General features: G+C 70.8%; 55 protein-coding genes (2 of these 55 running past the window's edge). 36 read left to right on the plus strand and 19 right to left on the minus strand.

The window, feature by feature from the left end; genetic code table 11:
• Together KHC27_RS11995 and KHC27_RS12000 are read right to left on the minus strand one after the other, a co-directional pair.
• Nucleotides 1-606, minus strand: partial view of a type 1 glutamine amidotransferase gene (locus KHC27_RS11995; protein WP_213339343.1) — the 5' portion only. The gene continues 282 nt to the left of window position 1, outside the view; the window shows 606 of its 888 coding nt (coding positions 1-606); it begins with the start codon at nt 604-606; its stop codon lies off the left edge, out of view.
• Between the two features lie 105 nt (nt 607-711).
• Nucleotides 712-1,392: a TetR/AcrR family transcriptional regulator gene (locus tag KHC27_RS12000; RefSeq protein WP_213339345.1), complete on the minus strand. Its 681-nt coding sequence runs from the start codon at nt 1,390-1,392 to the stop codon at nt 712-714.
• A 673-nt stretch (nt 1,393-2,065) separates the two neighbouring features.
• Between KHC27_RS12000 and KHC27_RS12005 the strand changes: the two genes are divergently transcribed.
• Complete coding sequence (locus tag KHC27_RS12005; protein WP_246519877.1) at nt 2,066-3,952, plus strand: potassium transporter Kup; 1,887 nt, start codon at nt 2,066-2,068, stop codon at nt 3,950-3,952.
• Between the two features lie 231 nt (nt 3,953-4,183).
• Entirely contained in the window at nt 4,184-5,278 is a 1,095-nt protein-coding gene (locus KHC27_RS12010; RefSeq protein ID WP_213339347.1) for a putative bifunctional lysylphosphatidylglycerol flippase/synthetase, read from the plus strand.
• A gap of 58 nt (nt 5,279-5,336) precedes the next feature.
• On the opposite strand, the gene KHC27_RS12015 is transcribed toward KHC27_RS12010, so the two are convergent.
• Together KHC27_RS12015 and ppk2 are read right to left on the minus strand one after the other, a co-directional pair.
• Nucleotides 5,337-5,960 (minus strand): hypothetical protein, encoded by a 624-nt coding sequence (locus KHC27_RS12015; protein WP_213339349.1) that lies wholly within the window; start codon nt 5,958-5,960, stop codon nt 5,337-5,339.
• On the minus strand, nt 5,957-6,826 hold the full coding sequence (gene ppk2 / locus KHC27_RS12020) for a polyphosphate kinase 2 (RefSeq protein WP_425514876.1): 870 nt from the start codon (nt 6,824-6,826) through the stop codon (nt 5,957-5,959). Before ppk2 ends, KHC27_RS12015 begins: the two co-directional genes overlap by 4 nt.
• Before the next feature lie 641 nt (nt 6,827-7,467).
• On the opposite strand from ppk2, the gene KHC27_RS12025 reads away from it, so the two are divergent.
• The 7 genes from KHC27_RS12025 (at nt 7,468) to phoB (ending at nt 14,239) form a co-directional block, all read left to right on the plus strand.
• Nucleotides 7,468-8,787 carry an ATP-binding protein gene (locus KHC27_RS12025; protein WP_213339352.1) on the plus strand — a complete coding sequence of 440 codons (1,320 nt, stop codon included), beginning with the start codon at nt 7,468-7,470 and terminating at the stop codon, nt 8,785-8,787.
• A 132-nt stretch (nt 8,788-8,919) separates the two neighbouring features.
• The gene (pstS, locus tag KHC27_RS12030; RefSeq protein WP_213339355.1) at nt 8,920-9,960 is read left to right on the plus strand and encodes a phosphate ABC transporter substrate-binding protein PstS; all 1,041 of its coding nucleotides are present in this window, start codon (nt 8,920-8,922) and stop codon (nt 9,958-9,960) included.
• Nucleotides 9,961-10,088: 128 nt separating this feature from the next.
• Nucleotides 10,089-11,060 carry a phosphate ABC transporter permease subunit PstC gene (gene pstC / locus KHC27_RS12035; protein WP_213339356.1) on the plus strand — a complete coding sequence of 324 codons (972 nt, stop codon included), beginning with the start codon at nt 10,089-10,091 and terminating at the stop codon, nt 11,058-11,060.
• 16 nt (nt 11,061-11,076) lie between these two features.
• Entirely contained in the window at nt 11,077-11,910 is an 834-nt protein-coding gene (gene pstA / locus KHC27_RS12040) for a phosphate ABC transporter permease PstA (RefSeq protein WP_213339357.1), read from the plus strand.
• Nucleotides 11,911-11,917: 7 nt separating this feature from the next.
• On the plus strand, nt 11,918-12,739 hold the full coding sequence (gene pstB, locus KHC27_RS12045) for a phosphate ABC transporter ATP-binding protein PstB (protein ID WP_213339361.1): 822 nt from the start codon (nt 11,918-11,920) through the stop codon (nt 12,737-12,739).
• 25 nt (nt 12,740-12,764) lie between these two features.
• Nucleotides 12,765-13,478, plus strand: coding sequence for a phosphate signaling complex protein PhoU (phoU, locus tag KHC27_RS12050; protein WP_213339362.1), 714 nt, complete (start codon nt 12,765-12,767; stop codon nt 13,476-13,478).
• A gap of 59 nt (nt 13,479-13,537) precedes the next feature.
• The gene (gene phoB / locus KHC27_RS12055; protein WP_213339363.1) at nt 13,538-14,239 is read left to right on the plus strand and encodes a phosphate regulon transcriptional regulator PhoB; all 702 of its coding nucleotides are present in this window, start codon (nt 13,538-13,540) and stop codon (nt 14,237-14,239) included.
• Nucleotides 14,240-14,377: 138 nt separating this feature from the next.
• Here phoB and KHC27_RS12060 read toward each other — a convergent pair whose 3' ends face one another.
• The gene (locus KHC27_RS12060; RefSeq protein WP_213339364.1) at nt 14,378-15,721 is read right to left on the minus strand and encodes a polyhydroxyalkanoate depolymerase; all 1,344 of its coding nucleotides are present in this window, start codon (nt 15,719-15,721) and stop codon (nt 14,378-14,380) included.
• 151 nt (nt 15,722-15,872) lie between these two features.
• The gene (locus KHC27_RS12065) at nt 15,873-16,655 is read right to left on the minus strand and encodes a putative nucleotide-diphospho-sugar transferase (RefSeq protein ID WP_213339365.1); all 783 of its coding nucleotides are present in this window, start codon (nt 16,653-16,655) and stop codon (nt 15,873-15,875) included.
• A 190-nt stretch (nt 16,656-16,845) separates the two neighbouring features.
• On the opposite strand from KHC27_RS12065, the gene KHC27_RS12070 reads away from it, so the two are divergent.
• Both KHC27_RS12070 and KHC27_RS12075 read left to right on the plus strand, forming a co-directional pair.
• Nucleotides 16,846-18,273 (plus strand): ActS/PrrB/RegB family redox-sensitive histidine kinase, encoded by a 1,428-nt coding sequence (locus KHC27_RS12070; protein WP_213339366.1) that lies wholly within the window; start codon nt 16,846-16,848, stop codon nt 18,271-18,273.
• 148 nt (nt 18,274-18,421) lie between these two features.
• Nucleotides 18,422-18,970 carry an ActR/PrrA/RegA family redox response regulator transcription factor gene (locus KHC27_RS12075; protein WP_213339367.1) on the plus strand — a complete coding sequence of 183 codons (549 nt, stop codon included), beginning with the start codon at nt 18,422-18,424 and terminating at the stop codon, nt 18,968-18,970.
• A 39-nt stretch (nt 18,971-19,009) separates the two neighbouring features.
• Here the strand turns inward: KHC27_RS12075 and KHC27_RS12080 are convergent, their stop codons facing one another.
• Nucleotides 19,010-20,011, minus strand: a complete 1,002-nt coding sequence (locus KHC27_RS12080; protein ID WP_213339369.1) for an adenosine kinase — start codon at nt 20,009-20,011, stop codon at nt 19,010-19,012.
• A 158-nt stretch (nt 20,012-20,169) separates the two neighbouring features.
• Between KHC27_RS12080 and murJ the strand changes: the two genes are divergently transcribed.
• The 20 genes from murJ (at nt 20,170) to KHC27_RS12180 (ending at nt 39,452) form a co-directional block, all read left to right on the plus strand.
• Nucleotides 20,170-21,768, plus strand: a complete 1,599-nt coding sequence (murJ, locus tag KHC27_RS12085; RefSeq protein ID WP_213339371.1) for a murein biosynthesis integral membrane protein MurJ — start codon at nt 20,170-20,172, stop codon at nt 21,766-21,768.
• A 130-nt stretch (nt 21,769-21,898) separates the two neighbouring features.
• Complete coding sequence (trpS, locus tag KHC27_RS12090; protein WP_213339373.1) at nt 21,899-22,930, plus strand: tryptophan--tRNA ligase; 1,032 nt, start codon at nt 21,899-21,901, stop codon at nt 22,928-22,930.
• Between the two features lie 121 nt (nt 22,931-23,051).
• Nucleotides 23,052-23,564, plus strand: a complete 513-nt coding sequence (locus KHC27_RS12095) for a universal stress protein (protein ID WP_213339375.1) — start codon at nt 23,052-23,054, stop codon at nt 23,562-23,564.
• Between the two features lie 102 nt (nt 23,565-23,666).
• Nucleotides 23,667-24,458 (plus strand): capsular polysaccharide synthesis protein, encoded by a 792-nt coding sequence (locus tag KHC27_RS12100; RefSeq protein ID WP_213339378.1) that lies wholly within the window; start codon nt 23,667-23,669, stop codon nt 24,456-24,458.
• A 119-nt stretch (nt 24,459-24,577) separates the two neighbouring features.
• Nucleotides 24,578-25,132, plus strand: coding sequence for a NifU family protein (locus KHC27_RS12105; protein WP_213339380.1), 555 nt, complete (start codon nt 24,578-24,580; stop codon nt 25,130-25,132).
• A gap of 68 nt (nt 25,133-25,200) precedes the next feature.
• Nucleotides 25,201-25,884, plus strand: a complete 684-nt coding sequence (gene tsaB / locus KHC27_RS12110; protein ID WP_213339382.1) for a tRNA (adenosine(37)-N6)-threonylcarbamoyltransferase complex dimerization subunit type 1 TsaB — start codon at nt 25,201-25,203, stop codon at nt 25,882-25,884.
• Nucleotides 25,881-26,372: a ribosomal protein S18-alanine N-acetyltransferase gene (gene rimI / locus KHC27_RS12115; RefSeq protein ID WP_213339383.1), complete on the plus strand. Its 492-nt coding sequence runs from the start codon at nt 25,881-25,883 to the stop codon at nt 26,370-26,372. Before tsaB ends, rimI begins: the two co-directional genes overlap by 4 nt.
• Nucleotides 26,373-26,440: 68 nt before the next feature.
• Nucleotides 26,441-26,890: a Fur family transcriptional regulator gene (locus KHC27_RS12120; protein WP_213339385.1), complete on the plus strand. Its 450-nt coding sequence runs from the start codon at nt 26,441-26,443 to the stop codon at nt 26,888-26,890.
• 3 nt (nt 26,891-26,893) lie between these two features.
• Nucleotides 26,894-27,679 carry a lyso-ornithine lipid O-acyltransferase gene (gene olsA, locus KHC27_RS12125; RefSeq protein ID WP_213339387.1) on the plus strand — a complete coding sequence of 262 codons (786 nt, stop codon included), beginning with the start codon at nt 26,894-26,896 and terminating at the stop codon, nt 27,677-27,679.
• A gap of 259 nt (nt 27,680-27,938) precedes the next feature.
• A complete protein-coding gene (gene miaB / locus KHC27_RS12130) occupies nt 27,939-29,378 on the plus strand; it encodes a tRNA (N6-isopentenyl adenosine(37)-C2)-methylthiotransferase MiaB (RefSeq protein ID WP_213339389.1) in 1,440 nt (479 codons plus the stop codon).
• A 143-nt stretch (nt 29,379-29,521) separates the two neighbouring features.
• Nucleotides 29,522-30,523 carry a PhoH family protein gene (locus KHC27_RS12135; RefSeq protein WP_213339535.1) on the plus strand — a complete coding sequence of 334 codons (1,002 nt, stop codon included), beginning with the start codon at nt 29,522-29,524 and terminating at the stop codon, nt 30,521-30,523.
• Complete coding sequence (gene ybeY / locus KHC27_RS12140) at nt 30,520-31,020, plus strand: rRNA maturation RNase YbeY (RefSeq protein WP_213339391.1); 501 nt, start codon at nt 30,520-30,522, stop codon at nt 31,018-31,020. Before KHC27_RS12135 ends, ybeY begins: the two co-directional genes overlap by 4 nt.
• Nucleotides 31,021-31,033: 13 nt before the next feature.
• Entirely contained in the window at nt 31,034-32,227 is a 1,194-nt protein-coding gene (locus KHC27_RS12145) for a CBS domain-containing protein (RefSeq protein WP_213339537.1), read from the plus strand.
• Nucleotides 32,228-32,310: 83 nt separating this feature from the next.
• Complete coding sequence (gene lnt / locus KHC27_RS12150; protein WP_425514877.1) at nt 32,311-33,891, plus strand: apolipoprotein N-acyltransferase; 1,581 nt, start codon at nt 32,311-32,313, stop codon at nt 33,889-33,891.
• A 107-nt stretch (nt 33,892-33,998) separates the two neighbouring features.
• Entirely contained in the window at nt 33,999-34,409 is a 411-nt protein-coding gene (locus tag KHC27_RS12155; protein WP_213339393.1) for a helix-turn-helix domain-containing protein, read from the plus strand.
• Nucleotides 34,410-34,562: 153 nt separating this feature from the next.
• Complete coding sequence (gene metK / locus KHC27_RS12160; RefSeq protein ID WP_213339395.1) at nt 34,563-35,756, plus strand: methionine adenosyltransferase; 1,194 nt, start codon at nt 34,563-34,565, stop codon at nt 35,754-35,756.
• Nucleotides 35,757-35,882: 126 nt separating this feature from the next.
• Nucleotides 35,883-36,599 carry a tRNA (guanosine(46)-N7)-methyltransferase TrmB gene (gene trmB, locus KHC27_RS12165; protein ID WP_213339397.1) on the plus strand — a complete coding sequence of 239 codons (717 nt, stop codon included), beginning with the start codon at nt 35,883-35,885 and terminating at the stop codon, nt 36,597-36,599.
• An 86-nt stretch (nt 36,600-36,685) separates the two neighbouring features.
• The gene (locus tag KHC27_RS12170; RefSeq protein WP_213339399.1) at nt 36,686-37,036 is read left to right on the plus strand and encodes an ElaB/YgaM/YqjD family protein; all 351 of its coding nucleotides are present in this window, start codon (nt 36,686-36,688) and stop codon (nt 37,034-37,036) included.
• Complete coding sequence (locus tag KHC27_RS12175; protein ID WP_213339401.1) at nt 37,036-37,473, plus strand: phage holin family protein; 438 nt, start codon at nt 37,036-37,038, stop codon at nt 37,471-37,473. The genes KHC27_RS12170 and KHC27_RS12175 overlap by 1 nt, the downstream gene beginning before the upstream one ends.
• 197 nt (nt 37,474-37,670) lie before the next feature.
• Nucleotides 37,671-39,452 (plus strand): tetratricopeptide repeat protein, encoded by a 1,782-nt coding sequence (locus KHC27_RS12180; RefSeq protein WP_246519879.1) that lies wholly within the window; start codon nt 37,671-37,673, stop codon nt 39,450-39,452.
• Between the two features lie 254 nt (nt 39,453-39,706).
• Here KHC27_RS12180 and KHC27_RS12185 read toward each other — a convergent pair whose 3' ends face one another.
• The 7 genes from KHC27_RS12185 to ygfZ form a co-directional block, all read right to left on the minus strand.
• Nucleotides 39,707-40,177: a hypothetical protein gene (locus KHC27_RS12185; RefSeq protein ID WP_213339403.1), complete on the minus strand. Its 471-nt coding sequence runs from the start codon at nt 40,175-40,177 to the stop codon at nt 39,707-39,709.
• A gap of 231 nt (nt 40,178-40,408) precedes the next feature.
• Nucleotides 40,409-41,656 carry an MFS transporter gene (locus KHC27_RS12190; RefSeq protein WP_213339550.1) on the minus strand — a complete coding sequence of 416 codons (1,248 nt, stop codon included), beginning with the start codon at nt 41,654-41,656 and terminating at the stop codon, nt 40,409-40,411.
• Between the two features lie 211 nt (nt 41,657-41,867).
• Nucleotides 41,868-42,365 (minus strand): c-type cytochrome, encoded by a 498-nt coding sequence (locus KHC27_RS12195; RefSeq protein ID WP_213339405.1) that lies wholly within the window; start codon nt 42,363-42,365, stop codon nt 41,868-41,870.
• Nucleotides 42,366-42,509: 144 nt separating this feature from the next.
• On the minus strand, nt 42,510-43,016 hold the full coding sequence (locus tag KHC27_RS12200) for a tyrosine phosphatase family protein (protein WP_213339406.1): 507 nt from the start codon (nt 43,014-43,016) through the stop codon (nt 42,510-42,512).
• A 79-nt stretch (nt 43,017-43,095) separates the two neighbouring features.
• Complete coding sequence (locus tag KHC27_RS12205; protein WP_213339407.1) at nt 43,096-43,731, minus strand: HD domain-containing protein; 636 nt, start codon at nt 43,729-43,731, stop codon at nt 43,096-43,098.
• Complete coding sequence (locus tag KHC27_RS12210; RefSeq protein WP_213339408.1) at nt 43,731-44,348, minus strand: DNA-3-methyladenine glycosylase I; 618 nt, start codon at nt 44,346-44,348, stop codon at nt 43,731-43,733. The genes KHC27_RS12205 and KHC27_RS12210 overlap by 1 nt, the downstream gene beginning before the upstream one ends.
• Entirely contained in the window at nt 44,345-45,205 is an 861-nt protein-coding gene (gene ygfZ / locus KHC27_RS12215) for a CAF17-like 4Fe-4S cluster assembly/insertion protein YgfZ (RefSeq protein WP_213339409.1), read from the minus strand. The genes KHC27_RS12210 and ygfZ overlap by 4 nt, the downstream gene beginning before the upstream one ends.
• Before the next feature lie 153 nt (nt 45,206-45,358).
• On the opposite strand from ygfZ, the gene KHC27_RS12220 reads away from it, so the two are divergent.
• Complete coding sequence (locus KHC27_RS12220; RefSeq protein ID WP_213339411.1) at nt 45,359-46,693, plus strand: dihydroorotase; 1,335 nt, start codon at nt 45,359-45,361, stop codon at nt 46,691-46,693.
• Between the two features lie 88 nt (nt 46,694-46,781).
• Nucleotides 46,782-47,186: a RidA family protein gene (locus KHC27_RS12225; protein WP_213339412.1), complete on the plus strand. Its 405-nt coding sequence runs from the start codon at nt 46,782-46,784 to the stop codon at nt 47,184-47,186.
• A gap of 39 nt (nt 47,187-47,225) precedes the next feature.
• On the opposite strand, the gene truA is transcribed toward KHC27_RS12225, so the two are convergent.
• Entirely contained in the window at nt 47,226-48,008 is a 783-nt protein-coding gene (gene truA / locus KHC27_RS12230; RefSeq protein WP_213339417.1) for a tRNA pseudouridine(38-40) synthase TruA, read from the minus strand.
• Nucleotides 48,009-48,158: 150 nt separating this feature from the next.
• On the opposite strand from truA, the gene polA reads away from it, so the two are divergent.
• Nucleotides 48,159-51,122 carry a DNA polymerase I gene (gene polA / locus KHC27_RS12235; RefSeq protein ID WP_213339423.1) on the plus strand — a complete coding sequence of 988 codons (2,964 nt, stop codon included), beginning with the start codon at nt 48,159-48,161 and terminating at the stop codon, nt 51,120-51,122.
• A 164-nt stretch (nt 51,123-51,286) separates the two neighbouring features.
• Here the strand turns inward: polA and KHC27_RS12240 are convergent, their stop codons facing one another.
• The 3 genes from KHC27_RS12240 to KHC27_RS12250 all read right to left on the minus strand — a co-directional run bounded on the left by KHC27_RS12240 (nt 51,287) and on the right by KHC27_RS12250 (nt 52,448).
• Nucleotides 51,287-51,496, minus strand: a complete 210-nt coding sequence (locus tag KHC27_RS12240) for a hypothetical protein (RefSeq protein WP_213339425.1) — start codon at nt 51,494-51,496, stop codon at nt 51,287-51,289.
• 84 nt (nt 51,497-51,580) lie between these two features.
• Complete coding sequence (locus tag KHC27_RS12245) at nt 51,581-51,793, minus strand: hypothetical protein (RefSeq protein ID WP_213339427.1); 213 nt, start codon at nt 51,791-51,793, stop codon at nt 51,581-51,583.
• A gap of 238 nt (nt 51,794-52,031) precedes the next feature.
• Nucleotides 52,032-52,448, minus strand: coding sequence for an organic hydroperoxide resistance protein (locus KHC27_RS12250; protein WP_213339428.1), 417 nt, complete (start codon nt 52,446-52,448; stop codon nt 52,032-52,034).
• Nucleotides 52,449-52,714: 266 nt separating this feature from the next.
• Here KHC27_RS12250 and KHC27_RS12255 point away from each other — a divergent pair, with 266 nt between their 5' ends.
• Both KHC27_RS12255 and KHC27_RS12260 read left to right on the plus strand, forming a co-directional pair.
• Nucleotides 52,715-53,626, plus strand: a complete 912-nt coding sequence (locus KHC27_RS12255; protein WP_213339430.1) for a TIGR01459 family HAD-type hydrolase — start codon at nt 52,715-52,717, stop codon at nt 53,624-53,626.
• A gap of 188 nt (nt 53,627-53,814) precedes the next feature.
• Nucleotides 53,815-54,765: a bifunctional riboflavin kinase/FAD synthetase gene (locus tag KHC27_RS12260; RefSeq protein WP_213339432.1), complete on the plus strand. Its 951-nt coding sequence runs from the start codon at nt 53,815-53,817 to the stop codon at nt 54,763-54,765.
• 40 nt (nt 54,766-54,805) lie between these two features.
• Here the strand turns inward: KHC27_RS12260 and KHC27_RS12265 are convergent, their stop codons facing one another.
• Nucleotides 54,806-55,296, minus strand: the 3' portion of a protein-coding gene (locus tag KHC27_RS12265) for a LysR family transcriptional regulator (RefSeq protein WP_213339434.1). It continues 430 nt past the right edge of the window; only the last 491 of its 921 coding nucleotides appear in the window; its start codon lies beyond the right edge, outside the window; the stop codon is at nt 54,806-54,808.

Consider the following 55,296-nt stretch of genomic DNA (forward strand, 5'->3'; position numbering starts at 1 on the left):
CCACGCGACGCTGGCGCCGCAGCGGATTTCCGCCGCCTGCACCGCGCTGTGGCCATTGGTGGCCAGCAGCTCGGCGCCGGCCGGCAGGGTCTCGACCTCGTCGAGATGCACCGTCATCGCCTCGAACACCGCCGCCTTGCCGGCGTAGAGCGGGTGGGCCGCGCCGGCCGGCGTCACCTGGATGCGGCGGCCGAAGCCGAGTTCGCGTCCGCGCGGGTTCTTGCGCACCGTGCCGCCGGCCGCCACCGCCAGCACCTGGAGCCCCCAGCAGCTTCCGAACAAGGGGGTGCCGCTGGAAAAGCCGGCGCGGATCAGCTCGATCTGCCGGGCGATCTCCGGGCCGCCATTGTAGATGTTGAGCGAGGAACCGGTGATGGCGATGCCGTCATAGCCGGCGAGGCCGTCGCCATCGGGCAGGTTGGCCCCGGCATCGGCGGGATAGCAGATGTCCACCACCGCCCCCGGGAGGAGCTGGCGCAGCAGACGGGCATAGCCCTCGCTCGGCGCCTCGCCGCCGAACAGCGTGTGGCGTCCGCGCGCCGAGGCGGTGTTGCCTTCGACGACGAGCAGGCGGGTGGGGCGGGAAAGCAGGGTTGCGTGCGGCATGACGGCGTTCGCTGGATCAACGGCGGAGAGGGCGGGGCGTTCCCGCCGATACCGGCTTAAAACCCGCCGCCACGGCGAAATCGCGGCACCGGCAGCGGGCGGGCCTCATTCCGCCCCGGGGTGCGGGCCGGGCGCGGCCTGCCCCGGCGCGGGCGGGCCCCAGGCGCGCAGGAAGGCGTCGACCATATAGGTGACGACCTCGACGATCTTCGCCTCGTCCGGCGGCGGCATGTTGCCGAACAGCATGGGCATCACCACCGGGGCGTGGCAGCCGACGAGGAACTGCCAGGCGCTCAGCTCCGGCGCCGGCAGCCGCAGCTCGCCGGCCTGCTCCCGCCGGCGCAGCCATTCCGCCAGCCGGACGACGCCGGCGGTGGGGCCGGATTCCAGGAACTGCCGGCCGATGTCGGGAAAGCGGTCGGCGATGGAGATGACGATGCGCAGCACCGCGACATATTCGGGCTGGATCATCGCGTGGACATAGCTGCGCCCGACCCGGAACAGCGCGGTGCGCACGTCGGCGGCGTCGTCCACCTCGAAGATGCGCTCGGCGGTCTGGGTGCATTCCTCGTCGACCAGCGCCGAGAACAGCTCCTGCTTTGAGGCGAAATAGACGTAGAGCGTGCCCTTCGACACCCCGGCGGCGCGGGCGATCTCCGCCATGTGGGCGCTGTCGAAACCGAGGGCGAGAAAGACGCGGCGGGCGCCCTCGAGGATCTGCCGGCGCTTCTCCGCGTCGTGGCCGCCGCCCGGCGCCTCAAGGTGACCTTCCCGGCACGACATCATGAGGCTGGCGCTGACCCTTCGAGAACAAAGGCCGCGGGTGCGAGGGTGCGGCCGCCCGACTTAGCCAGAGCAGCGGGCGCCGCACAAGCCCGGCGCGACCGTCACATCTTTTTGACCGAACTGTTCAGTTTAGCATTGAAGGCGCCGCGGGAAGCCCTTATGAATGAGTCAACCGCGAGGGGATCGCGGGGGCTCCCGCAAGCCTCCGGTTCCGGTTCCCTCGATGGTAGAGGGAGGAGAGCGAATCCGCCCCCCAAGCTCTCCTCCCTCAGCCCTCTCCACGACCCTTGCCGTCTTGTCCCGCCGCAGCGGACCGCCCGGGCGGCGCCGCGCGACGGCGCCCCGACCGGGCGCGGCTACCGGAGGGATCGGCACCGCCGCGCCGGCATTCCGGCGCCTGCGGCGCAAAGCGGGCGACATCGGCCCACGCCGCTCTGGCATTCGCGGCCTTTTACCCCATCTGAAAGCACCATCTGGTGTCCCCACATGGCTTGCCCACTTGGCGTTGCCACGCGGGCGGGGTATTGGTGCCCGGCTCGTCGTCGCGCGGCTGCCGAACGTCACATGCTTTTCCAGCGTCCAGATGCTGCGCCAGGGTCGCGGCCACGCAGGCCCGGCGCCTGCATGCGCCAGCCTTCGCGCGGCTCGCGGTCAGGGTCGTGTTGAGACCATCATGTCCGAATCCATGTTCGAGAGGAAAGGGCGCTCCGTGCCTTTCGCCGCCGAGATCGCCGCCCTCGGGGTGGTGTTCGGCGACATCGGGACGAGCCCTCTCTACGCTTTCCGCCAGGGCCTGCTGGCGGTCGGCCAGAACAGCTTCACCACGGCGGACGTGCTCGGCCTGCTGTCGCTGATCACCTGGGCGATCATCCTCTCCGTGACCTGCAAATACGTCCTGCTGGTGCTGCGGGCGGACAATGACGGCGAAGGCGGCATCCTCGCCCTGCTCACCCTGCTGGACCTCCAGCGCAGCGCGGTGGGCGGGCGCATGTGGCTGCTGGTGGTGGGGCTGGTCGGCGGCGCCATGCTGATCGGCGACGGCGTGCTCACCCCGGCCATGTCGGTGCTCTCCGCCATCGAGGGGCTGGAGGTGGTGGCCCCCGCGCTCGACCACTGGATCGTGGCGGCGACGGTGGTGGTCATCCTCGGCGTCTTCCTCTCGCAGCAGGCCGGCACCGAGAAGATCGGCGCGTTCTATGGCCCGATCATGCTGGTGTGGTTCATCACGCTGGGCGGCATCGGCGTGCACGGCATCGTCCAGGCCCCGCAGGTCCTCACCGCGGTGGACCCCCGGCACGGCGTCATGCTGCTGGTGGACCACCCCTTCCTCGCCGGCGCCATCCTCGGCGCCACCTTCCTCGCCATCACCGGCGGCGAGGCGCTCTATGCCGATCTCGGCCATTTCGGCCGGCCGGTCATCGCCCGGGCCTGGCTGTTCGTGGCGATGCCGTCGCTGCTGCTGAACTATTACGGCCAGGGCGCCACCGTGCTGGTGGACCGCAACGCGGTGCGCAACCCGTTCTACGACCTGTCGCCGGACATCATCGACGTGCCGCTGCTGTTCCTCGCCGCGGCGGCCACCATCATCGCCTCGCAGGCGATCATCACCGGCGTGTTCTCGCTGGCCAAGCAGGCCATCGAGCTCGGCTATCTCCCGCCGATGCGGGTGCGCTACACCAGCGAGCACAACGACCAGCACATCTATATCGGCCGGCTGAACTGGCTGCTGATGCTGGCCTGCATCGCGGTGGTGGTGTCGTTCGGCTCCTCCGACCGGCTGGCCTCGGCCTATGGCATCGCGGTTGCCATGGCGATGGTCTCGACCACGGTGCTGTTCGTCGCCTATGTCCAGCGGAGCTGGCAGTGGCCGCTGCCGCTGCTGATTGTGCTGGCGGGCAGCCTCGCGGTGATCGACGTCTCCTTCGCCCTCGCCAACCTGACCAAGCTGCACGATGGCGGCTGGCTGCCCGTCGCCATCGCCGCCGTGGTGCTGGTGGTGATGGTGAGCTGGCGGCGGGGGCTGGAGGCGCTGGGCATCCAGCAGCGCCGCTTCACCGAGCCGCTGGACGAGTTCATCTCGCGCGGCCGGCCGGCCGGCTGCGCCACCAGCCACCGCACCGCCATCTTCCTCTCCCGCGCCGGGGCGATGACCCCGGTCGCGCTGAGCCGGCTGTCGAGCCTGCTCGACGTGCGCTTCTCCAAGGTGGTCATCGTCTCGGTGTGGATCGCCTCGCGCCCGCGCGTGCCGGTGGACGACCGGGTCCGCGTCACCGCGCTCGATGCCGAGCATGTGCGGGTGGACCTGCGCTTCGGCTACATGCAGCAGATCGACGTGCCGGCGGTGCTCGACCCGGCGCTGCACGCCCAGGGCGTCGACCCCGACGATTCGGTCTACCTGATCGGCCACGAGCGCATCGTGCCGCCGGACGAGATACGTGCGGTTCGCGACGTGCTTGCCCATATATTCGCTTTCCTGGCGCGCAACGCCGAACGGTCGGTGGACCGTTTCGGCCTGCCGCGGCCGCGCACGATCGAGATCGGCTACCCCGTCCGCCTGTGAGGGCGGCCCCGGGCCGGCCGGCGGAGGGCCTTGCCATCGCCTTGAACTGCGACGAAAAGACCCCACCCCGCCGGGCGGGAGCCGCGCGCCGCGCGGAGCCCGCATGTTACCAAGGCACGGCGACGAACTTCCGGTACGTAAACCGCGACGCGGCGGGGCGGCCCGGCACATGACGGCAGACGAGGCGGCCAGCACGGCATGGCACCGGCAGGGCATGGACAAGTTGAAGGCATGGGCAAGTTGAAGGCCATCGGCGCATTCCTGCGGGACAAGGTCGGCTGGCACGGGCTCGGCGTGCTGGCGAGCCTCGTGATCATCGGCATCGCCGCCACCGTGCTCTACGAGATGCTGCGGAACATCCGCCCGCACGAGGTGCTGGCCGCCCTCACCGCGACCGACCCGTGGCGCATCGCGGTGGCGGCGGGCTGCGTGGCGGCGGCCTATTTCACCCTCACCTTCTATGACTGGTTCGCCCTGCGCACCATCGGGCGCCCGCACGTGCCCTACCGGGTGGCGGCGCTGGCCTCCTTCACCTCCTATTCGATCGGCCACAATGTCGGCTTCTCCGCCTTCACCGGCGGCACGGTGCGCTACCGCATCTATTCCCGCTACGGCCTCGGCGCGGTGGACGTGGCGAAGCTGTGCTTCGTCACCGGCCTGACCTTCTGGCTCGGCAATGTCACCATCCTCGGGCTGGGCATCACCATCGAGCCGTCGGCGGCGAGCGCGGTGGACCAACTGCCGCCCTGGATCAACCGGCTGATCGGGCTCGGGCTGCTCGCCGGCCTCGCCGCCTATGTGGCGTGGGTCGGGCTGAAGCCACGGCGCATCGGCATCGGCAAGGAGCACTGGACCGTCACCCTGCCCGGCGCCCGGCTCACCGCGCTGCAGATCGGCATCGGCATCGTCGACCTCGCCTTCTGCGCGGCGGCGATGTACGTGCTGATGCCGCAGCAGCCCTATATCGACCCGATCGCGCTGGGCGTCGTGTTCATCTCGGCGACGCTGCTGGGCTTCGCCTCGCACGCGCCGGGCGGGCTCGGCGTGTTCGACGCGGCGATGCTGGTGGCGCTGTCGCAGTTCGACCGCGAGGCGCTGCTCGGGGCGCTGCTGCTGCTGCGCCTGCTCTATTACGTCGTGCCCTTTGCGCTGGCGCTGGTGCTGCTGGGCGCGCGGGAGATTCTGGTGAGCCGCGCCGACCGCCGCAACCCGCCGGCGGCGGCGCCCGGCGGCAGCGCCGCGCCGACCGTGCTGCACCCGGCGCCGGCCCCGGACGGGCCGCGGCAGCCGGAGACCGCGGGCGAGCCGCGCCGCGCCTCCCGCTGATCCCTCCCACCGGCGGCGCCACGGCGCATGGAAGGCAACGTCACCCCGGAGGCCGCGGTCAGCGACCGAGGCCGGGCAGCATGTTCTCGAGGCCCAGCAGGCTTTCCATGCTCTTGGGGATGTGCCGCACCTTCACCCCCGGCGGCAGGTCCATGCGGGCGGGGTCCTGCGGCCCGCGCGTCACGCGGGTGGCCTCGAACAGGGTCTGCGGCTGGTCGCGCAGGAAGGTCTGCGCCCGCACCACGATGCCGTCGGGCGTGACGCAGGCATCCACCGTGCCGGAGCTGGTGGTGGTGCGCCAGACGTCGCAGATCTCGTTCGCCACCCGGTCGCGGTGCAGCCATTCGCCCTCGTCGGGCAGATTGAGGAAGAGATAGTCGCGCGGCAGGTCGAGCTCGACCGCGTTGCCGCGCAGGCCCTGGATGTCGGCCAGCACGACCAGCTTTTCCTTGCCGCGGTCGAGGAAGCCGGTCACCGCCCCCTTCCCCGCCAGCCCGACATCGATGCGCAGCCGCCGCCCGGAGGCGGCGATGTCGAGCAGCACATTGTCCGCCGCGACCCGGCCGGAGACGGCATAGTCGCCGTGCGGCGCCGGGATCGGGTCGGCGCAGGCCGCCTGCGCGCACAACCCGGCGCAGAAGGCGAGGACGCCGGCAGCGGCCCGGCCGCGCAGCGGCTTCATGCCCCGGCCGCCCCGCTGGCCTCGCGGGCGAGGTAGGCGGCGCCGTCGAGCACGATCGCCGGGTCCGGCACGCCGATGGCGCGGTCGTCCCGCCCCTCATAGGGCAGGTGGGCCAGCAGGTGGCGGATGGTGCCGAGCCGGGTGCGCATCTTGTCGTTGCCGAGCACCGCGGTCCAGGGCGCCTGCGGGCGGTGGGTCGCCGCGATCATGGTGTCGCGGGCACGCGAGATCGCGTCCCAGCGGGCCGGCGCCGCGAGGTCCACCGGCGAGAGCTTCCACCGCTTCAGCGGGTCCTTCTGCCGGTCGAACAGCCGCTTGAGCTGCATCTCCCGGCCGATATCCAGCCAGAACTTGAAGAGGCGGATGCCGTCCTCCACCAGCATGGTCTCGAACACCGGGGTCTGCTCGAGGAAATGCGCGGTCTGCAGCGGGGTGCAGAACCCCATCACCGGCTCCACCACGGCGCGGTTGTACCAGGAGCGGTCGAAGATCACGATCTCGCCGCGGCTCGGCATGTGGGCGACGTAGCGCTGGAAATACCACTGCCCGGCCTCGGCCTCGGTGGGCTTGGCGAGCGCCACCACCCGCACCGAGCGGGGATTGAGATGCTGGGTGAGGCGGTGGATGGTGCCGCCCTTGCCGGCGGCGTCGCGCCCCTCGAACACGATGGCGACCCGCTCGCCGGTGTCGCGCACCCATTTCTGAACCTTCAGCAGCTCGATCTGCAGCGTGGTCAGCTCGCGCTCATAGGCCTTGCGCTTGGGCCGGTCGGGATAGGGATAGCCGCCGCTGCGGTAGGCGGCACGGGCGATGAGGGGATCGAGCGCGGGCGCTTCCAGCGAGAAGGCGGCCAGCGCCCGGCCCAGCGCGTCGGCCGGCTTCGTCGCCTCCGCCCCGGCGCGCGTGCCGGCCCCGGCGGTCTCGTCCGTGGATGCGCCGGGCTTGCTCCCGGCCTTGCCGTTCTTGGTCTTGGCGTCCTTGGTCTTGGCGTCCTTGGCCTTGGCGCCCTTGGTCTCGGAGTCCTTGGCCTTGGCATTTTTGGCCTTGGCGTTTTTGGCCTTGCCGGCGCCAGCCTCGTCCTGCGCGGCGCGGTCCGCGGCGGCGTCCCCGTCATCCGGCGCCGGGCCGGCCGCGCCGGCCGCGTGCGGCGACGCCGCCACGACGGCCGCGAGCGCGGCCCCGGCCTCGGCGAGCGCCGCCTGCGCCCGCTCCACCGGCTCCGCGCCGGGGGCCGCCGGCTTGTCCTTCCTGCTGCCGCGCACGCGCGGCCGGGAATCGGTCTTGGCCATCGTCACCACTGAATTTTGATGTCTCGCACGGGACGGGCCGTGCAGGATCCGGCGATCATACCTATCAGCAGTGCCCGCGATGGCAAATCCGGGGCGGATGGGGCCATCTCACGGGCGCCGGACGCCCCGGCGGGGCAAAAGGCCCCGCGGGTCGGAAAAGCCGGTCGGGCGCGTGCGCTCGTCACGCCACGTTCAACAAAGCTGTGCGAGGATCGTTCATGTCCCATAGCGATTCGACCCCTCCCTCCGACGAGCCGCTGTCGTCGCGGCTCGCCGCGGCGCGTTGGGTACTCATCGCCGGTTTCGCGGGGCTTGCCGCCGCGGTGATGGCGGACGGCGTTCATGTCGCGGTCGCGCTGGTCATCGCCGGGCTGCTGCTGGTCGGCGCGGCGCTGCCCGGCCGCCGGCGCCCGGTGGCGGCGGCGCTCGCCCGCTTCGCCGGGGACAACCGGCTGTCGGCGCCGGCGCCGATCGAGAACCGGCTCGCCGCGCTGGTGCAGGCGCTGCCCGAGGCGGCGATGCTGCTCGATCCCCGGGGCACCGTGCTGGTGGCCAACCAGCAGGCGGCGCGCACGGTGGCGAGCGTGCGGGTGGGCGACCCCGTTTCCTTCGCCGTGCGCGTGCCCGAGGTGCTGGAGGCGGTGCGCTCCGCCAGCGCCGACGGCGAATCCCGCCGGGTGGAATTCGTCGAGCGGGTGCCGATCGACCGCTGGCTCCAGGCCGACGTGGTGCCGATCCGCTTCGGCGCGGGCGAGCGGCGCCAGCCCGACGCGACCCTCCTCACCTTCCGCGACCTCACCCAGCAGCGCCGGGTCGAGCAGATGCGGGTGGACTTCATCGCCAATGCCAGCCACGAGCTGCGCACCCCGCTCGCCTCGCTCTCGGGCTTCATCGAGACGCTGCAGGGCCCCGCCCGCAACGACACCGCGGCCCGCGAGCGCTTCCTCAAGATCATGTCGGAGCAGGCCCGCCGGATGTCCCGGCTGATCGACGACCTGCTGTCGCTCTCGCGCATCGAGATGTCGGCCCATGTCCGGCCGGAAGCCGAGATCGACCTCGTCGCGGTGATCGCCCATGTCCGCGAGACGCTCGGCCCGCTGGCGCGGGAGCGCGGCGTGAACGTGCAGTTCGCCCAGCCGCCGGCGGCGGTGATGGTGCGCGGCGACCGCGACGAGCTGATCCGGGTGTTCGAGAACCTGGTGGAGAACGCGCTGAAATATGGCGGCACCGGCGAGCGGGTGGACATCGCCCTCACCCGCGACGGCGCCGAGGTGGTGGCGAGCGTGCGCGATTTCGGCCCCGGCATCGCCCCCGAGCACCTGCCCCGCCTGACCGAGCGGTTCTACCGGGTGGACACCGCGCATTCGCGCGAGCAGGGCGGTACCGGGCTCGGCCTCGCCATCGTCAAGCACATCGTCGCCCGCCACCGCGGCCGCCTCGTTATCGAGAGCCGGCCCGGCGAGGGCGCGACCTTTGCCGTGCGGCTTCGCGGGCGTTTCGTTGATGCCCCGCAAAGCGGCGTGAGTTCAGCGGCTTAGACTGTCATAGAGGCGTCACCCACCCGTCATAGCACCTTGGCGCCATACCGATACACATCCCGCGTGACCGCTTTCCGTCGCCTCCGGCCCCGACCGGAACGCAACCGGACTCACGAGCCAAGGAGAAGACCTTTGAAAATCGCACATATTCTCGGCGCCGCCGCCCTCGTGGCCGGCAGCGTGTTTTCGGGCGGCGTGTTCGCTGCCGACATCAATGGCGCGGGCGCTTCCTTTCCGGCTCCCGCCTATCAGGCCTGGGGCGCCGCCTACAAGGCGAAGACCGGCACCGGCGTGAACTACCAGTCCATCGGCTCGGGCGGCGGTCAGAACCAGATCATCAACCGCACCGTCGATTTCGGCGCCTCCGACGCCCCGATGGCCGACGACAAGCTGACCACCAACAACCTGCTGCAGTTCCCCACCGTGATCGGCTCGGTGGTCGCGATCGTGAACGTCGACGGCGTCGAGGGCCTCACCCTGTCCGGCCCGGTCATCGCCGACATCTACCAGGGCAAGATCACCAAGTGGAGCGACGCCAAGATCGCCGAGCTGAACAAGGGCAAGAAGCTGCCGGACGCCGCCATCGTCCCGGTCTACCGCTCGGACAGCTCCGGCACCTCCTACGTCTTCACCTCCTACCTCGCCTCCTCCAGCGCCGACTGGAAGTCCAATGTCGGCGCCGCCACCTCGGTCCAGTGGCCGACCGGCGCGGGCGCGAAGGGCAATGAAGGCGTTGCCGGCACCGTGAAGAACACCAAGGGCGCCATCGGCTACGTCGAATACGTCTACGCCGCCGCCAACAAGCTCGCGACCACCGACCTCGTGAACAAGGCCGGCAAGGTGGTGAAGCCGGACGTGAGCACCTTCACCGCCGCGGCCGCCGCCGCCGACTGGAAGGGCGCCAAGAACTTCAACGCCTCGATGATCGACACCGCCGGCGCCGACGCCTGGCCGATCGTCTCCGCCACCTTCATCCTGCTGCCGAAGAACCCCACCAGCGGCGCGCAGTCGGCCGAGGTCATGAAGTTCTTCGACTGGGCCTACGGCAAGGAAGGCGACGAGATCGCCGAGAAGCTGCACTACATCCCGCTGCCGGAAGCCGTGATCCAGGACGTCCGCAAGGCGTGGGCTTCCGAAGTGAAGGCCGACGGCAAGGCCGTCTGGACCAACTGATCCCCGACACGCCCGTCGGGCGGCGCCAGCCGGCGCCGCCCGGCCCCGTTCGACCCCCGGCCTTCCCGTAGTATGGTTGACGCCCGCAGGTCCGCGCCTGCCGCGCCGCGCCAAAGGATCAGTTTGTCATGGACGCCACGCTCAGCGGCACGCCGGCCGGCCAGGTGCTCGCTCAAAAGCCGACCGGCCGTATCAGCGACCCGATCTTCGTCGGCCTGCTCTGGGCCAGCGGCATCTTCGTCCTCATCCTGCTCGGCCTCATCATCGCGATGCTGTTCGAGGGCGGGCTTCCCGCCCTGCGCGAATTCGGCATCCAGTTCCTGTGGTCGACCTCCTGGAACCCGGTCACCGAGCGCTTCGGCGCCGGCGTCATGGTGTTCGGCACCCTGTTCAGCGCGGTGATCGCGGTCATCGTCGCCCTGCCGCTCTCCTTCGGCATCGCCTTCTTCCTCACCGAGATCGCCCCCGGCCCGCTGCGCCGGCCGATCGGCGTCGCGGTGCAGCTTCTGGCGGCCATCCCCTCCATCATCTACGGCATGTGGGGCTTCTTCGTCGTGGTGCCGCTGATCGCGGCCTATGTGCAGCCCCCGCTCATCGAATGGCTCGGCCCGCTGCCGGTGATCGGCGCGCTGTTCCAGGGCCCGCCGCTGGGCGCGGGCATGCTCACCGCCGGCCTCATCCTCGCGCTCATGATCGTGCCCTTCATCACCGCGATGTTCGTCGAGGTGCTGGAATCGGTGCCGCCGATGCTGAAGGAATCCGCCTATGGCGTCGGCGCCACCACCTACGAGGTCTACCGCAACGTCTCGGTGCCCTATGGCCGCACCGCCATGGTCGGCGCGGTGATGCTCGGCCTCGGCCGCGCGCTGGGCGAGACCATGGCCGTCACCTTCGTCATCGGCAACGCGACCCGCATGTCGGCCTCGCTGTTCGCCCCGGGCGCGACCATCGCCTCCACCATCGCCAATGAATTCCCGGAAGCGTCGATGGGCTCGCTGAAGCTCCAGTCGCTGCTGCAGCTCGGCTTCATCCTGTTCGTCATCTCCTTCATCGTCCTGGCGCTCTCCCGCGTGCTGGTGCGCTCGAAGCTCAAGTCCTGATCGGAGGGCCCTTTCCATGGCATCGCTCGCCCGACGACGCGCGACCGACTACACCGTCAAGGCGATCAGCACCGGCTTTGCCGCGCTGTCCATCGTCCTGCTCGCCTGGATCCTGTGGACCCTGCTGTCGCGCGGCCTGCCCGCGCTCGGGCCGCAGGTCTTCACCCGGGTCATGGGCCCGCCGGGCGCCGGCGGCGGCCTGCTGAACGCCATCGTCGGCAGCCTGATCCAGATCGTGATCGCGCTGCTGGTCGGCACGCCGATCGGCCTGATGTGCGGCACCTTCCTCGCCGAGAACGGCCGCGGCACGCAGATGGCCAACGTCGTCCGCTTCATCAACGACGTGCTGCTCTCCGCGCCCTCGATCCTGATCGGCCTGTTCGTCTACCAGCTCCTGGTGGTGCCGCTCGGCGGCTTCTCCGGCTGGGCCGGCTCCATCGCGCTGGCGATCCTCATCATCCCGGTGGTGGTGCGCACCACCGAGGACATGCTGAACCTGGTGCCGATCGGGCTGCGCGAGGCCGCCTTCGCCCTCGGCGCGCCGCAGTGGAAGGTGGTGACGCTGGTGACCTGGCGCGCCGCCCGGGCCGGCATCGTCACCGGCATCCTGCTGGCGCTGGCCCGCGCCGCCGGCGAGACCGCGCCGCTGCTGTTCACCTCGCTGGGCAACAATGGCTGGTCGCTCGACATGTCGCGGCCGATGGCCAGCCTGCCCATCGCCATCTATCAATACGCCGCCAGCCCCTTCGAGGACTGGGTCGCCCTGGCCTGGGCCGGTGCCCTTCTCATCACCGTTGGGGTGCTGACCCTCAACATTCTTTCCCGCGTCGTCCTGGCGAAGATCAAGTGAGCCGGAAATGAATTTCGCACCCGACACCTCCCTCGACATTGCCAGCGCGGTGAACCGCGCCACCGTTCCCGCCGGCGCCACCAAGCTGAAGGTGGAGAAGCTGAACTTCTACTACGGCGAGAACCACGCGCTGAAGAACATCAACTTCGACATTCCCGAGAAGCGCGTCACCGCGATGATCGGGCCGTCGGGCTGCGGCAAGTCCACCCTGCTGCGGGTGTTCAACCGCATGTTCCAGCTCTATCCAGGCCAGCGCGCGGAAGGGAAGATCCTGTTCGACGGCACCGACCTGCTCGGCAAGGAGCTGGACTCCACCGTGGTGCGCTCGCGCATCGGCATGGTGTTCCAGAAGCCGACGCCCTTCCCGATGTCGATCTACGACAACATCGCCTTCGGGGTGAAGCTGCACGAGAGCCTCTCCAAGGCGCAGATGGACGAGCGGGTGGAGTGGTGCCTGCGCAAGGCCGCCATCTGGGAGGAGACCAAGGACCGTCTCCACACCTCCGCGCTCGGCATGTCGGGCGGCCAGCAGCAGCGCCTGTGCATCGCCCGCACCATCGCGGTGCGGCCGGAGGTCATCCTGCTCGACGAGCCGACCTCGGCGCTCGACCCGATCTCGACCTCCAAGATCGAGGACCTGATCGACGAGCTGAAGCAGGAATTCACGATCGTCATCGTGACCCACAACATGCAGCAGGCCGCCCGCTGCGCCGACATCACCGCCTTCTTCTACCTCGGCGAGCTGATCGAGGTGGGCGTTTCCGCTGATATCTTCACCAATCCGCGCGAGCCGCGCACCCGCGACTACATCACCGGCCGCTTCGGCTGAGGCCGCCGCGCCAGAGGATCGCACCATGACCGAACACATCGTCTCGTCCTTCGACGCGGACCTCAAGGACCTCGGCCGCAAGGTCGTCGAGATGGGCGGCCAGGCCGAGCGCCTCGTCGCCGACTCGGTCGAGGCTCTCATCAAACGCGACGTCGACATGGCCCAGCGCGTCATCGTGCTGGACGGCCCGGTCGACCTGCTGCAGCGGGAGATCGAGGAAAAGGCGATCCTCACCATCGCGCGCCGCCAGCCGCTCGCCAACGACCTGCGCGAGATCGTCGCCGCCATGCGGGTCGCCAACGACCTCGAGCGCATCGGCGACCTCGCCAAGAACACCGGCAAGCGGGTGCTGGCCCTCACCGGCGAATTCCACCCGCAGAAGCTGGTGCGCGGCGTCGAGCACATGTCGAACCTCGTGCTCGAGCAGCTCAAGGAAGTGCTGGACGCCTATGCCAGCCGCGACGACGAATCCGCCATCGCGGTGTGGAAGCGCGACGGCGATGTCGACGTGCTGTACACCTCGCTGTTCCGCGAGCTCCTCACCTACATGATGGAGGACCCGCGCAACATCTCGCTGTGCACCCACCTGCTGTTCTGCGCCAAGAACATCGAGCGGATCGGCGACCACGCCACCAACATCGCCGAGACCATCCACTACCTCGTCTCCGGGCAGGTCCTCAGCGAGGAGCGCCCGAAGCAGGACACCAGCAGCCTGACGTCGGTGGCGTTCCCGGCCTGAGCGCGGCGCGCGCCGCACCGCCGAGCCGCCTCCGCCCTCCGTGGCCATAGGTTGAGACCATGTCGACCAACATTCTGATCGTGGAGGACGAGGAGCCCCTCACCCTCCTGCTGCGCTACAACCTCGAATCCGAGGGCTATTCGGTGGAAAGCGTCGGGCGCGGCGACGAGGCCGAGACCCGGCTGCGCGAGAGCGTGCCCGATCTCGTCATCCTCGACTGGATGCTTCCCGGCCTGTCCGGCATCGAGCTGTGCCGCCGCCTGCGCGCCCGGCCCGAGACCGAGCGCATGCCGGTGCTGATGCTGACCGCCCGCGGCGAGGAGAGCGAGCGCGTGCGCGGCCTCGCCACCGGCGCCGACGACTATGTGGTGAAGCCGTTCTCCGTGCCCGAGCTGGTCGCCCGGGTGCGGGCGCTGCTGCGCCGCGCCAAGCCGGACCACATCGCCACCCTGCTGCGGGCCGGCGACATCGAGCTCGACCGCGAGACCAAGCGGGTCTACCGCGCCGGGCGCGAGCTGCATCTCGGCCCGACCGAGTTCCGGCTGCTGGAATTCCTCATGCAGTCGCCCGGCCGGGTGTTCTCCCGCGAGCAGCTTCTGGACGGGGTCTGGGGCCAGGACGTCTATATCGACGAGCGCACCGTCGACGTGCATGTCGGCCGCCTGCGCAAGGCGCTGAACCGCCCGCGCCAGCCCGACCCCATCCGCACCGTCCGCGGCTCGGGCTACTCCTTCAACGAGATGTTCGCCCGCGCCCACTGAGGCGCGGCGGGGACCGGCATCGACCGGCGCCGGAGTCGGACGCCGCCGCACCGGGCGGGGCCGTGGCCGGACTCATCGTCCACCTCACCGCACCGACCGCACCGGCCTTTCGAGGCCGGAGCGGCGGGTCCGCCGGGATCAGACCGCGGCGTCGCGGGTGCGCGGATTAGACAGGATGAAGTCGGAAATGCGCGGGGCGATCTCGGCCCGGAAGCGCGAGCCGTTGAAGACGCCGTAATGCCCGACATCGGGCTGCATGTAGTGCACCCGCTTCGCCTCGGGAATGTTGGGGCACAGGGCATGGGCCGCCCGCGTCTGCCCGATCCCGGAGATGTCGTCGTTCTCGCCCTCGATGGTGAGCAGGGCGGTGTGACGAATCTTCGAGGTATCAACGGGTTGGCCACGATGGCGCATGCCCCCGCGGGGCAGCGCGTGCTCCACGAACACGGTTTCGATGGTCTGGAGATAGAACTCCGCGGAGAGATCCATCACCGCGAGATACTCGTCGTAGAACTCGCGGTGCTTCTCGGCGGAATCGCCGTCCCCCTTCACGAGGTGGCGGAACATGTCGGAATGAGCCTGCAGGTGGCGGTCGAGATTCATCGCCATGAAGCCGTGGAGCTGCAGGAATCCGGGATAAACCTCGCGCAGGACGCCGGGATGCGGCCACGGCACCGTGGTGATGACGTTGCGGCGGAACCAGTCCAGCCCGCGATCGAGGGCGATGGCGTTGACCGCGGTCGGGCTCTCCCGGGTGTCGATTGGCCCGCCCATCAGCGTCATCGAGGCCGGCGCGGCCGGGTCGCCTTCCGCCTCCATCCGCGCCACCGCCGCCAGCACCGGCACCGCCGGCTGGCACACCGCCATGACATGAACCCCGTCCGGCGCGTCGGCGGAGAGGAAGCGGATCATCTCGATGACGTAGTCGATATAGTCGTCGAGGTCGAACCGCCCCTCCGTCAGGGGAACCGACTTGGCGTCGAGCCAGTCGGTGACGAACACATCGTGATTGCCCAGCATGGTGCGCACCGTGCCGCGCAGCAGGGTGGCATGGTGGCCGGACATGGGCGCCACGATGAGCAGCCGGGGCTGCGGGCGGCGCGGCGGATACGGAAAATCCCGCTGGAAATGCAAGAGGTTGCAGAACGGCTTGCGCCACACCGGCTCAATGTGGACCGGCACCCGGCCGCCGCCGACGCTGACGTCGTCGATGCGCCATTCCGGCTTCTCGTAGCGCCGGATCGACCGCTCGAACATCTCGCAGGCCGCCGCGATCGACTTGCCGATCTCGGTATGGGAGATGGGATTGGCGGGGTTGCGGTAGTAGAGCCGGCCGGCATCGGCCATGGCGCGATAGGGGTTCAGCGCGGCGTGGCCGAACTCGAACATCCAGTAGAGCGACTTCGACAGGGTGGAGGCCGCCTCGATCGGCTGAGGGGCGTCGTCACGATCCAGTGCGTCGCCAAAGACTCCGATGGCCATGGTCGTCTCCTGTTGCCGGTCCCCCCGGTCGCCGGCTCTTGTGCGTTGCAACATAAATAGTCCGCGGGCTCGCGGCGTCAACGCGGCTTTTGGTTGTAGCCGGGCTGGCTTGCGCGAAGCGGGGCGGCGTGCGCATCGGCCGCACCCGCGTTCAACCGGCGGTTTGCGGCCCTGCGGGCAGGTGCCAGGCGCCGACATGGTCGAGCAGCCGGATTTTGTCGTCCTGCCCGATGAGCCAGTTGGCGTGGAAGATGAATGGCTCGCGCACGCCCACCACCTGCGGCGCCCCGCTGTCGCCCTCCCGCAGAAGGGGGTGCAGCAGCCCGGTGGGAAAAAGCGACTCGGGAAGCGGGAAGATGGCGGAGAGATAGCGCGGCTCGCGCTCCAGCATCTGGGTGAAGGGCGCCTGCAGGGTAGAGGCGGCATTCGACGCCCGCGCCTCGGCAAACACCTCGCGAAACCGCGCGATCAGCGCCTGCGCCGCAGCGGATGGGCGGACGCAGAAGAAGCCGAGGCAGAAATTCGGCGGAAAGACCGCCACTGGCTCGGTCTGGATGGCGAGGTCGTAGACCTCCAGAATCCGGGCGAGATAGGGAAGCGGGTTGCGCAGCCACGCGATGTCGATGTCGCAATAGAGGGCGCAGTGACCCTGCTCCAGCGCCTCGGCGACGTAGCGCCAGCGGAGATCGCCGATGGCGCTGAAGGACTCCGTGCCGTAATCGGCATAGCCCGCCCCTCCCGAGGCAGGCGCCTTCATCTCCGGCACGATGAAACGGACCTCGGGGAATCGCTCGGCGATTGGCTCCGGCGCGGCGGCATCGCGGATGACGCAGACGTCACCCAGGGGGATGCCGACCTGCCGGATACTGGCGAGGCAGTTTTCCAGCATCGCCTCGCATTCGCCCATCGCCAGCAGAAAAAGCCTGAAGGTCATCCCCACTCCCGAGCTGCGTCGTTCTGCCGGCGGATACGCCGGCGTCTTCGCTGCACATGTTCCACATGGTAAGGGTCTCGGCCAGAGCACTTGTGACTAAACGTCAGCTATCCGGCCGTCTTCGTGCCCGCCGGGCGCGATCGACCACACCGCGGCGACGGGCAACGGGGCTCGCAGTACGGGAGACGCCATGTCCTTCTCGCTCGACCACCCGATCGGCGAACGCTCCTTCGGCCTGCGCCTCGACACCCTCGTGCGGCTGCGCTGGCTCGCCGTCTCGGGACAGACCCTCGCCATTCTGGTGGTGCAGCTCGTTCTCGGCTTCTCGCTGCCCATCGGCGCGTGCCTGGCGGTGGTCGCGCTTTCCGCCTGGCTGAATCTGGCGCTGCGGCTGCGCTATCCCGGGGCGCGCCGGCTGACCGACGGCGAAGCGGCGTGGCTGCTGGCCTACGACATCCTCCAGCTCGCCGCGCTGCTGTTCCTCACCGGCGGCCTGTCGAACCCCTTCGCCCTGCTGTTCCTCGCCCCGGTGCTGATCTCCGCGACCGCGCTCTCACCGCGGACCACCGTGCTGCTGGGCGTCCTGGCGGCCGGCTGCGCCGCGCTGGTGGGGGTGTGGCAGATGCCGCTGCCCTGGGCGCCCGGCGAGGCGGGAGTGGCGGTCCCGCCCGCGCTGCCGAACCTCTACCTCGTCGGCATCTGGTGCGCGCTCGCCATCGCCATCGCCTTCATCGGCGTCCATGCCTGGCGTGTGGCCGAGGAAACGCGGGAGCTCTCCGAAGCGTTGGCCGCGACCGAGCTGGTTCTGGCCCGTGAACAGCACCTCTCGGCGCTGGACGGCCTCGCCGCCGCCGCAGCCCACGAACTCGGCACCCCGCTCGCCACCATCGCCGTGGTGGTGAAGGAGATCGCGCGTTCGCTGCCGCCGGGCAGCGCGATGCAGGACGACATCAAGCTGCTGACCGAACAGGCGGAGCGCTGTCGCGCCATCCTGCGCACGCTGACCAGCCTCGGCTCCGGCGAGGCCCCGTTCGACCGCCTGCCGCTCTCCCACATCGTCGAGGAGGTGGCGGGTCCGCACCGCCATTTCGGCATCGCCATCGCGGTGTCGCAACCAAACCCGGGACCGGAGCCGGTCATCGCCCGTAATCCCGGCCTACTCTACGGGCTCGGAAACATCGTCGAGAACGCGGTGAACTTCGCCGGCAACCGGGTCGAGATCGTCGCCTCCTGGAGCGAGCGCTTCGTCACCCTCACCGTCACCGACGACGGCCCCGGCTTCCCGCCGGAACTGCTCGACAGCATCGGCGCTCCCTACATCACCAGCCGCGGCCGCCAGCGCTGGCGCAAGGCGGGCGCCGACGAGGACGCCGAGGGGCAGAATGACGGGCTGGGCCTCGGCGTGTTCATCGCCAAGACGCTGCTGGAGCGCAGCGGCGCGGAACTCGCCTTCCTCAACCGCGCGACGCCCGCCCATGGCGCGCAGGTGACGATCCGCTGGCCGCGCCACCTCATCGACATCGCCGGCAAGGACGGCGAGGCGGCCGGGCGCGCGCCCGCCGGCTGGGCCCGCAGCCCCGGTTCGGCGGGGACGGCGCGGGACGGCAGGTCTTCCTGAGGGCTCCGCAGGCCGGAAAATCCGGCTTTCGGCGGCGACCGTGCGAGAATTCAGGCGAACTTCATTGTGTGTGCGGGGATCGAGCGTGTACCTTAGTCGCAAGACAGAAGGTCGCAGCGACATCAAGCGCGACACCGAGGAAAACGCCATGCTGGATACGACCGCCGACCTGCCCGACCGCTCGCTGCTGATCGTCGATGACGACCGCCCCTTCCTGCAGCGGCTCGCCCGCGCCATGGAATCGCGCGGCTTCAACGTCACCACCGCGGAATCGGTCGCCGACGGGCTCGCGCGGGTGGAAGGCGTGGCCCCGGCCTATGCCGTGGTGGATATGCGGCTGGGCGACGGCAACGGCCTTGACGTCATCTCGGCCCTGAAGCGCCGCCGCCCCGAGGCGCGCGGCATCGTCCTCACCGGCTATGGCAACATCGCCACCGCGGTGAATGCGGTGAAGATGGGGGCGGTGGACTACCTCGCCAAGCCGGCCGATGCCGACGACATCTGTGCCGCGCTGAACGCGCAGGCCGATTACAAGCCGCAGCTGCCGGAAAACCCGATGTCCGCCGACCGGGTGCGGTGGGAACACATCCAGCGGGTCTATGAACTGTGCGGCCGCAACGTCTCGGAGACGGCGCGGCGCCTTTCCATGCACCGCCGCACGCTCCAGCGCATTCTGGCCAAGCGCGCGCCGCGCTGACGGCCCAGAGCCTTTTGGGCCGGGGCCAGACCGGCCGGTTCAGAGCGACAGCCCGGCCTTGGCCGCCAGCGCCCTGAGATCGGTCTCGGGGCGGGCGCCGAGATGGGAGATGATCTCGGCGGCGCACACCGCACCGAGGCGCAGCGACACCGCGGGGTCGAAGCCGCGGGCATGGCCATAGAGATAGCCGGCGGCGAAGAGGTCGCCCGCGCCGGTGGTGTCCACCACCCGCTCGACCGGCTCGGCCCCGACCTCGGCGGTGTGCTCGCCGGCAATGGCGAGCGCGCCCTTCTCGCTGCGCGTGACCACCGCGCGGCGGGCGTCGCGGCGGAGCTGGACCAGAGCGTCGTCGAAATCAGCGGTCTCATAGAGCGCCTTCAGCTCGGTCTCGTTGGCGAACAGCAGATCCACCGTGCCGGACCGCACGAGGTCGAGGAACTCGGCGCGGAAGCGGTCGACACAGAACGCATCCGACAGGGTGAGCGCCACCTCGCGCCCCGCGCCGTGCGCGATGGCGGCGGCCTTGAGGAAGGCCTGCTTGGCAGCCGGCGGATCCCACAGATAGCCTTCGAGATAGGTGACGGCCGCAGCCGCCACGGTCGCCTCGTCGACATCGGCGGGGGAGAGGTCCTGCGCCGCGCCGAGGAAGGTGTTCATGGTGCGCTCGCCATCCGGCGTCACCACGATGAGGCAGCGCGCGGTCTCCGGGCCGTCCGCGGCGGCGGGTGTCTCGAAGCTCGCACCGGCGGCGCGGATGTCGTGGCCGAAGATGGCGCCCAGCTCGTCCTCGCGCACCTTGCCGACGAAGCCGGCGCGCCCGCCGAGCGCGGCCACGCCCACCGTGGTGTTCGCCGCCGAACCGCCGGAAATCTCGATGCCCGGCCCCATGGCGCGGTAGATCTCGATGGCGCGGGCCTCGTCGACCAGCGCCATCCCCCCCTTGCGCATGCCATGGGCGAGAAGGAAGTCCTCCTCGGCGCGGGCGATCACATCAACGATGGCGTTGCCGAAGCCGAGGACGTCGAGACGGGTGGCGGTCACGGGGGAAGCCTTCTGACACAGGCGGGCCGGCGGAGGCCGGCGGGACGGCGTCCGGCCTAGCAGATGGCGAGGAGAGCGGCAACGCGGCGGCGCAACCGGCTTTCCCGCGCCGGCCGCCTCGTCTATGGATCGAGGCGAAGGCCTCGCACCGGATGTCCATGAGCCTGCTCCGCCACGCCTCTGCCGTCGCCGTCATGGTGCTGGGCTCCCGCATCCTCGGCTTTGCCCGCGACGCCGCGGTCGCCGCGCTGTTCGGCGCCGGCGCGGTGGCGGATGCGGCGGTAGCCGGGCTCGCAGTGCCGCAGCTCGCCCGCCGGCTGCTCGGCGAAGGCGCGCTCAACGGCGCGGTGGTGCCGGCGCTGCTGCGGGCCGAACGTGAGGACGGCACGGCCGCGGCGCGGCGGCTCGCCTTCGGCGCGGCGGCGGTCCAGTTCCTCGCCGGCCTCGTGGTCGCGGGGCTGCTGCTGCTCGCCATGCCCCAGCTCGTGCGGCTGCTGGCGCCTGGCTTTGCGCCGGGCGAGCCGCGCTTCGACGGGGCGGTCTGGGTCGGCCGGCTCACCGTTCTCTGCCTGCCGATGGCGGCGGTGGCGGGGGTGCTGGCGGCCATCGCCAATGCCTCGGGACGGATGAGCCTGCCCTCGCTCTCGCCGCTGATCGGCAACATCGCGGTGCTGGCCGTGCTCGGCCTCGCCTTCATCGGCACCGGCCACGGCGCCGACGACAGCGGCGCGGCGGCGACGGCGGCGCTCGGCTGGCTGGCCGCGGCCACGGTGGCGGGGGCGGCGGCGCAGCTCGCGCTGCAGATGACCGCCACGCTCGGCTGCCGGTTCGCTCCCGACCTCGCGCTGCTCGCCCCCTCCGGGCTTCCGTCCCTCGTGCGGGCGGCGGCCGCCGCCCTGCCGACCCTGCTCGGGGCGGGACCCTCGCTGCTGGCCGCGGCGCTGCCGGCGCTGCGCTTCATCATCGCCGGGGCCGCGGCCTCCGGCGTTCTGGGCGGGGTTTCGGCCTTGTTCTACGCGTCCCGGCTGGTGGAGCTGCCGCTCGGCGTCATCGCCGCCGTGGCGGGCGCGGTACTGCTGCCGGTGCTGGCGCAGGGAGCGGCGGGAGCCGCGGGAGCCGCGATGCGGGGAGCGGAAGCCGCGCTCGCCCTCTCGCTGCCGGCGGCGATCGGGCTGGCACTGCTGGCCGAACCGATCGTCGTGGCCCTGTTCCGGCACGGCGCCTTCGACGCCGAAGCGGTCACGACCACGTCCCTGGCGCTGGAATTGCTCGCGCTCACCCTGCCGTTCCAGGCGCTGGAGAAGATCCTCGCGGCGGTCGCCTTCGCCCAGGGTCACAGCCGACTGGTGATGGGGGCGAGCCTTGCCGCCCTGCTGGTCGGCGCCCTGGCCGGCTTCGCGCTGGCCGGGCCACTCGGGCTGGCGGGACCCGCGCTCGGCCTGCTCGCCTCCAGCCTTGTCGGGCTGGCCGGGCTCGCTGTCGGCCTGCGCCGGCGGCGCGCGCTGGCGCTCGACACCGAGGCCCGGCGCCGCGTGCCACGCCTCGCCCTGGCGGCGGCGGCGATGGGGGCCTGCGTAGCGGGAGGCGACCGGCTGCTGGCCGCCCCGCTTGCGGAGGGCGGACTGGCGGGCTTCGGCACGCTCGGCCTGCTCATCCTCGTCGCGGTGGCGCTTTATGTCGGGGTGGCGCATCTGGCGGGCGGGCTCGACCTGCGGGCGCTCAAGGCCGCGCTCCGCTCCAAATCCGCCACCGCCTGAGAGGGTGTGGCGCCGTCTCACCGCGGGCAGGCGAGAGGGGACCCGTCTCCGCACCCTTGCCCCGCCTCGCCCCGCGTGTCATGACGCCCGCGAACGGCGCCGGCGCCGGACGACCAACCGGGGACAGCAGATGGCATTCCAGCAGCGGGTTTTTTCCGGCGTGCAGCCCACGGGCAACCTGCACCTCGGCAATTATCTCGGCGCGATCACGCGCTTCGTCGAACTGCAGGCGAACTATGACTGCCTCTATTGCGTGGTCGACCTCCACGCCATCACGGTGTGGCAGGACCCGGTCGAGCTGAAGCGCTCGATCCGCGAGGTCACGGCGGCCTTCATCGCCGCCGGCATCGACCCGAAGCGGCACATCGTGTTCAACCAGAGCCAGGTGGCGGAGCATGCCGAGCTCGCCTGGGTGTTCAATTGCGTCGCCCGCCTCGGCTGGCTGAACCGCATGACCCAGTTCAAGGAGAAGGCGGGCAAGGACCGCGAGAACGCCTCGGTCGGGCTGTATGCCTATCCCAGCCTGATGGCGGCCGACATCCTGCTCTACCGCGCCACCCATGTGCCGGTCGGCGAGGACCAGAAGCAGCATCTGGAGCTGACCCGCGACATCGCGCAGAAGTTCAACAACGACTTCGCCCCCTCCATCGCCGAAGCCGGCTTCGCCGAGGGCTTCTTCCCGCTGACCGAACCGCTGATCGGCGGCCCGGCCGCCCGGGTGATGAGCCTGCGCGACGGAACGAAGAAGATGTCGAAGTCGGACCCGTCCGATCTCTCCCGCATCAACCTCGCCGACGACGCCGACACCATCGCCTCCAAGGTGCGCAAGGCCAAGACCGACCCCGAGCCGCTGCCCTCCGAGGCCGAGGGTCTGGCCGGCCGGCCGGAGGCGGAGAATCTCGTCGGCATCTATGCCGCGCTGTCGGGCACCACCAAGCCGGCGGTGCTGGCCGAGTTCGGCGGTGGCCAGTTCTCCACCTTCAAGGCCGCGCTCATCGATCTTGCGGTCGCGAAGCTCGGGCCGATCGGGGCGGAGATGAAGCGGCTTGTCGCCGATCCCGTCGAGATCGACGCCATCCTGCGCGACGGCGCCGACCGCGCCCGGGTGATCGCGACGGAAACGATGGGCCATGTGAAGGACATCGTCGGCTTCGTGCGCTGAGGCGTCCGCAGGGCGAGGGAAGCCGGCGGGGACTTGCCGGCGGGGACTTGCCGATGCGGCGCCCGGCACCGACACTGCGCCCGCGCGGTGGCGGACGAATCCGCGCTGACGGGAGGATGCGATGCCGCGGCGGCGCCAGAGTTTCGAACCCGGCCACCGCCGCAAGTTTCTGGTGGTGATCGACGACACCCCGGAATGCGACCGCGCGATCTACTACGCCGCGCGCCGGGCCGCCCGCACCCAGGGCGGCCTCGTGATGCTCATCGTCCTCGACCTTGCCGATGCGGCGAGCCAGTGGCTGGGTGTCGCCGACCTGATGCGGGCGGAAGCGACCGATGGCGCCGCCGCCCGGCTCGACCATTTCGCCGCGCGGGTGCGCAGCCTCGGCGGGGTCGAACCGGAACGGGTGATCCGCGAGGGCTCGATCGCCGAGGAAGTGGTGAAGCTCATCGAGACCGACGAGGATATCGGCATCCTCGTCCTCGCCGCCGGGGCCGGGCATGAAGGCCCGGGACCGCTGGTGGCGTCGCTCTCGGCGGGGGCTTGGGCTCATGGGGTGTGGGCCCGGCTGCCGGTGCCCGTCACCATCGTGCCGGCCACGCTGGACGAGGACGATATCGACGCGCTCGCCTGAAGCGCGGGATCGCGCGAGACACTTTCCTCTGCGGCGGTGGCTCGGTAGGCTGCATTCGGCCGACAACCGGATGACATTCTTCGAATCGAGAGGTTTCTCGCTTTGCCAGCGACCGCTAGCCGTGCGTTGCTACCTGTTCATGCGTTCTGGATCGGCCCACAGCTCGGCCCCATCTCCCGCTCCTGCCTCCTCTCCTTCCTGCGCGTCGGCCATGCGGTGACGCTCCATGGCTATGAACGGCCGGTCGACCTGCCCGCCGGCATCGCCTTTTCCGACGCGGCCGACCTCATCCCGCCCGACCGGATCATCCGCCACCGCGAAAGCGGCAGCTACTCGCTGTTCTCCAACGTCATTCGCTACCGCTTGCTCCAGCTCCATGACGGCATCTGGGTGGATTGCGACGTGTTCTGCCTGCGTCCGCTGGAGCCGGCTGAGTACCTGTTCGGCTTCGAGGACGGTGGGACCATCAACACCGCCGTGCTCGACCTGCCGCCGGAGTCCGACCTGCTGCGCGCGCTGAACGAGGTGGCTGCCGACCGCGCGCCCATTCCGCCTTGGCTTCCGCCGAAACTCCAGAAGCAGCTCCGCAAGGACGCCGCACGGGGGAAAACCACGTCGGTGGAAGATCTTCCCTGGGGCGTGCTCGGGCCGCGCGCGCTGACCTGGCTGGCGCGCGAACGCGGCCTCGAGGTGCACGCCGAACCGGCCGACACCTTCTACCCCGTGCATTTCAGCAAGGTGCACCGGCTGCTCGATCCCGGCCTCTCGATCGAGCAGCTCATCACCCATCGCACCCGCTGCATCCATCTCTACAACGAAAAACTGCGCTGGCTCGACCTCAGCAACATCGCCCCCTCCTCCCCGCTCGGGCAAATGATGACGCTGGACCGCTGAACGGCACCGGAAAGGGGGAAGGCGACCCGCCACTTCCTTTGCGGCCGGCGAGCGCCTATCTAGAAGGTTCGCAAACCCATGCCGGCGGGACCTTGAATCCCGCATGGACGGAGCCCGACATGTTCATCCAGACCGAAGCCACCCCCAATCCCGCCACGCTGAAGTTCCTGCCCGGCCGCGCCGTGCTGGCCCAGGGCACGTTCGAGGCCCGCTCGCGCGAGGAGGCGGTGCGCTCGCCGCTGGCGCAGGCGCTGTTCGAGGTACCCGGCGTGACCGGCGTGTTTTTCGGCTCCGATTTCGTCACCGTCACCAAGGCCGCGTGCGACTGGGCCCATCTCAAGCCGGCGGTGCTGGGAGCCATCATGGAGCATTTCGTCTCCGGCAAGGCGCTGCTGGCCGACGAGACCCACACCGGCGACGACGAGGCCTTTTTCGAGACCAAGGACGCCGGCGTGGTGGACACGATCCGCGAGCTGATCGACACCCGGGTCCGTCCCGCGGTGGCCAATGACGGCGGCGACATCACCTTCCGCGGCTACAAGGACGGCATCGTGTTCCTGGCGATGAAGGGCTCCTGCTCCGGCTGCCCGTCGTCAACCGCCACGCTGAAGAACGGCATCGAGAACCTGCTGCGTCACTTCGTGCCCGACGTCGTGGAAGTCCGCCCGGTCTGATCGGGGCCGCCCGGCGGCGGCGGCTTCTGCCGCGCCCCGTTCCATAGCATTCTGGAGCGGGGTGCCGCATGCTGATTCTCGCCATGGATACCGCGCTGGAGGCCTGTGCCGCCGCGCTGCACGATACGACGACCGACACGACGCTGGCGGTCGAACGCCGCGCCATGGCCCGCGGCCATGCCGAAGCCCTGGTGCCGATGATCGAGCGGCTGATGCGGGAGGCGCAGACCTCGTTCGAGGCGATCGACGCCTTTGCCGTCACCGTGGGGCCGGGAAGCTTCACCGGGCTCAGGGTCGGCCTTTCGGCCGCGCGGGGATTCGGCCTCGCCACCGGGCGACCGGTGATCGGCCTCTCCACCCTCGCCACCCTCGCCGCGGCGCCGCTGGCGGAGGAGGACGCGGTGCCGGTGGTGGCGGCGCTCGATGCCCGCCATGAGAACCTCTATCTCCAGATGTTCGGCGCCGGCGGCCGGGTGCTGGTCGGCGCGCGGGCCATGCCGGTGCGGGAGGCCGCGCGGGCGGTTGCGATCGGGCCGGTGCGCCTCGTCGGCTCGGGCGCGGCGATTTTGGCGGAGCACTGGCCGCCGGGCGAGGCCCCGCCGGTCAGCATCGACACCGCCGCGACGCCGGACCCGGTGTGGCTGGCCCGCCTTGCCGCCAGCGCCGACCCCGCCCGCTCGCCCCCGCGTCCGCTTTACCTGCGCGGGCCGGATGCGCGGCCGCAGGACGCGGCGCGGATCGCACGGCGATGAGCGGGCTGTTTTCGTTCTTCCGCCCCGCGCCGCCGCCGGCGCTGCGGGCCGCGACCGCCGAGGACGCCCCGGCGCTCGCGGCGCTGCACGCGGCTTCCTTCCATCTGCCCTGGGACACCGCCGAATTCGAGCGCCTGCTGGCCGACCGGCTGAGCCGGGGCGTGGTGGCCACCGACGGGCCGCGCGGCGAGCCGGTCGGCTTCCTGCTCGCCCGGGGAGTGTGGCCGGAAACCGAGATTCTCTCCATCGCCGTCGCGCCGCGCCGTCGCGGCCACGGCATAGGCCGGCAGCTGATCGACCACGCCTTCGGCCGCCTTGCCGCCGAAGGCTTCACCACCGTCTTCCTGGAGGTGGAGGACGGCAACATCGCCGCCCGCACGCTGTATGAGCGCACCGGTTTCCGCGAAATCGGGCGGCGGGAAGGCTATTACCGCACCGCTTCCGGGGTTCCCGCTGCGGCGATCGCCATGCGCCGGGACATCGCCTGACGAAACGGTTGCCCGGCGGGCGCGTGCGTCATAAGGCTGTGGCCAGCGAGGGTGAGACGAGGCGGGAGATGACCGAGAAGCTGACCGCGATCGAGGAAGCCTGCGTGACCCTCGGCCTGCGGATGACCGACCAGCGCCGGGTGATCGCCCGCGTCATCGCCGAGGCCCAGGACCACCCCGACGTCGAAGAGCTGCACCGTCGCGCTGCGGCGGTGGACGACCGCATCTCCATCTCGACCGTGTACCGCACGGTGAAGCTGTTCGAGGACGCCGGCATCATCGAGCGCCACGACTTCCGGGACGGCCGCTCCCGCTACGAGCCGGTGCCGGACGAGCATCACGACCACCTCATCGACCTGCGGTCGGGCCAGGTGGTGGAGTTCCGGTCGGAGGAGATCGAACAGCTCCAGGAGGAGATCGCCCGGCGGCTGGGCTTCCGCCTCGTCGGCCACCGGCTGGAGCTCTATGGCGTCCCCCTCGATGCCAAGACAGGCAGCCGCACGGGCTCGAAGAGCTGAGCCATGCGGGTCTGGGCGGTGCTGGTCGCCGTGGTCCTCGCGACCCTGATCGGCCTGCCGCTGCAATGGCTCTCGCTCCGGCTCGGCCTGCCGAGCCGTCGCTGGATTCCGCCGGTTTTCCACCGGCTCCTGCTTGCCCTCATCGGCGTGCGGGTGACCAGCCACGGCACTCCGGCAGGCGACCGCCCGCTGATCATCGTCGCCAACCATGTCTCGTGGCTCGACATACCGGTGCTGGGATCGCGGATGCCGCTCGGCTTCATCGCCAAGAGCGAGGTCGGCCGCTGGCCCGGCATCGGCATGCTGGCGCGGCTGCAGCGGACGGTCTTCGTCGACCGTTCCAGCCGCGCCGCCACCGGGCGGGTCAACGAGGCGATCGCGGCGCGGCTGCGCGAGGGCGACCCGGTCGTGCTGTTCGCCGAAGGCACGTCCAGCGACGGCAACCGCGTTCTGCCGTTCCGCTCGGCGCTGCTGGGGGCGACGCGGGAGGCCTTTGGCGGCGGGCCCGGCGCGGTGGTTCAGCCGGTGGCGATCGCCTATGTCCGGCAGGCCGGCCTTCCGCTCGGGCGGGCGCGCCGGCCCCTGGTGGCGTGGTATGGCGACATGGACCTCGTCCCGCACCTCGCCGAGGTGCTGCGGCGGGGGGCGATCGATGTCGAACTGCATTTCGGCGAACCGATCGCCGGCGGCGACCGCAAGGCGGTGACGCTGGCGGCCGAACGGGCATCGCGCGCGCTTCTCGCCGCCGCCCTGACCGGCCGCAGCCGCCCGCCGGATTCCCCGGCCTGAGCGCGGGGCCGACGGAAAAAGAGCCCCGCCGGCCGGCCGACATTCCCTTTTGCCGGGAATCCGGCTAAACAGGAGAGGCATGGCCTGAGGAGCAGATACCAATCTCGACCTCCATACGCGCAAGCTGGGCACCAGCGAGCTGGAAACGAGCGGGGATAGGCGTTCGGGCCTTCACCGCGCCGTCGCATCGACGCGCGACTGTTCCACCTCTTCGGCCCCTCCGCGCATGCCTGCGGCCGGTCTCACACGTCGATACGCCATGAGCGAACCCCGCAAGCTTTACGTTAAGTCCTTCGGTTGCCAGATGAACGTCTATGACGCCCAGCGCATGACGGACCAGCTGGCGCGCGAAGGCTATGTCGAGACCGCCACCCCCGACGACGCCGATCTGGTGATCCTGAACACCTGCCACATTCGCGAGAAGGCGGCGGAAAAGGTCTATTCCGAACTCGGCCGGCTGCGGAAGCAGCAGGAAGAACTCGGCCGCCGCACCATGGTGGCGGTGGCGGGGTGCGTCGCCCAGGCCGAGGGCGCCGAGATCGTCAAGCGCGCGCAGGGCGTCGACCTCGTGGTCGGCCCGCAGAGTTACCACCGCCTGCCCGAGCTCCTCGCCGAGGCGGAGAGCCGCGGCACCCATAAGCGCGCGAAGATCGTCGAGACCGAATTCCCGGTCGAGGACAAGTTCGACTTCCTCGCCCCGCCCAGCCGGGAGGCCATCGCCCGCCGGGGACCCACCGCCTTCGTCACGGTTCAGGAAGGCTGCGACAAGTTCTGCACCTTCTGCGTGGTGCCCTATACCCGCGGCGCCGAGCTGTCCCGCCCGGTCGGCAAGATCCTCGACGAGGTGAGGCGGCTGGCCGATGGCGGCGTGCGCGAGGTCACGCTGATCGGTCAGAACGTCAATGCCTATCACGGCGACGACGGCCACGGCCGCCCGGCCGGCCTGGCCGAGCTGGTTCGCCGCGTCGCCGAGGTGCCGGGCATCGCCCGCATCCGCTACACCACCAGCCACCCGCGCGACATGGACGAGGAGCTGATCGCCGCCCATCGCGAGATGCCGGCCTTGATGCCCTATCTGCACCTGCCGGTGCAGTCGGGCTCCAACCGCATTCTCACCGCGATGAACCGCAAGCACGACCGCGAGCTCTATTTCGAGATCGTCGCCCGGGTGCGCGCCGCGCGGCCCGACATCGCCTTTTCCTCGGACTTCATCGTCGGCTTTCCCGGCGAGAGCGACGAGGATTTCGCCGACACGATGGATCTGGTCGAGAAGGTCGGCTTCGCCGGTGCCTTCTCCTTCAAGTACAGCCCGCGCCCCGGCACACCGGCGGCGACGAGCGACGACCAGCTCCCCGAGGATGTGAAGAACGAGCGGCTCTACGCCCTCCAGGCGCTGCTGGAGCGGCAGAAGCAGGCCTTCGACCAGGCCTGCCGCGGGCGGCGGCTCGACATATTGCTGGAAAAACCCGGCCGGCTGCCGGGTCAACTCATCGGGCGCTCGCCCTATCTCCAATCGGTGGTGGTCCTCGCCCCCCGCGCCGCGATCGGTTCGCTGGCGCAGGTGGAGGTGCGCGAGGTCAGCACCAAGAGCCTCGCCGGCGACATCCTCGGCGGCGAGTTCTTCGAGACGCAGGTCCCGCCATCCGGCGGACCGCGAGGAGAAGCCGGCCTGCGTCCGGCGGAGAAGGTGGAGGCGTGAGCGTGCGGCGTCCCGGATCCGACCAAGACCGTGCGCGGGGCGACAGGCCCGGCGGCGAGCGCAGTGCCGAGCGGACGGGCGAGCGCACGCTGGTGCAGCCGCGCCCCGCTGCCGCCGGCACCCGGGCGAGCTGGGCCGACACCGTGGCCGACGCTCCCCTGCAGCTCGTGCTCGCCTTCGACGACAACAAGCTCGCCAGCCTGCTGTTCGGCCATTACGGCCAGAACCTCGCCCTCATCGAACGCCGGCTCGAGGTGGTCGCGGAACAGCGCGGCAACCACGTCACGCTGGAAGGCTCGCGCGAGGCCTGCGAGCAGGCCCGCCACGTGCTGGAAACGCTGTATGCCCGCCTCAAGAAGGGCGCCGAACTCGGACCCGGCGATGTCGAAGGCGTCATCCGCGAGGCGGCCTCGCAGGGCTTCCTGTTCGACTTCGACCCCGCCGCCCGGCGCCAGAGCTTCGACGAAATCCAGCTCCGCCGCCGCCCGGTGCGGGCCCGGACCGCGGCGCAGGACGCCTATATCCGGGCGCTGAAGCGGCAGACGCTGGTGTTCGGCGTCGGCCCAGCCGGCACCGGCAAGACCTGGCTGGCGGTGGCCTATGCGGTGCACCTGCTGGAGCGCCGGGCGGTGGACCGGCTCATCCTCTCCCGCCCGGCGGTGGAGGCCGGCGAACGGCTCGGCTTCCTGCCCGGCGACATGAAGGAGAAGGTCGACCCCTATCTGCGCCCGATCTACGACGCCCTTCACGACCTGATGGACCGCGCCTTCGTCGAGCGCGCCCTGGTCTCCGGCGAGATCGAGATCGCCCCGCTCGCCTTCATGCGCGGGCGCACGCTGGCCAATGCCTGCGTCATCCTCGACGAGGCGCAGAACACCACCTCCATGCAGATGAAGATGTTCCTCACCCGCCTGGGCGAGAACTCGCATATGATCGTCACCGGCGACCCCACCCAGATCGACCTGCCGCCCGGCCAGACCTCCGGGCTTGCCGAGGCGGTCGACCTGCTGGGGGCGGTCGAAGGGGTGGAGGTCTGCCATTTCGGCGCGGCGGACGTGGTGCGCCACGAGCTGGTCGGCCGGATCGTCGCCGCCTATGACAGCCGCCGGCCGGCCCCGGCCGCGCCGGACAGGAACAGCCGATGAGCGATGGCTCTCCCATCGAAGTGGACGTTCTGGTGGAGGCCGACGCCTGGTCGGCCCTGCCGGAGGCGGCCGACCTCATCGTCCGGGCGGTCACCGCGGTCTGCCTGCGCGAGGCGGCGGAGCTTTCCGACGGCGCCGAGATCGCGGTGATGCTGACCGACGACGCGGGCATCCGCGCCCTCAACCGGGACTGGCGCGGCAAGGACAAGGCAACCAACGTGCTGTCCTTTCCCTCGCCGGACGTGGCGCGGGAAGGGGGCGATCCCCATCTGGGCGATATCGCCATCGCCTACGAAACGTTGGAACGGGAGGCCATCAGTGAAGGCAAGCCCGTCGCCAACCACCTCGTGCACCTCGCGGTGCACGGCACGCTGCATCTCATCGGCCACGATCATGAGGACGGCGCCGAGGCCGAGGCCATGGAAGCGCTGGAGCGCGCGATCCTCGCCGAACTCGGGGTACCCGACCCTTATGCCGAGACCGAACCCCTGATCTGAACACATCATGACCATGACCAGTCCCACCGACCAGCCTCCAAGTCCCACCCCGCCGCCGGGCCGCCCGCGTGACGAACGCAGCGGCGCGCGCAGCGGCGGCTCCCCCTCCCCCGCCGGCCGGGCGGAAGCACGCGACCGCGGCGGCCTGCTCGACCGCCTGCGCGGCCTGCTCGGCGGCTGGCGGTCCACCGGGTCGCTGCGGCACGACCTCGCCGAGGCACTGGCCTCCGACCCTGAGGTCGGCGCAGACCTGACCGTCACCGAGCGGTCGATGCTCAAGAACATCCTGGAGCTGCGCGAACTGCGCGTCGGCGACGTGATGGTGCCGCGCGCCGACATCGTCGCGGTGCAGAAGGACATCAGCCTCGGCGAACTGCTCGCGGTCTTCGCGAATGCCGGCCATTCGCGGCTCGTCGTGTTCGACGATACGCTCGACGACCCGGTCGGCATGGTCCATATCCGCGACCTCGTCGCCCACCTCACCCAGCGCGCGCTGACGCCGCGCGGCACCCCCGCCCGCCGGGAACCCGCGCCTGCGGGCGAGCGCGAGACGCGCGAGACGGCGGCGGTGCCGACCTTCAATCTCAAGGCAATCGACCTCACCGTCTCGCTGAGCGCCGCCAAGCTGATCCGCCGCCTGCTCTTCGTGCCGCCCTCCATGCCGTCGATCGAGCTGCTGGCGAGCATGCAGGCGAGCCGCATCCACCTCGCCCTCGTCGTCGACGAGTATGGCGGCACGGACGGCATCGTCTCGATGGAAGACCTGGTCGAGGAGATCGTCGGCGACATTGAAGACGAGCACGACGACGACGAGGTGCCGCTCATCGCCCGGCAGGCCGATGGCAGCTTCATCGCCGATGCCCGGGCCGGCCTCGAGGACGTCGCCGAAGCCGTCGATCCCGCTTTCGCGCTGGGCGAGGAGGCCGAGGAGGTCGACACGCTGGGCGGCCTGCTGGTGACGCTGGCCGGACGCGTGCCGGTGCGGGGCGAGATCGTCGCCGGGCCCGGCAGCTTCGAGATCGAGGTGCTGGACGCCGATCCCCGCCGGGTCAAGCGGCTGCGCATCATGCAGGCGCGCGGCACGAGCACGCCGGCCGCCCGGCCGCGCGCCAACCCGCCGGAGGAGCCGGTGCGCAGCAGCCTGCCGGCGCCGGCCGAACAGGCCGATGCCCACGCGGCCCTGCGCCGCGACACCGACGCGGCGTGACGTTCTTCCAGCCTGACGCCGGGCCGCAGCCGGCCCGGCGGAGTCCGCCCGCGCCTCAGGGCGTTGGCGACACGCTCGAACGCCTGAGTCTCCATATCGCGGGATTGCGGGGCTGGCGGCGCCGGGGCGCTGCCCTCGGCGCCGGGTTGGCTTCGGCGCTGGCCATGCCGCCGCTGGCGCTGTGGCCGGTGCTGGCGTTCACCCTGCCCGTTCTGGTCTGGCTGATCGACGGCACCCGCGGCCAGGGCCGGCGCGGAGTCGGGGCCGCGTTTGGCATCGGCTGGTGGTTTGGCTTCGGCTATCTCCTCGCCGGGCTATGGTGGATCGGCAATGCCCTGCTGGTGCAGGCCGACGTCTTCGCCTGGCTGCTGCCCTTCGCCGTTCTGGCCCTGCCGGCGGGGCTCGCGCTGCATCTGGGGCTCGGCTGCGCGCTGGCCCGGCTGGCCTGGCCGACAGGGCCGCTGCGCATCCTCGCGCTTGCCGGCAGCCTGACCGCGGCGGACTGGCTGCGCGGGCACCTGCTCACTGGATTTCCCTGGAACAGCTTCGGCTATGCCCTCGCCAGCGACCTGCGACTGGCCCAGGCGGCGGCGCTTTTCGGGCTCTGGGGCCTCGGCTTCGTCACCGTCGCGACGCTGGCGGCACCGGCGCTGCTGGCAGAGGGTCGTTCTTCAGGCCGGACGCGGCTCGGCCTGCCCCTGCTCGCCGGGCTCTTGCTCGCCGTCCTGTGGGGGACGGGGGAATGGCGTCTCGCCACGACCACCGTGGCCGACGTGCCGGGGGTCAAGCTGCGCATCATGCAGCCCGACCTGCCGCAGGACGAAAAATTCCGCTACGACGCCCGCGAGCGGGTGATGGACCTCTATGTCGCCACCAGCGAGAGCGAGGGCGGCCTTGCCGGAATCACCCAGCTCATCTGGCCGGAATCGGCCTTTCCGTTCTTTCTCGAGCGCGAGCCCGCCGCGCTGATGCGCATCGCCAGCATGTTGCCGCCCGGCACATCGCTGATCACCGGCGCCGCGCGCATCGAGGGCGACGGAACACAACCTCCGCGTGTCTATAACAGCATTCGGGCCATCGCCGCCGACGGCGCGATTCTGGCCACCGCGGACAAGGTCCATCTCGTGCCGTTCGGCGAATATCTGCCGTTCCAGCCGCTGCTCGAAAGCATCGGCCTGGAGCAGTTGACCCGGGTCCGCGGCGGCTTCTCGGCGGCCTCCCGGCGCAGCGCCATGCACCTGCCGGGTTTCCCGACGGTCATGCCGCTCATCTGTTACGAAGCCATTTTTCCCGACGAGGTTCGCGGCGATATCGCCGCCGCCGACAGCCGGCCCGGCGTGCTGCTGAACCTCAGCAACGATGCCTGGTTCGGCCTCACGCCGGGACCCTACCAGCACTTCGAGCAGGCCCGGCTGCGCGCCGTCGAGCACGGCCTGCCGATGGTTCGCGCCACCAACAACGGTATCTCCGCACTCGTCGATCCCCTCGGCCGCGTGCGGGGAATGCTACCTCTGGGTGTGCGCGGCGTCCTTGACGGCCCGTTGCCGACCGCGCTGGAGGCAACACCTTACGAGAGAGGTGGTTTTTTAATACCGCTAGCTCTGGTTCTGATGAGCCTGTCCGTCAGTTTCGCGACAGCTTGGCATCATACACGCTTTGGTTGATCGACGCTTCAAGTGCCTTTGCCTAGACTGACCCAGGGCTGGGCGTCAGATCTCTCCTTGGGCAACCGGGGGGAGCGATCGTCTTTGCTCGCTTAATGGGGAAAATGATGACTAAGAAGTCGCCGAATCCGATTGACAAGCACGTCGGAAGTCGGGTCCGCATGCGCCGCATGATGGTAAGCATGAGCCAGGAAAAACTTGGCGAAAGCTTAGGCATTACTTTCCAGCAGATTCAGAAGTATGAGAAGGGCACCAACCGGATTGGTGCGAGTAGACTGCAGCACATATCGAGTGTGCTTGGCGTGCCGGTCTCTTTCTTCTTCGAGGGCGCGCCATCGGGCATGCCGGGCGTTCAGGGTTTCGCCGAAGGCGGCTCGCCGGCCTATGTCTCCGATTTTCTCGCGACATCCGAGGGACTGGCGCTCACGCGCGCCTTCACCCGCATCGTCGATGCGAAGGTGCGGCGCCGCGTGGTGGACCTGGTCGAAGCCATCGCGGGAGAGGACGTGCCGGGCTAGGTGACCCGGCGCCGGCGCTCAGGCGGGCGCCACGGCGTTCGTTTTTCCGAACAGTTTCGGTCTTCCGGCCTTGACGCTTTTTTCCCCCCTTGCCACAAGCGTCGGGCCGGGCGCCGCCGGATGGCGCCGGACTGAACCAGGAGCTGCACTCCCGTGTCCCGCCAAGCCTACCTTTTCACGAGCGAATCCGTCTCCGAAGGGCACCCGGACAAGGTCTGCGACCGGATTTCGGATGAAGTGGTCGACGCCTTTTTCAAGACCGGCCCGGAACTGGGGTGGGACCCCTCCCATCTCCGCGTCGCCTGCGAGACGCTCGCCACCACCAACCGGGTGGTGATCGCCGGCGAGACCCGGGGCCCGGCCGGCATCACCAAGGATTACCTCACCCATCTCGCCCGCCTCGCCATCCGCGACATCGGCTACGAGCAGGAAGGCTTCCACTGGGAAACCGCCGAGATCGACGTGCTGCTGCACGCCCAGTCGGTCGACATCGCCCAGGGCGTCGATTCCTCGAGCAACAAGGACGAGGGCGCCGGCGACCAGGGCATCATGTTCGGCTATGCCTGCCGCGAGACGCCGGAGCTGCTGCCCGCGCCGATCTATTACGCCCACCGCATCCTCAAGAGGCTGGCCGAAGCCCGGCATTCCGGCGAGAGCAGCGTGCTCGGCCCGGACGCCAAGAGCCAGGTCACCGTTCGCTATGAAGGCGGCAAGCCGGTGGAGGTGACGCAGATCGTCCTTTCCACCCAGCATCTCGATGCCGACCTGTCGTCCCACGACGTCCGCTCCATCGTAGAGCCCTATGTCCGCGAAGCCTTGCCGGCGAGCTGGATCACGCCGGGCACGGTGTGGCACGTCAACCCCACCGGCAAGTTCGTCATCGGCGGGCCCGACGGCGATTGCGGCCTCACCGGCCGCAAGATCATCGTCGACACCTATGGCGGGGCCGCGCCCCATGGCGGCGGCGCGTTCTCCGGCAAGGACCCGACCAAGGTGGACCGCTCGGCGGCCTATGCCGCGCGCTATCTCGCCAAGAACGTGGTGGCGGCGGAGCTGGCGCAGCGCTGCACCATCCAGCTCGCCTACGCCATCGGCGTGTCGGACCCGCTGGCGGTCTATGTCGATCTCCACGGCACCGGCGAGGTCGACGAGGCGAAGCTGGAGGTCGTGCTGCGCGAGGTGATGAACCTGCGGCCGCGCGGCATTCGCGAGCATCTCGGGCTGAACCGGCCGATCTATGCCCGCACCGCCGCCTACGGCCATTTCGGCCGCGCGCCGGATGCCGACGGCGGCTTCTCCTGGGAGCGCACCGATCTCGCCGAGGCCATCCGCGCCGCGGTGGCCTGACAGCAGGCCCGCCTCCTGCCCATGGCGGATCCGGCGGCGAACCGCCGGATGTCGCGCCGGCCGAAACGGTTGCGGCCGCGGTCGGCCGCCTGTAAGCGGGCGGGCCATAACCCGTCCGAGCATAGAATGACGAGCGAAAGCGACGAGACCGGCCCGCCTCTGCGCGGGGCCGGCTCCTTCTTCGGCCGGCGCCGCGGCAAGACGCTGCGGCCGCTGCAGGCCGAACTCATGGCGCGCGACCTGCCCAGCCTCGCGCTGCCGACGGATCTGGCCGCCGGCACCCCGCTGGCCGGGCTGTTCCCGCGGCCGATGCGCGGCTATCGGCTCGAGATCGGCTTTGGCGGTGGCGAGCGGCTGCTGGACGAGGCGCAGCGCGAACCCGACATCGGGTTCATCGGGGCCGAGGCGTTCTTCAACGGCGTCGCCAAGGCCACCGCACAGATAACCCGCCTCGGCCTCGACAACGTCCGGCTCCACGGCGACGACGTCGTGCCGCTGCTCGAGAAGCTGCCGGCCGCGAGCTTCGAGCGCATCGACCTGATGTATCCCGACCCCTGGCCCAAGCGGCGCCACTGGAAGCGCCGCTTCGTGCGTCCCGACAACCTGTCGCACATCGCCCGGCTGCTCCCGCCGGGCGGCCTGTTCCGCTTCGCGACCGATGTGGAGGATTACGCCGCCTGGACCCTGCGCCACATGCTGGCGGACCCGCGCTTCGAGTGGACCGCCCGGCGGGCGGGGGACTGGCGGGAGCCTTATCCCGGCTGGCCCGGCACCCGCTACGAGGCCAAGGCGATACGCGAAGGGCGCCAGCCCGGCTACTACACCTTCCGCCGCGCGGTATAACCTTGCGCCTCCGCCGGAACTCTGCGGTTATCGCGTGAGTTAGGAGCGTGTCCGGCGCCTCCGCGTGCGCCAAGAGGAGAACGATCATGGCCCAGCCGAGCCCGCAGGAAGATTTCGCCAAGCTCACCGACGATCTGGCGACCCTGCGCACCGACGTGGCGAAGCTCGCCGAAACACTCACCTCCCTCGTAAAGAACGAGAGCGAGGCGATGACCTCCGCCGTTCGCAGCAAGGTCCGCTCCGGCGCCGCCCGGGCCGAGGCGACGGCCACCAGCCTGCTCGACGAGGGCTCGGCCGCGATCGAGGACGCCAAGGACCGCGCCCGCAACCTCACCACCGACATCACCGACGCGATCGAACGCAACCCCGTCGGCTCGGTGGTGGCGGCGCTCGGCATCGGCTTCGTCGTCGGCCTGCTGACGCGGGGCCGCGGCTGATGCTGCATTTTGTCCTCGGTCTCGTCGGCGTCGAGCTGCGCCGCACCGCCCGCCGCGCCGCGGCGGTCGGCCTGCTCTTCGCCATTGGCGGGCTGCTGCTCGGCGTGGCCGTGTTCGGCCTTCTCGCGGCGGCCTTCATCGCCCTTGCGGAAGCCTATGGCCCGCTGCACGCGGCCCTGCTGGTGGCGGCCATCGCCTTCGTGCCGGCGGTTATCCTGCTCGTGATCGGGTTCTTCACCCTGCGCCGTCCCATACGCACCCGCTCCCCGCTGGCGGCGCTCGCGACCGGCGTCATGCCGGCGGCCCCTCCCCCGGGCGCTCCGGTGACCCCTCTGGCCGGCACCGCGCGCAGCAGCTCGCCGCTGCGGGCCGGCACGATCGTCGGCATCGCGGTGAGCGCGCTGATCGCCGGCGCTGTCCTTGGCCGGCGGATATGAGGGCCGCCGGCTCGCGCTGCCGCATTTAAGACTCCGCAACCCTCCATGGATAGGTTGAGCAGCTTCCCGAGCCCGTTCTTGCGGGCGCGCGCAAAAAGGACCACTGTTGCGCAGCGGGGGCACTTAGGCCGTCTTCGTTGACCGGCCGGACGGCATCGAGGCGCCGCCGGGGGTCATCGCCGCTGGAGGTTTCGACTTTGACGTTCCGACGTTCGACGCAGCGCCCGGCAGCGGCCGCGCTCACCCTTCTGGCGATTCTCGGCCTCGGTGCCGGCACTTTCGGCGCAACTTCGCCCGCCCGTGCCGACGCGCCGTCGGCAGCTTTCATTGCCCGTTCGTCCCCGGCCGGCAACTATCTCGCCGCCCGCCTTGCCGGCGCCGAGCGCGACACCGGCGCCGCCGCCGCCTATTACCGGGCGCTGGTGCGGGTCTTCCCGCGCAACGGCGAAATCCTGGAACGCGCCTTCCTCACCTTCCTCGCCAATGGCGATATCGACGAAGCGGTCGACCTCGCCCAGCGCCTTGTGCGGATCGACCCCGAGCACAGGCTGTCGCGGCTGGTGCTCGGCGCCAAGGCGATCAAGACCAAGCAGTATGTGACGGCCCGGGCGAACCTGAAGCGTGCCGGCCAGGGCGCCATCGCCGAGCTGAGCGCGACGCTGATGTCGGCGTGGAGCCAGTTCGGCTCCGGCAATGCCCGTTCCGCGGTCGACATGATCGATTCGCTCCAGGGACCGGAATGGTACGCCGCCTTCAAGGACTACCACGCCGGCCTCATCCTCGAGGCCGCCGGCCAGAAGAAGGAAGCGGGCAAGCGGCTGGAGGCGGCGATGAAGATCGACGCGCGCACGCTGCGCGTGGTTGATGCCTATGCCCGCTGGGCGGCCCGCTCGGGCGACCGCGCGCTCGCCATTTCCACCTACGAGGCCTTCGACAAGGTGCTGCCCAACGACCCCCTGATCGAGCGGTCGCTCGATGAGGTGCGGGCGGGCAAGATGCCGCCGCTGATGGTCGATTCCCCCTCCCAGGGGGCCGCCGAGGTGCTTTATGGCCTGGGCGCGGCCCTCGGGCGGCAGGGCGGCGAGGATCTCGCGCTGGTCTATCTCCAGCTCGCGCGCTGGCTCGATCCCAGCCACCCGCTGGTGGATGTCACCCTCGCCGACCTCTTCGAGAACATGAAGAAGTACGACGAGGCCATCGCCATGTTCCGGGCGGTGCCGGCGACCTCGCCGCTGAAGCTGAACGCGGACATCCAGCTCGGCATCAATCTCGATGCCGCCGGCCAGTTCGAGGAAGCCAAGGCGACGCTCGACCAGATCATCGCCAAGAACCCGAAGGACATGCGGGCCATCGTCGCGCTCGCCGACGTGCTGCGCGCCAAGGAGAAATATGCCGAGGCCGCCGAGGCCTACACCCGCGCGATCGACCTGCTGCAGGCGCCCACCGCCGCGAACTGGACGCTCTATTACTTCCGCGGCACCTGCTACGAGCGCACCAAGCAGTGGGCCAAGTCGGAGGCCGATCTCAAGAAGGCGCTGGAGCTGAAGCCGGACCAGCCGCATGTGCTGAACTATCTCGGCTATTCCTGGGTCGATCAGGGCGTCAATCTCGACCAGGGGCTGGATATGATCCGCAAGGCGGTGACGCTGCGCCCCGATGACGGCTATTTCATCGACAGCCTCGGCTGGGCCTATTACCGCGTCGGCCGCTATGACGATGCGGTGCGCGAACTGGAGCGCGCGGTGGAGCTGAAGCCGGACGAGTCGGTGATCAACGACCACCTCGGCGATGCCTATTGGCGGGTCGGGCGCAAGCTGGAAGCCCGCTTCAAGTGGAACCAGGCCCGCGACTTCAAGCCCGAGCCGGACGCGCTCGCGAAGCTCGACCGCAAGATCGCGGTCGGCCTCGACGAAGCCGAGAAGACCGTGCCGGAGCAGCCGGCGATGGCTCCCACCGTGGCCAAGCAGGGCGGCGGCTGAGCCGCTCCGGGCCGGGTGGCGGCGTCACCCGGCCTCCGTCACCCGACCTCGCTGAGGCAGCGGCGCCGTTCCGCAGCCGACGTGAGGGCGGAGGTTCGGCACGCCTCGCAGGCCAGCAGGTTCAGATACACGAAGGGCGGCCGTCGGCCGCCCTTGTCGTCTCAGGATGACCGCTGGGCGGCCTCACGCTCCGCGACTGGGTCGCCGCACACTGCGCGACACGGCGCCGGTTTCCGGGAAGGGTGCGGGCGCGCTCAGTTGCGGGCTTCGACCTGCTGGCCCGAGGTCACGTCCACCTTGCGACGGGCCGCGAGCTTGGCCCGCGCCGCGCCGCCGCGGTTGAACTCGCAGGAAAGCTTGCTGAAACCGGCGAGATTGCCCCGGAAGGTCACGTCGTCGACCTTCTCGAGGTCGAAGCACGGCTCGAAGGTCAGGCCCTTCATCCGCGCGCAGATCGCCTCGCCCTTGGTGATGAGGGTGCCGGCCGGCAGGGTGACGAAGCGGGGGGTGCCGACGCCGCGCATCTGGATGGTGCCGGCGACCGAGCCATCCGGCAGCACCCGGCCCGAACCGACGCTGCCCTCATAGCATTTGTACGAAAAGACGCGTCCGACCACAAAGGCGCGGGCCTGCTGCGCATCCATCGAATCGGCCAGCGCCGGCCCGGCCACGAAGGCGGGCGGCGCCAGAATGGCCGCGGCTAGAAGGGCGGAGGACAGTCGCATAGGCGTTACCGTGCTTCCTTGATCGTCCTTTACGATGGGCGTCGGGTGGCTCGCCTTGTCAAGGCAAGGCCGCGTCCGACCCGCGAACGGGACCGACTCCGCCACGCCGCTGTGGCGCTCGCGCAACGTTTTCAGCCCCTGCCGCAACGGCTACTGTGACGGCCGATGGTTAATACTGCGCAAACAGCACCACCATCGCAACCTCACCGGCTTCCCGGCCGTTACCGTCCTTCAGGCCGGCCGCGCCGGGACGCCCGCGCGGTCCACCGGACGCTCCACGATCGGCAGGTTGATGACCGCCGAGGCGAAGGACAGCGCCACCGCGAGCCACCAGACCAGATCATAGGAGCCGAGCCGCTCATACAGCACGCCGCCGAGCCACACGCCGAGGAAGCCGCCGACCTGGTGGCTGAAAAAGGCGAAGCCGTACAGCATGGCGAGGTAGCGGGTGCCGAACATCAGCATCACCAGACCGGAGGTCGGCGGCACGGTGGAGAGCCATAGCAGCCCCAGCACGATGCCGAAGCCGATCGACGTCACCGGCGAGGCCGGCAGCAGCACAAACACCGCGATGGCCACCCCGCGCGCGAAGTAAATACTTGCCAGCAAATGTCTTTTTGGCATGCGGGTGGAGAGCCAGCCGGAGCTGAGCGAGCCGACCATGTTGGCGAGGCCGATCACCGCCAGGGTCCAGCCGCCCACCGTCACCGACAGGCCGCGGTCGGCGAGATAGGCCGGCAGATGGGTGGTGACGAAGGCGAGCTGGAACCCGCAGGTGAAAAACCCAAGAACCAGAAAGAGATAGCTCGGGTGGCGAAAGGCCTCGCCGAGCGCCGCGCGGATCGACTGCGGCACCTCGCCCGCGCGCGGGGCGGCGGGCGCGGGGTTCGCCAGCGCCAGCGAGAGCGGTAGGATCAGGAGGATGGTGAGGCCGAAAATGGTCAGCGTCTCGTGCCAGCCGACCGATGTGATCAGCCCCGTCGCCAGCGGCGGAAACAGGAACTGGCCGAACGAGCCTGCCGCCGTGCCCGCGCCGAAGGCGAGCGGGCGCCAGCGCTCCGGCAGCATCTTGCCGAACGCGGCCAGCACGATGTTGAACGAGCAGCCGGACAGGCCGAAGCCGATGAGCACGCCGGCGGAGAGGTGCAGCAGCCCCGGCGTCGCGGCATGGGCCATCAGCCCCAGCCCCAGCGCATAGAGCACCCCGCCGGCGCACAGCACCCGCACGATGCCGAACCGGTCCGCCACCGCCCCGGCGAAGGGGGTGCCGAGGCCCCAGAGCAGGTTCTGGATGGCGATGGCGAGGCCGAACGTGTCACGGCCCCAGCCGAACTCATGCGTCATCGGCAGCAGGAAGAGGCCGGACGAGGCGCGCGGACCGAAGGTCAGCGTCGCGATGAGGCAGCCGCACAGCACCACAAGAAGCGGGGCGCGGACGGCAAGGCCGGGACGGGGAGCGGCAGGACGGGCAGCGGACATGCGGCGGTAACCGTTCGCGAGGACGTCGAGGGGTGTCGAGGCCATGGCCGCGGCCGGCTCGCCGGCGGGAACCGGCGCGGGGACCGGCGTCCGGGCGGCGGTGACGCTACGCCAGCCCGCCGTCCGGGAAAAATCAATAGTGGTGGGCCGGTCTATCGGAAAAGGTGATGGCTCCCCGCCCTACCCAAGTCCCTGTCGCCGCCACGCCGCCTCAGGGCGCGACGACGGTGAGATAGGGCGCCGGCGGGCGGGCATTGGCGCCGGTCACCGGCGGCACCTGGTTGGCGACCGGCGGCAGGCTCTTGAGATAGGCCGCCAGCGCGCGGGCATCGGCGTCGGTCAGCGCGGCATAGGACCGCCACGGCATCGCCGGCGCCAGCACCCGCCCGTCCGGCCGCTCGCCGGTGCGCACGGCCTTCACGATGTCGGCCACGCTCCAGCCGCCGAGCCCGGTGGCCGCGTCGGGGGTGAGGTTGGGCGGGTAGAACACGCCGAGGCCCGGAATCTGGAAGCCGATTTCGGAGCCGGCCAGCGGGCGGGCCATGTCGGGCTTTCCGGCGAAGGCGCCCGGCGTGTGGCAGCCGCCGCAGTCCATGATGGCGGCGAGATAGCGGCCGCGCTTCAGCTCGGCCTCGGAGGCGCCCGCGGCCGGCAGGGCCGCGAGCAGGAAGGCGGCCGCCGCGGCGGCCAGGATGATGGTCTTGTGCATGATGCGCTCCCCAGCAAAGAGGCGCATCCCTTGCCGCGCGGAGGCTGAACCCCGCTTGAACGGCACGTTCAGATTGCCGACGGGTTTTCCCGCGGAGCGCGCCACTCCGCGCGGAGGAACACGGGGCGCCGCGGCAGGCCGGGCTCAGTCGAGCCGCAGGGCGAAGGGTTCGCCCTCGAAGGCGTCGCGCCCGCGGCCGATGGCGGCGATGGCCGCGCTCATGCGGCCCTGCCGGCCCAGCAGCGTGTCGGCCAGCGCGACGAGCAGGGCGTTGGGCGTCGCGCTGGGGGAGGCCGCGCGCAGCTCTCCCGCGATGGCGGCTTCGCTCCGGCCGGGATTCAGCGCGCAGGCGGCGATGAAGGCCGAGGCGGTGGAGCGGCTGATGCCGGCATAGCAGTGCACCACCAGCGGCGCCTGCCGCGGCCAGCGGCGGACGAAGCCGAGAATGCCCTCCACATGCTCCAGCGCGGGATGGACCAGCCCGTCCTGCGGCGCGGTGATGTCGTTGAAGCCGATATAGAGGTGGTTTTCGGCGAGGATCGAGGCGGGCCGGGCCACCGGCGTGCCGCGGTTGATCACGCTCAACACATGGGCGGCGCGGGTCGCCGCCACGGTTTCCTCCAGCCGGGACAGCGGGCAGACATGGATCACGGACGGCTCCTCGGTCTCGAAACACACTGCGGCGGCCTCGGCGCCCGCCGGCCGGCGCGGGGGCCGTCCATCGGCCCGCTCATGCCGGGCCCGCCTCGGCGATGGCGGCAAAGCCGGCGAGGAAGCGCACCTTGGCCTCCGCCGCGCTCCAGGGAGTGATGTGGTCGCGCTCGACCGCGGGTTCGAGCGGAAAGGGCTGGCCGAAGAAGCGCTTCGCCTCGGCGAGGCCGAAGCCGGCGAGGCGGGTCGCCTCCAGGAAGGCGCTGGCCCGGTCGGCCTCCTTCACCCGCTTCACCAGCGCGGCCGGCCACACCGCCGGCAGGCCGAAGCGCAGGCTGATCGCCGCCAGCAGCCGGGCCTCCACCCCCTTGTAGTCGCCGCCCAGCACCGCCTTGAACGGGCTGATCATGTCGCCGATGACATATTCCGGGGCGTCGTGCAGCAGCATGGCGAGCCGGGTGGTGCGGTCCAGCGTGACGCCGCGCGCCTGCGCCTGCCGCCGGGCCAACAGTTCCACCAGCACCGAATGCTGCGCGACCGAGAAGATGTGGTCGCCGCTGGTCTGGCCGTTCCAGCGGGCGACGCGGGCGAGGCCGTGGGCGATGTCCTCGATTTCGACATCGAGCGGCGAGGGATCGAGCAGGTCCAGCCGGCGGCCGGACAGCATGCGCTGCCAGGCCCGGTTCTCGCGCGCGCTGCGGGAGGCGAGCGCCATCAGCCGCTCCTGTGCGCGGGCGCGGCCGCTCCGGCGGTCAGGCCGTGGCGATGGCAGCCGACCACATGGTCGTCCACCATGCCCACCGCCTGCATGAAGGCATAGACGATGGTGGGGCCGACGAAGTTGAAGCCGCGCCGCTTCAGCTCCTTCGACATCGCCACCGCCTCGGGCGAGGTGGTGGGAAAGGGCCCCTCGGCGGCGAGCCGGTTGTTCCGCACCGCGCCGCCATTGATCCCCCACAGCAGGCGGGAGAAGCCGGGGCCCTTTTCCATGATGTCGAGATAGCCGCGGGCGGAGCGGATGGCCGCCTCGATCTTGGCGCGGTTGCGCACGATGCCGGCATCCGCCATCAGCGCCTCCACCTTTTCCGGGCCGTAGCCGGCGATGACCGCCGGCTCGAAACCGTCGAAGGCGCGGCGGAAGTTGTCGCGCTTGCGCAGGATGGTGATCCAGGACAGCCCGGCCTGAAACCCGTCCAGCAGCAGCTTCTCGAACAAAGCGCGGTCGTCGAACTCCGGCACGCCCCATTCCTCGTCGTGATAGGCGACATAGACCGGGTCGGTGCCGCACCAGGCGCAGCGGGCGCGGCCGTCGGGGTGGCTGTGCAGCCTCATGCCGCGCTCTCCGTGCCGGGAATGGGAAAGCGCGCCCAGCCGAGCGGCGCCGGCCGCAGCGTCGCGCCGGCCGCCTCCACCGCAAGGCCGGCGGCCAGCGCGTCGGCCAGCCGGTCGAGCCGCACCAGCCCCAGCACCCGGCCCTCGGCACCGGAGCCGACCCGGCCGATCTCCTTCGCCCCGGCGGTGATGGCGCTGCCCTCCCCCGGCTGCGCCCCGCTCACGGCGAAGGGCACGATGCGGCTGCGGGCGGTGCCGCGGTGCTGCATGCGGCTGACGATCTCCTGCCCGACATAGCAGCCCTTGTCGAAATCGATGCCGCCGAGCTGGTCGATGTCCGCTTCATGGGGGAAGGCGTCGCCATAGAGGAAATCGGCGCCGCCCTCCGGCACGCCGAGGGCGAGGCGATGGGCCTGCCACGCCGCCTCGGGTAGGGCGCCGTGGCTCACCGCCTCCGCCGCCGGCAGCAGGAAGCGCCGGCCGAGCGGCGCCGGCTCGCCCGGCAGGCGGGGGTCGTCATAGGCGAAGGCGTCGACCACCGGCTCGGCGCCGCCCCACGCCACCGCCACGCCGACGCCGGGGAGTTCGCCGATCTCGACCTTGGCCCGCAGCCGGTAGAGCGTCAGCCGCTTGACGAGGTCCGCCAGCGCGCGGCGCGGCACGTCCAGCCGGAACCCGGCCTCGGTGGCGGCGACGATCATGTCCGCGACGATCTTGCCCTGCGGGGTCAGCAGCGCGGCATAGCGCGCGCCCCCCGGCGCGGGGGTGCGCGCGGTCAGCAGGTTGTCGAGGAAGTGCACGGCGTCCGCGCCGGCGACGCGGACCACCGCCCGGCTTTCGAGAATCGCAATCGGCATCACGCTCGTCCTTGCCAGCCCTTGGGGCAGAGGTAGCGGCGCGGCCGGGCCGGTGCAAGGGAGGGTGCGCGGACGCTCGCCGGCCGCTCTGGCGCGGGGCGGAAAAACCGTGCTACCGGAACGCCATCCAGGCGCCCCGCATGCGAGGACCCCATGCCCGAAACCTTCGACCTCCTCCTCAAGGGCGGCACCGTCGTCAACCAGGACGGCGCCGCCGTGCGCGACATCGGCGTGACCGACGGGCGCATCGCCGGCATCGGCTCCTTCGCGCCCGAGCAGGCCGGCCAGAGCGTGGACTGCACCGGGCTGCACATCCTGCCGGGCGTCATCGACACCCAGGTGCATTTCCGCGAGCCGGGTCTGGAGCACAAGGAAGACCTCGAATCCGGCTCGCGCGCCGCGGTGATGGGCGGGGTGACGGCGGTGTTCGAGATGCCCAACACCAATCCGCTCACCACCTCGGGCGACGCGCTGGCCGACAAGCTGCGCCGCGCCACCGCCCGCATGCATTGCGACTTCGCCTTCTTCGTCGGCGGCACCCACGACAATGTGAAGGACCTGCCGGAGCTGGAAATGCTGCCCGGCTCGGCCGGCATCAAGGTGTTCATCGGCTCCTCCACCGGCTCGCTGCTGGTGGCCGACGATCCCGGCGTGCGGGCGATCCTGAAGGTCATCCGGCGCCGCGCCGCCTTCCACTGCGAGCACGAGCCCCGCCTCGCCGAGCGGCGCGAGCTGCGGGTGCCGGGCGATGCCTCCTCCCATCCGGTGTGGCGCGACGAGATCGCCGCCCTCACCGCCACCCACCGGCTGGTGACGCTGGCGAAGGAGGAGGGCAAGCGGGTGCATGTGCTGCACGTCACCTCCGCCGAGGAGATGGAGTATCTGCGCGGGGTGAAGGACGTCGCCACCGTGGAGGTGACGCCGCACCACCTCACCATGGACGCCGGCTGGTACGCGACCCACGGCTCGCTGGTGCAGATGAACCCGCCGGTGCGCGAGGCCCGCCACCGCACGGCGCTGTGGCAGGGGCTGGCCGAGGGGGTGGTCGACGTGCTCGGCTCCGACCATGCCCCCCACACGCTGGAGGAGAAGGCCAAGCCCTATCCCGACAGCCCCTCCGGCATGACCGGGGTGCAGACGCTGGTGCCCACCATGCTGAACCATGTCGCGGAAGGGCGGCTCTCGCTCGCCCGCTTCGTCGACCTCTCCAGCGCCGGCCCGGCCCGCATCTTCAACATCGCCACCAAGGGCCGCATCGCGGTGGGCTACGACGCCGACTTCACCGTGGTCGACCTGAAGCGCCGCGTCACCATCCGCAACGAATGGATCGCCTCCAAGGCCGGCTGGACCCCCTATGACGGCATGGAGGTCACCGGCTGGCCGGTCGGCACCTTCGTGCGCGGCCACCGGGTGATGTGGGAAGGCGAGCTCACCGCACCCTCGCAGGGCGCCCCGGTGCGCTTCATGGAAGCGCTGGCGAAGGGCTGAACGCGCGGCTCTCGCCCCGGTGGCCGGCATCGGCGGTGCCGCGCCACCGGCATTGACCGGCCGCCGCCGAAGCGGAGATGCTGGCGCCATGCCGCGCACCACGCTTCAGCCGCCCGAACTGTTCGACAGCCGCCCCTGGGGCTTCTCGCAGGTCAGCATCTCGCCGCCCGGCCGCATCGTCCACATCGCCGGGCAGGTGGCGTGGGATGCCGCGGGGCGGGTCAGCGCCGAGGGGCGGGAGGCCCAGCTCCGCCGGGTGCTGCACCAGGTCATCCACGCCGTCACCGCCGCCGGCGGCAGCGCGGACGACATCCAGATGCTGCGGCTCTACATGCCGGCCTTCCAGCCCGGCACCGAGGCCGATCTCGTGGCGCGGGTGCTGACCGAAACGTTCGGCACCGAGAACCCGCCCAGCTCGACCTGGCTCGGGGTGCAGGCGCTGGCGCAGCCGGACTATCTGGTCGAGGTCGATGCGGTCGCCGTCATCCCCTGAGCCCGCGCGGCGGCGGGCGCGCCGGCCCGCGCAGCGCCCTCAATAGCTCACCTGCGCGAGATAAAGCCCCGCCGAGGGCGCCATCGGCCCGCAGCGGGTGCGGTCGCGCGCCTCCAGCGCGGCGGCGACGTCGTCCGGCGTCCACGCCCCCTCGCCCACCTTCACCAGCGTGCCGACCATGGAGCGCACCTGATGGTGCAGGAAGGAACGCGCGGCGGCGTGGACCAGGATCGTGGTGCCCGCCGCATCGTCCCCCGCCCCGCCGGCCGCGCCGATCCCCCGCCCCGGCACCTCGACCTCCAGCCGGTCCAGCGTCTTCACCGGCGAGGCGGCCTGGCAATGCGCGGCGCGGAAGGTGGTGAAGTCGTGCCGGCCCACCAGCCGCTGCGCCGCCTGCTGCATGGCGTCGGCGTCGAGCGGGCGGACGATCTTCCACGCCCGGTCGCGTTCCAGCGCGAGATCGGCCCTGCGGGTGACGATGCGGTAGACATAGCGCCGGCCGGTGGCGGAGAACCGGGCGTGGAAATCCGGCGCCGCCGGCTCCACCGCCAGCACCGCGACCGGCAGCGGGCGCAGATGCGCGTTCAGCGCGTCGCGCACCGTGTCCGGCCGCCACTCCTTCGCGAGATCGAGATGGGCCACCTGCCCGGTGGCGTGCACGCCGGCGTCGGTGCGGCCGGCGCCCTGCACATGCACCCGCTCCCCGGAAAAGCGCGCCACCGCCTCGGTCAGCGCGCCCTGCACGGAGGGGCCGTCGGCCTGGATCTGCCAGCCGCGGAAGGGCGTGCCGTCATATTCGAGGGTGAGCTTGTAGCGGGGCATGGCGCTGTCTAGAGCGGCGCGGCCGCGCTGGGAAGGCCGAAGGCGGGGAAGCGGTGCATCACGGCCGCCACCAGCGACCCGCGCGCCGCCCGCCCCTTGCCTGCCGGGGCCGGCTTCGGCATCGTGCGCGCCCGAACCGATGGAGCCGTCATGCCCGAGACCGATCCGCTGGAAGCCGGCGACCATCTCGTCCTGATCGACGGTTCCGCCTACATCTTCCGCGCCTACCACGCCCTGCCGCCGCTGACCCGCACCTCGGACAAGCTGCCGGTGGGGGCGGTCGCCGGTTTCTGCAACATGCTGTGGAAGCTGCTGCGGGCGGGCACCGCCGCCTCGGGCTTCGAGCCCGCCCCGACCCACCTCGCGGTGGTGTTCGACAAGAGCGAGCAGACCTTCCGAAAGGACATCTACCCGCTCTACAAGGCCCAGCGGCCGGACCTGCCGGAAGACCTGATCCCGCAATTCCCGCTGATCCGCGAGGCGACGCGGGCCTTCGACCTCGCCTGCGTCGAACAGGCCGGCTTCGAGGCCGACGACCTGATCGCGACCTATGCCGAACAGGCCAAGGCCAAGGGCGCGCGCGTCACCATCATCTCCTCCGACAAGGATCTGATGCAGCTCGTCGACGGGCGGGTGCGGATGTACGACCCGATGAAGGACCGCGCGATCGGCGTCGACGAGGTGTTCGAGAAGTTCGGCGTCAGCCCCGACAAGGTGGTGGACGTGCAGTCGCTGGCCGGCGATTCGGTCGACAACGTGCCCGGCGTGCCGGGCATCGGCATCAAGACCGCGGCGCAGCTTCTCGCCGACTTTGGCGACCTCGACACGCTGCTGGCCCGCGCCGGCGAGATCAAGCAGCCGAAGCGGCGCGAAAGCCTCATCAATTTCGCCGACCAGGCCCGGCTCTCGCGCGAGCTGGTGACGCTGAAGCGCGATGTCGCGCTCGAGGTGCCGCTCGCCGACGTCGCCGTGGTCGTGCCTGAGGGCCGGCGCCTCGTCGCCTTCCTCAAGGCGATGGAGTTCACCACGCTGACGCGCCGGGTGGCCGAGACCTATGGCATCGAGGCCGGCGAGATCGAGCCGGACCCGCGGCTGAAGGCCGGCGCCGACCCCGCGCTCTCCCCGGTTGCCGCCGCGCAGGACGCCGCCGAGGCGGACGGGGTGACGGGCGAGGCCACCGGCGAGGCGGGCGTCGCGACCGGCGCCGGGCTGCTCACCCCCGCCGCGCTGGCGGCGGCCCGGGTGCAGGAGGCCGCCGCGACGCCGGTGGACCGCGGCCGCTACGAGACCGTGCGCAGCCTCGACCGGCTGCGGGCCTGGGTCGCCCGCGCCCGCGAGGTCGGCCATGTCGCGCTCGACACCGAGACCACCGGGCTCGATGCCATGGCCGCCGAGCTGGTGGGCTTCTCGCTCGCCACCGCGCCGAACGAGGCCTGCTATGTCCCGCTCGCCCACAAGGGCGGCGATGACGGCCTGTTCAGCGAGGGGCTGCTGCCGGACCAGATTCCGCTCGAGGCGGCGCTGGCGGAGGTGAAGCCGCTGCTGGAGGACCCCGCCATCCTCAAGATCGGCCAGAACCTCAAATATGACTGGGTCATCCTGAAGCGCCACGGCATCGATGTGGCGCCCCATGACGACACCATGCTGATCTCCTATGTGCTCGACGCCGGCGCCGGCCCGCACGGCATGGACCCGCTGTCCGAACGCTGGCTGAAGCACACCCCGATCAAGTACGAGGAGGTCTGCGGCAAGGGCAAGGGGCAGATCTGCTTCGACCGCGCCGCCATCGACAGGGCCACCGACTACGCCGCCGAGGACGCCGACGTCACGCTGCGGCTCTGGCGGGTGCTGAAGCCGCGGCTGGTGGCGGAGGGCAAGAGCGCGGTCTACGAGACGCTGGAGCGCCCGCTCGTGCCCGTGCTCGGGCGCATGGAGATGCGCGGCATCGCCATCGACCGGCAGATGCTCTCGCGGCTTTCCGGCGAATTCGCCCAGGGAATGGCCCGGCTGGAAGCCGAGATCGGCGAGATGGCGGGCGAGGCCTTCAATCCCGGCTCGCCCAAGCAGCTCGGCGACATATTGTTCGGCAAGATGGGCCTGCCGGGCGGGCGCAAGACCCCGACCGGGGCGTGGTCCACCGGCGCCGACGTGCTGGACGAGCTGGCCGAGCAGGGCCACGCCCTGCCGCGCCGCATCCTCGACTGGCGCCAGCTCCAGAAGCTGAAATCCACCTATACCGATGCCCTGCCGGCCTACCTCAACGCCGAAACCGGCCGGGTGCACACCAGCTTCGCCCTGGCGGCGACCACCACCGGGCGGCTCTCCTCCTCCGAGCCGAACCTGCAGAACATTCCGGTGCGGACCGAAGAGGGTCGGAAAATCCGCAAGGCCTTCGTCGCCGCGCCCGGCCACAAGCTGGTCTCGGCCGACTATTCCCAGATCGAGCTGCGGCTGCTGGCGGAGATCGCCGAGGTGCCGGCGCTGCGGCAGGCCTTCCGCGACGGGCTCGACATCCACGCCATGACCGCCTCGGAGATGTTCGGCGTGCCGGTCGCGGGCATGCCCGGCGAGGTGCGCCGGCGCGCCAAGGCGATCAATTTCGGCATCATCTACGGCATTTCCGCCTTCGGCCTCGCCAACCAGCTCGCCATTCCGCGCGAGGAGGCCGGCGCCTACATCAAGCGCTATTTCGAGCGCTTCCCCGGCATCCGCGACTACATGGAGGAGACCCGCCGCTTCGCCCGCGACCACGGCTATGTCGAGACCCTGTTCGGCCGGCGCTGCCACTACCCCGACATCAACGCCAAGAACCCCTCGATCCGCGCCTTCAACGAACGCGCGGCGATCAACGCCCGGCTGCAGGGCACCGCGGCCGACATCATCCGCCGCGCCATGGCGCGGGTGGAGGCGGCGCTCGCCGCGGCGCGGCTCTCCGCCCGCATGCTGCTGCAGGTGCACGACGAGCTGATCTTCGAGGTGCCGGACGCGGAGATCGAGGCGACCCTCCCGGTGGTCACCGCGGTGATGGAGCAGGCCCCCCATCCCGCCATCGCGCTGCAGGTTCCCCTGAAGGTCGACGCCCGCGCCGCGCTGAACTGGGACGAGGCGCACTAGAGCATTTTCGAGCGACGTGGATTCCGGTTCGCGTGACGAAAATGCGGCAAAGCAAAACCTGGAGCCGCCCGGCCTGAGACGAACCGGAACGGCACACCACACGCGCCTGAAACGACAAGGGGGCACCCCTGCGGGTGCCCCCTTCGGCCGGCAGAACCGGGGATTCAGCGGCTGGAACGGGCGTTCTGCGCGACCTCAGCGGCGATGAAGGCGTCCGACACCGGAGCGGTCGAGGTGGCGGCGTTGCGGCCTTCGGTGATCGAGGCGGACACGGCGGGCTTGCCGTAGAGGCTGGGGTCGCGGCCATCGGCGGCGTTGGCGGCAACCGAGCCGAAGGTGAGCAGGGCAAGGGTGGCGAGGACGATCTTGTTCATGGAAGTCTCTCCTGAGGTGGCGGCGCGCTCTCATGGGGCGCCGGGATGGGGCGCCGGGATGGGGAACGAGGCGGAAGGTTCGGCTCAGCGGCTGGAACGGGCGTTCTGCGCGACCTCAGCGGCGATGAAGGCGTCCGACACCGGGGCGGTCGCGGCGGCGGCGTTGCGGCCCTCGGTGATCGAGGCGGAAACGGCGGGCTTGCCGTAGAGGCTGGGGTCGCGGCCGTCGGCAGCGTTGGCGACGACGACACCGCCGAGGGTGCTGAGGACGAGGGCGGTGAGGATGATCTTCTTCATGGTGGTCTCTCCTGTGGAAGGGCGGTCTCGTTGGCCGCGCCGTTTCGATGGAGAGACGCTAATCCCGGCAAATCCGCAGGACCAGTTGTGTTAAGGCGCTTGACATATTGCGCACACGCAATGACCGGGTCGTGCCTCGGCGCCATTCCGCGCCGCGTCCCCGCCGGAGCCGTTCGTTACCGCTGCCCGCACGATGGCTGCCCCGCGCCACGCCGGGCGGCGCGGGGCGGCCCCGCGCTCACTCCGCGCTGAGCTCGACCGGGATGTTGCCGCGGGTCGCCTTGGAATAGGGGCACATCTGGTGCGCGGCGTGCAGCACCTCCTCGGTCTGCTCCTTCGTCAGCGCGGGGGCCTTCAGCGCGATCTTCACCGCGAGGCCGAAGCCGGAATCGTCCTTGCCGAGCGAGGCGGAGACGGTGACGGCGGCGTCGGAGACGTCGAGCTTCATCTGCCGGCCGACCGCCTCCACCGCCGAGCCGAAGCAGGCGGCGTAGCCGGTGGCGAAGAGATGTTCCGGCGTGGTCTTGCCGGGCTCGAGCACGCCGTTCTTCGGCATGGCGAGATCGACCGAGACCGAGCCGTCGCTGGTTTCGGAATGGCCGTTGCGGCCGCCCACGGCGGTGGCGGTGCCGGTGAACAGGATCGACAGGGACATCGGGCTCTCCTTGGCTGGGACCGTCGGGTCCGGGAAGGGTTCGCTCGGGAAAATGGGGCGGCCGGGCGCGCCGGCAATGCCCGGCGGGCCTCGGGGCGCGGTTCCGGCGGCGGGGAACCCGGGCGCGCCGGCATCCGCCCGGCCGTCCCGCGCCACCCACTCCGCCCGCCGCCGTGCGGTTCCCGCGCCGCCGTCCCGCCCCGCGCATGCCAGACGTACCGGCATCGGCCTTGTGCGGCGCGAGGCGGCGTGCCACTTGGAAAGCCATGTCCCAGACCGCGACCCTTCCCGAAAGCCTGCGCACCGCCGGTGCGTCCGTCCCGATCGAGCCCGCCTTCCAGCGCCTCGCGCCGCGCTACGACGTGGTGCTGTGCGACATCTGGGGCGTGCTGCACAACGGCCATGTCGGCGCCCCCGCCGCGGCCGACGCGCTGCAGCGCTTCCGTGCCGCCGGCGGCACGGTGGTGCTGGTCTCCAACGCGCCCCGCCCCTGGCGGGAGGTGGTCGGCATCCTCGACAGCTACGACGTGCCCCACGACGCCTATGACGCCATCGTCTCCTCCGGCGAGGTCACCATGGCGCTGCTGCGGGCGCAGCCGCGGGCCCGCCTCCACCATCTCGGCCCCGCCCGCGACGTCGGCCTGTTCGCCGGGCTGCCGAACCCGTTCGTCGGGCTGGAGGAGGCGGAGCTCATCGTCTGCACCGGGCTGATCGAGGACGACCACGAGACCCCGGCCGCCTATGAGGAGCGGCTCGACCGCGCCCGCGCGCTGGGGCTGCCGATGATCTGCGCCAATCCCGACATCGTGGTGGAGCGCGGCGGCGATCTCATCTGGTGCGCCGGCGCGCTGGCGGAAGCCTATGCCGAACGCGGCGGAGAGGTGATCTGGTGCGGCAAGCCGCACGCCTCGATCTATGAGCGCGCGCTCGCCACCGCCGCCGAACGGCGCGGCGGCCCGGCCGCGCCCGGCCGGGTGCTCGCCATCGGCGATGCGCTGCGCACCGATCTGGCCGGCGCGCTGCAGGCCGGCGTCGACTGCCTGTTCGTGGCGGCGGGCATCCATGCCGGCGAGCTCGGGCTCGAACAGGGCGGCGAGATCGACCCCCACGCGCTGGCGCGGCTGCTGGCGGACGGGCCGGGCCAGCCCACCGCGGTCACCACCCGCCTCGCCTGGTGAGCGCGTTCGCCACCCGCCTCGCCCGTTGACCGCTGCGCCCGCCGGGCGCGCCCGCCAACGGACCCCCGAACGGGCCACCGTCCTCTCCCGCCGGCCTACCACCTTCGTCGGCGGTTGACGGCGCGCCGCGCCGGAGCCAGTTTGCGCCCGAACCGAGGAGGGCCGAACCCGGCCCCTGAAGCGGCGCGATGACCCAGTCTGCACTCAATCCCCATTTCTTCGTCCTGCGCGGCGACACGCCGCTGCCGCCCTCGCTGCGCGGCGCGGTGGTCGCCATCGGCAATTTCGACGGCGTGCATCGCGGCCACCGCGCGGTCATCGGCACCGCGCTGGAGGAGGCCCATTCCACCGGCCGCCCGGCGCTGGCACTCACCTTCGAGCCGCACCCGCGCGCCTTCTTCCGGCCCGAGGAGGCGATGTTCCGCCTCACTCCCGAGGCGATGAAGCTGCACCGGCTGGCCGAGACCGGGCTCGACGGCGCGGTGGTGCTGGCCTTCGACGCCGCGCTCGCCGCGCTCGACGCGGAGAGCTTCGTGCGCACCGTCCTGGTCGAGCGGTTGCAGGCCTCCGCCATCGTCGCCGGGTTCGATTTCCATTTCGGCCGTGGCCGCGGCGGCTCGCCGGCCTTCCTGCGCGAGGCCGGCGCCCGCCACGGCTTCAGCGTCGCCATCGTGCCGCCCATGCTGGAGAACGGCGCCCAGATCTCCTCCAGCGCCATCCGCGCCGCGCTGGCGCAGGGCCGGGTGGCGGAAGCCGCCGGCATGCTGGGCGCCCCGTTCGAGATCGAGGCCGAGGTCATCCACGGCGACAAGCGCGGCCGCGAACTCGGCTACCCCACCGCCAATATGCGGCTCGACCCCTCCATCGCGCTGGCCCACGGCATCTACGCCGTCACCGCCGAGATCGACGGCGTCCGGCGCCCCGCCGTGGCGAGCTTCGGCCGCCGCCCCACCTTCGACGACGGCGCCCCGCGGCTGGAGACCTTCGTCTTCGACTACTCCGGCGATCTCTATGGCCGGCGCCTGCGCATCGCCTTCCACGCCTATCTCCGCCCGGAGCTGAAGTTCAACGGCATCGACGCGCTGATCGCCCAGATGGACCGCGACAGCGCCGAGGCGCGGGCGGTGCTCGGCGCCTGAGCCGCAGGCGGGGCTCGGCACCTGAGCCGCGAGGACCCCGCTAGAGCTCCGTCCCGCCCGGCAGCCCCTCAGCCAGCGCGTCGAGGGCGAGGCGCAGCTTGAGCGGCATCTGCGGGCTCGCCGGCCACAGCGCGTGGGTGGCGAAGACGAGGCGCGGCACCCCGGCGAGCAGCGGCACCAGCGTGCCCGCCCGCACCCGTTCGCGAATCAGCCAGCAGGGCAGCCACGCCAGCCCGTGGCCGGCCTCCGCCGCGTCGGCGATGGCTTCCAGATCGTCGAAATGCAGCCGGCTCGGCGGCGTCGCCGCCTGCGGCGCCGCGCCATCGAGCGGAAATTCCCACGCCTTCACCCGGCCGTCCCGGGCGTAGGTGACGCCGTGGTGCCGGGCGAGATCGGCAAGGCTCATCGGCGTGCCATGGGCGGCGAGATAGGCCGGGGCGGCGCACACCGTCATGCGCTGCAGCCCCAGCGTGCGGGTCATCAGCCCGGCGACGGCGCCGAGATGGCCATCCGCCGCCCCGGCATTGCGGA

This window comes from Ancylobacter lacus (genome assembly GCF_018390635.1).
Classification (GTDB): domain Bacteria; phylum Pseudomonadota; class Alphaproteobacteria; order Rhizobiales; family Xanthobacteraceae; genus Ancylobacter; species Ancylobacter lacus.

What these genes read in the sequence shown, in the direction of transcription:
- KHC27_RS12240 (WP_213339425.1), bottom strand. Translation starts at nt 51,496, where the DNA reads ATGAACAAGATCGTCCTCGCCACCCTTGCCCTGCTCACCTTCGGCTCG.
- KHC27_RS12255 (WP_213339430.1), top strand. Translation starts at nt 52,715, where the DNA reads ATGTCCCAGACCGCGACCCTTCCCGAAAGCCTGCGCACCGCCGGTGCG.
- KHC27_RS12210 (WP_213339408.1), bottom strand. Translation starts at nt 44,348, where the DNA reads ATGAGGCTGCACAGCCACCCCGACGGCCGCGCCCGCTGCGCCTGGTGC.
- KHC27_RS12155 (WP_213339393.1), top strand. Translation starts at nt 33,999, where the DNA reads ATGACTAAGAAGTCGCCGAATCCGATTGACAAGCACGTCGGAAGTCGG.
- pstB (WP_213339361.1), top strand. Translation starts at nt 11,918, where the DNA reads ATGAATTTCGCACCCGACACCTCCCTCGACATTGCCAGCGCGGTGAAC.
- KHC27_RS12220 (WP_213339411.1), top strand. Translation starts at nt 45,359, where the DNA reads ATGCCCGAAACCTTCGACCTCCTCCTCAAGGGCGGCACCGTCGTCAAC.
- ygfZ (WP_213339409.1), bottom strand. Translation starts at nt 45,205, where the DNA reads ATGCCGATTGCGATTCTCGAAAGCCGGGCGGTGGTCCGCGTCGCCGGC.
- KHC27_RS12015 (WP_213339349.1), bottom strand. Translation starts at nt 5,960, where the DNA reads ATGAAGCCGCTGCGCGGCCGGGCCGCTGCCGGCGTCCTCGCCTTCTGC.
- pstA (WP_213339357.1), top strand. Translation starts at nt 11,077, where the DNA reads ATGGCATCGCTCGCCCGACGACGCGCGACCGACTACACCGTCAAGGCG.
- KHC27_RS12120 (WP_213339385.1), top strand. Translation starts at nt 26,441, where the DNA reads ATGACCGAGAAGCTGACCGCGATCGAGGAAGCCTGCGTGACCCTCGGC.
- rimI (WP_213339383.1), top strand. Translation starts at nt 25,881, where the DNA reads ATGAGCGGGCTGTTTTCGTTCTTCCGCCCCGCGCCGCCGCCGGCGCTG.
- ybeY (WP_213339391.1), top strand. Translation starts at nt 30,520, where the DNA reads ATGAGCGATGGCTCTCCCATCGAAGTGGACGTTCTGGTGGAGGCCGAC.
- KHC27_RS12145 (WP_213339537.1), top strand. Translation starts at nt 31,034, where the DNA reads ATGACCAGTCCCACCGACCAGCCTCCAAGTCCCACCCCGCCGCCGGGC.
- KHC27_RS12170 (WP_213339399.1), top strand. Translation starts at nt 36,686, where the DNA reads ATGGCCCAGCCGAGCCCGCAGGAAGATTTCGCCAAGCTCACCGACGAT.
- KHC27_RS12190 (WP_213339550.1), bottom strand. Translation starts at nt 41,656, where the DNA reads ATGTCCGCTGCCCGTCCTGCCGCTCCCCGTCCCGGCCTTGCCGTCCGC.
- KHC27_RS12175 (WP_213339401.1), top strand. Translation starts at nt 37,036, where the DNA reads ATGCTGCATTTTGTCCTCGGTCTCGTCGGCGTCGAGCTGCGCCGCACC.
- phoB (WP_213339363.1), top strand. Translation starts at nt 13,538, where the DNA reads ATGTCGACCAACATTCTGATCGTGGAGGACGAGGAGCCCCTCACCCTC.
- KHC27_RS12075 (WP_213339367.1), top strand. Translation starts at nt 18,422, where the DNA reads ATGCTGGATACGACCGCCGACCTGCCCGACCGCTCGCTGCTGATCGTC.
- KHC27_RS12025 (WP_213339352.1), top strand. Translation starts at nt 7,468, where the DNA reads ATGTCCCATAGCGATTCGACCCCTCCCTCCGACGAGCCGCTGTCGTCG.
- truA (WP_213339417.1), bottom strand. Translation starts at nt 48,008, where the DNA reads ATGCCCCGCTACAAGCTCACCCTCGAATATGACGGCACGCCCTTCCGC.
- trmB (WP_213339397.1), top strand. Translation starts at nt 35,883, where the DNA reads ATGACGAGCGAAAGCGACGAGACCGGCCCGCCTCTGCGCGGGGCCGGC.
- olsA (WP_213339387.1), top strand. Translation starts at nt 26,894, where the DNA reads ATGCGGGTCTGGGCGGTGCTGGTCGCCGTGGTCCTCGCGACCCTGATC.
- KHC27_RS12065 (WP_213339365.1), bottom strand. Translation starts at nt 16,655, where the DNA reads ATGACCTTCAGGCTTTTTCTGCTGGCGATGGGCGAATGCGAGGCGATG.
- KHC27_RS12105 (WP_213339380.1), top strand. Translation starts at nt 24,578, where the DNA reads ATGTTCATCCAGACCGAAGCCACCCCCAATCCCGCCACGCTGAAGTTC.
- trpS (WP_213339373.1), top strand. Translation starts at nt 21,899, where the DNA reads ATGGCATTCCAGCAGCGGGTTTTTTCCGGCGTGCAGCCCACGGGCAAC.
- pstC (WP_213339356.1), top strand. Translation starts at nt 10,089, where the DNA reads ATGGACGCCACGCTCAGCGGCACGCCGGCCGGCCAGGTGCTCGCTCAA.
- polA (WP_213339423.1), top strand. Translation starts at nt 48,159, where the DNA reads ATGCCCGAGACCGATCCGCTGGAAGCCGGCGACCATCTCGTCCTGATC.
- KHC27_RS12095 (WP_213339375.1), top strand. Translation starts at nt 23,052, where the DNA reads ATGCCGCGGCGGCGCCAGAGTTTCGAACCCGGCCACCGCCGCAAGTTT.
- KHC27_RS12205 (WP_213339407.1), bottom strand. Translation starts at nt 43,731, where the DNA reads ATGGCGCTCGCCTCCCGCAGCGCGCGCGAGAACCGGGCCTGGCAGCGC.
- KHC27_RS12000 (WP_213339345.1), bottom strand. Translation starts at nt 1,392, where the DNA reads ATGATGTCGTGCCGGGAAGGTCACCTTGAGGCGCCGGGCGGCGGCCAC.
- miaB (WP_213339389.1), top strand. Translation starts at nt 27,939, where the DNA reads ATGAGCGAACCCCGCAAGCTTTACGTTAAGTCCTTCGGTTGCCAGATG.
- phoU (WP_213339362.1), top strand. Translation starts at nt 12,765, where the DNA reads ATGACCGAACACATCGTCTCGTCCTTCGACGCGGACCTCAAGGACCTC.
- KHC27_RS12195 (WP_213339405.1), bottom strand. Translation starts at nt 42,365, where the DNA reads ATGCACAAGACCATCATCCTGGCCGCCGCGGCGGCCGCCTTCCTGCTC.
- KHC27_RS12060 (WP_213339364.1), bottom strand. Translation starts at nt 15,721, where the DNA reads ATGGCCATCGGAGTCTTTGGCGACGCACTGGATCGTGACGACGCCCCT.
- KHC27_RS12005 (WP_246519877.1), top strand. Translation starts at nt 2,066, where the DNA reads ATGTCCGAATCCATGTTCGAGAGGAAAGGGCGCTCCGTGCCTTTCGCC.
- KHC27_RS12010 (WP_213339347.1), top strand. Translation starts at nt 4,184, where the DNA reads ATGGGCAAGTTGAAGGCCATCGGCGCATTCCTGCGGGACAAGGTCGGC.
- KHC27_RS12245 (WP_213339427.1), bottom strand. Translation starts at nt 51,793, where the DNA reads ATGAAGAAGATCATCCTCACCGCCCTCGTCCTCAGCACCCTCGGCGGT.
- KHC27_RS12225 (WP_213339412.1), top strand. Translation starts at nt 46,782, where the DNA reads ATGCCGCGCACCACGCTTCAGCCGCCCGAACTGTTCGACAGCCGCCCC.
- murJ (WP_213339371.1), top strand. Translation starts at nt 20,170, where the DNA reads ATGAGCCTGCTCCGCCACGCCTCTGCCGTCGCCGTCATGGTGCTGGGC.
- KHC27_RS12070 (WP_213339366.1), top strand. Translation starts at nt 16,846, where the DNA reads ATGTCCTTCTCGCTCGACCACCCGATCGGCGAACGCTCCTTCGGCCTG.
- KHC27_RS12260 (WP_213339432.1), top strand. Translation starts at nt 53,815, where the DNA reads ATGACCCAGTCTGCACTCAATCCCCATTTCTTCGTCCTGCGCGGCGAC.
- KHC27_RS12250 (WP_213339428.1), bottom strand. Translation starts at nt 52,448, where the DNA reads ATGTCCCTGTCGATCCTGTTCACCGGCACCGCCACCGCCGTGGGCGGC.
- tsaB (WP_213339382.1), top strand. Translation starts at nt 25,201, where the DNA reads ATGCTGATTCTCGCCATGGATACCGCGCTGGAGGCCTGTGCCGCCGCG.
- KHC27_RS12185 (WP_213339403.1), bottom strand. Translation starts at nt 40,177, where the DNA reads ATGCGACTGTCCTCCGCCCTTCTAGCCGCGGCCATTCTGGCGCCGCCC.